The following is a 56,789-nucleotide window of genomic DNA, read 5'->3' as shown; positions in this document are numbered from 1 at the left end:
ACCAGCCCTGGTGCGGCGGGCCCGGGGACGGCTGGCCCTGCGGGGCGTAGGGGTCGTGCGGCTGGGTCATGGTCTCCTCCTCGAGTTCTCACCCCGATGCTGTGCCGCCGGCGCCCCGGCACACCGTCCCCCGTCGGGTGGAGAACGCGACGCGGCCCCACCCCGAGGGACCGGGGTGGGGCCGCACGCTCGAGGCGCCGTGCCTCAGTGCTGGCCGAAGAAGGGCTTGTTCTCCGGGCGCCACATGAAGTAGATGATGGCCGCGGCCAGGGCGGCGGAGACCACCTGCAGCACGAAGCCGATGATGCCGCTGGTGGTGGCCAGGGTGACGGCCAGGCCGAGGAGGCCGAACAGCAGGCCCAGGATGTTCAGCGCACCCAGGACGGTGCCGGTGATGCGGGCCCAGTTGTGGCCCTTGCCCACGGCCCAGGCGTGCAGGAGCCACAGGCCCACACCGATGAGGCCACCGATGATGCCGGTGAGGAAGCTCTGCTGGAGGCTCTGCTCGATCTGGGCGTCGGAGAGGGAGAGGCCCGCCTGCTCCATGGCGTCCTTCATCTCCGCCACGCTGGGCCGCATGAGCAGGCCCACCAGCAGGCTCAGCAGGGAGAGGCCAGCCCCGGCGTACATGAGCTTCACGGCCTTGTCGACGGCGGCCGGCCGGGCCACGGGGCGCAGGTCGCGGTGGTCGTCCAGGCTGGGGGCGGCCTGGAAGCCGCCCGGCTGGTTCGGTCCGGGCTGGGTGTAGGTCACGGGCACCTCCGGGTGCGGGTCGCGTGGGGGTCGTGTGCGTTCTGTACCCCGGCAGTGTCCCCCGTCGGGACGACGCGTGCGGTCCACCGCAGGACGGACCCGGCGGTTCAACTCCAGCGGTAGGTGCTGGCCGAGTCGAACCAGCGGCTCGACGCCGGCACGTACAGCAGCGCGGTCGCGGCCAGCCCGAGCAGCAGCATCACCCCCGCCTGGACCTGCAGGGCGAGGGTGTTGGCCACGCCCGAACCCATGGCCCAGCCGAGCAGGCACAGCACGCCCACCAGGCAGGAGGTGGTGGCCACGTCGCGGGCCGGCCCGATGCCGCGCCACACCATCGCCGCGGTCCCCGCCCAGAGCGTGGCGGCGCCGAGGGCCAGGATCACCGTGGTGCCGTTGAGCACGCGCCGCGCGTCCTCGATGCTGCCTCGGTCCATGTCCACGCGGGACGCCTCGAGGGCACGCCCGAAGTCGCCCTCGAGGTCGGCGGCCTGCGCCAGCCCGGCATCGGACACCCACCACCCCTGGGTGGCGCCGAGGCCCCAGACGGCGGCGGAGAGCAGGCCCATGACCATGAGGAGCACGGAGGCGGTGACGGTGCCCGGGCGCTCGGTGGCCGGACGCATCAGGGTCATGGCGGGATCCTCCCCACCCGGGGGCCCGCCCCTCGCGGGCCACGGTCCCGAAACCTTAGCCGGTCGGGGGATACTTTCACCATGAGTGACGCGTCCCTCCTGCCCGATGCCGCCGCCGGGGCGGGCCTGCTGCTCGCCGCCGTCTACGGCACCAGCGGCCTGACCAAGCTCCGCGACGTCCAGAGCACCGAGAGCGCCTTCCACCAGCTGCGCCTGCCGCACTGGATGGTGCGGATGCAAGGCCCCCGCCTGCTCGGGCCGGGGGAGGTCGTCCTGGCCCTGGCCCTGCTGCTCCTCCCCTCCCCCTGGTACGGGGTGGCCGCCGTGGCCACGCTGCTGCTGGGGCTGCTCTACACGGTGCTCGTGGTGCGGGCCCTGGGCTTCGACGTCCCCGTCACGTGCGGGTGCTTCGGCAAGCTCGGCCAGGGCACCATCACGCGGGCCACGGTGGTGCGCAACCTCGTGCTCGTGGCCCTGGGGCTGGTGACCGTGGTGGACGCGTTCCGGGGCGGCAGCATCGTCGGCCGCCTGCTGGACGGGCCGTCGCTGTGGTGGTGGATCCCGGTGCTGGCCGCCGGCGTGGCCCTCACCTGGCTCATCGGCGGGGGTGCCGAGGGCACCGCCACTGCCGAGACCCGCCCGGCAGCGGCGGGCGCCCCCCACGATGCCGGCGCCGTGGTCACCACGGACGAGGTCGAGGAGCTCGACTACGTGCGCACCCCCATCCCCTTCGTCCAGGTGACGGGCGACGACGGCCCGCTGCGGCTGCGCGAGATCTCCCAGAGGAAGGCCTGGCTCGTGCTCTGGGTGAGCCTGGGGTGCGGCAGCTGCATGGAGGCTCTGGCTCGCGCCGAGGAGTTCGCCCGGGAGTTCGAGCACGTGGGGGTGCTCGTGGTCACCACCACGCCGAGCGCCCCGGACGACCCGCTGCGCCCGTCGGGTGTGACGGTCGGCTACGACGAGGGCCAGCAGATGCGCCTCATGTTCGCCCTGCAGGCCACGCCCTCGGCGTTGCTGCTGGGTGCCGACGGCCTGATGGCCGGTGGCCCGGTGGCCGGGGGTGTCGCAGTGACCACCTTCATCGAGGACGTGGCGACCGAACTGCGGGAGGCCGCCGGCGGGGCGCAGGACCCCGCCGACGGCTGAGCCTCCCGCGCGGGGCTCACTCGGCCGGGATGACCGTGCCGGCGTACTTGTCCTTGATGAACTTCTTGGTCTCGTCGCTGCGCAACAGCTCGGCCAGCTTCGTGAGCTGCTCGTTCTCCGCGTCCTCGCTGCGCACCACGAGCAGGTTGGCGTAGGGGTTGCCCTCCGCCTTCTCCAGGGCCAGCGAGTCGTCCACCGGGGAGAGGTCGGCCTCGATGGCGTAGTTGCCGTTGATGACGGCGGCGTCCACGTCACCGAGCGAGCGGGGCAGCTGCGCGGCCTCGAGCTCCACGACCTCCGGTCCGCCGTCCTTGACGTCGGCCACGGTGGGCGCGATGTCGCCGGTGTCCTCCAGCTCGAGCACGCCGTGCTCGGCGAGCAGCTTGAGCGCACGACCGGCGTTGGACGGGTCGTTGGGGATGGCCACCTTGCTGTCGCCGGAGAGCTCCTTGAGGTCCTTCACCGTCTCGGAGTAGACGCCCAGCGGCTCCAGGTGCACCGCGCCCAGGCTCACGAAGTCGTACCCGGCGGCCTTCTTCTGCTCGTCCAGGTAGGGCTGGTGCTGGAAGTAGTTGGCGTCCAGGTCACCGGCGTCCAGGGCCGCGTTGGGCTGCACGTAGTCGGTGAACTCCACGACCTCGATGTCCAGGCCGGCCTCCTGGGCCAGGTTCTCCTTGACGAAGGTGAGGATCTCGCCGTGCGGCACGGGGTTGACGCCGACCTTCAGCGTCTTGCTCTCCCCGCCGGAGGCGGAGCCGCCGGTGCTCTCGTCGCCGCCGCAGGCGGCCAGGGTGGCCGATGCGGTGAGGCCGGCGGCGAGGGCGAGGAGGGTGCGGCGGGTGGGACGGACGGTGCTCATGGGGATCTCCTGTGGGGTGGGATGGGGTGGGTGGGTGGACGGGGTGGGGCGGCGGGGTGGGGTCAGTCGACCTGCACGACGGTGCCGTGCCAGGTGGACTCGATGTACTCCCCCACCGCGTCGCCGTGCAGCACGTCGGCCAGGGCGGCCAGCTGCGGGTCGTCGGCACGGTCGGCGGTGGTCACGAGGTTGATGACGAAGCGCTCGTCGCGCGGGTCCTCCAGGGCGAGGGCGTCGTCGGTGTCCAGACCGTCCTGCACGGCGTAGTTGCCCGGCACGGCGCTCAGGGTGGCGTCGCCGACGGAGCGGGAGGTCTGGGCGGCCTCGACGGGCAGGAACTCCAGGTCCCTGGGGTTGGAGGTCACGTCCTCGGGCGTCGGCGGGAGGTCGCCGGTGTCCGCCAGCTCGATGAGTCCGGCCTCCTGCAGCAGCCACAGGCCGCGGGCCCCGTTGGTGGGGTCGTTGGGGATGGCCACGCGGGAACCCGGCGCCAGGTCCTCCAGGGAGTCGACCTCCTCGGAGTAGAGGCCGAGCGGCTGGTTGGAGATGGGCGCCACGACCTCGAAGTCGTACCCGGCGGCCTGCTCCTGGCTCTGCAGGAAGAGGCGGTGCTGGTAGTAGTTGGCGTCCACCGACCCCTCGTCGAGCGCCGCGTTGGGCTGCAGGTAGTCGGTGAACTCCACGACCTCCAGCTCGAAGCCGGCCTCGGCGTCCAGCTGCTCCTCGTCGACGTGGCGCAGGATGTCCGCGTGGGGCGTGGGGGTGGCCGCCACGCGCAGCACGGGACGTCCGTCCTCCTCGGCCCGGGTCTCCTCGGCGCCGCAGCCGGTGAGCGCGGGGGCGGCGAGAGCGAGGGCGGCCAGGCCCAGCGCGGTGCGTCGCCGGGCGGGGGTGGTGTGCGAGGTGGTGTGCACGGGGTCCTCCGGTCAGGTGGGTAGGGGGTGCCCTCACCACGACGCGCTGCGGCGTGGCGGGCTGTGAGGGGGTGCCGCGCGGCGCGCGGCGGCAGGGCCCGGTGACCCGGGCGGGCGCTCAGTGGCGGGTGATGCGGGCGGCGGTGTCGCCGAGGAACTGCACCAGCACCACCAGGGCCATGAGCACGGCCACGCAGGCCAGGGTCACGGTCATGTCGAACCGCTGGTAGCCGTAGCGGATGGCCAGGTCGCCCAGGCCCCCGCCGCCCACGGCGCCGGCCATGGCCGAGTAGCCGATGAGGGCCACGACGGTCACGGTGAGTCCGGCGATGAGGCCGGGCAGGGCCTCGGGCAGCAGCACCGACCGGATCACCTGGCCGCGAGTGGCCCCCATCGCGGTGGCGGCCTCCACCTTGCCGGGGTCGACCTCGCGCAGGGAGGTCTCCACGAGGCGCGCCAGGAAGGGGATGGCCCCGAGGGTCAGCGGCACGGCGGCGGCCGTGGGGCCGATGGTGGTGCCGGCCAGGCTCTTGGTGAGCGGGGCGATGAGCACCAGCAGGATGATGAACGGGATGGACCGGCCGGCGTTGACGACCGCGCCCACCACGGAGTTGAGCGCCCGGTGCGGGAAGAGCCCGCCGGGCGCGGTGGCCACGAGCAGCACGCCCAGCGGGATGCCGAGCAGCAGGGCGATGGCCGAGGACAGGCCCACCATGTAGAGGGTGTCCCAGGTGCCGTCGATGAGTTCCTCGATGAGGCGGTCGCGGGTCATGCCGGGATCTCCTGTCGGTGGGTGGAGGGCTGGGTGACGAGCAGGTCGAGGGTGCCGACGCGGGCGCCGTGCACGTTCTCCACGCGGGCGGCGGCCACCTGCACCTCGGCGCCGGTGGCGCGCAGCTCGGCGATGACGGCGTTCTCGTCCTGGGTGGCCAGGTCGACGGTCACGATGCGGGAGCAGGCCGGGAGGTCGGCGGCGTCCAGGGCGCGCACGGGGCGCGGCACGAGCTGGGAGGCCAGGGCGCTGCCGCGGGTGGCGGCCACCTCGGCCAGCGAGCCGGACTCCACCACGTGGCCGTCGGCCAGCAGGGTGACGCCGTCGGCCACGCGGGTGACCACGTCCATCTCGTGGGTGATGAGAACGGTGGTCAGCCCGAGGTCCGCGGTGAGCTCGCGCAGCAGGTCCAGGACGCTGCTGGTGGTCTCGGGGTCCAGGGCGCTGGTGGCCTCGTCGCAGAGCAGGACGCTGGGGTGGGTGACCAGGGCCCGCGCGATGGCCACGCGCTGCTTCTGGCCACCCGAGAGCTGGCGGGGGTGGGCCTTGGCCCGGCCGCCCAGGCCCACCCGCTCGAGCAGCTCGGCGGCACGGCGGGTGCGCTCGGCGCGGCCCACCCCGGCCAGTTCCAGCGGCAGCGCCACGTTCTGGGCGGCGGTGCGCGAGTCCAGCAGGTTGAAGTGCTGGAAGATCATGCCGATGTCGCGGCGTGCGGCGCGCACCTGTCCGCTGCTGAGGGCGGTGAGCTCCCGGCCGTCCACGGTGACGCGCCCGGAGGTGGGGCGCTCGAGCAGGTTGATGCATCGCACGAGGGTGGACTTGCCGGAGCCCGACGGCCCGACGATGCCGTGGACCTGGCCACGGCCGATGTGCAGGGAGACGTCCTCCAGGGCACGGACGGGCTCGCCCGCACCTCGCGGGAAATAGGTCTTGGACACATTGTCCAGGGTGATCATGAATGGTCCTTCCGGGCAGGACGAAATGGGCCCACGAATCACCGGGGAATGCAGTGGCAGACCCCTGGGTCCGTGGCGCGACGGCGTACAGGTGGTGGATGCGTGGGTTCTGAGGGCCCGACCGGTCCGGCTCGCTCACCTCACTCCGCGCGAAGCGGGTACGGGAGCGCCGGCCGCAGGGTCAGGACCTCGACGTCATACAGGTGCAGCTCATGGTTCCTCCATCGCATCTGGCGTTAGCACCCTCGCCCGCGACGGGGGGTTGCTGCGGTTTCAAAGAGCCAGATCTCTCCACCGCTCTGGATACAGTGCGCACAACCTACGACCCCGGTCTGAGATTTTCCAAATCGCCGGGCCGAACGTGGTGCGCCTCACGCCGGACGCCCCGTCCCTCGGTAGCGTGGGGCCCGGCACGGGGCGTCCGCCCCGCACACACCCGCCCGGCACGACCGGGCGCCGACACACGAGAGGGGTGACGCCGATGAAGACCTTCGGCAAGATCCTGTTCTTCCTGGGTGTCCTGTCCCTGGTCCTCGGCATCATCGGTGCCGTGCTAGCAGGCACGACCTTCAAGGAGGTCTCCGACTTCGTGGACCAGCAGCAGTCCATCGAGGGCTCCACCACCGTGAGCATGGACGAGGACGAGACCCGCATGCTCCTGGGCCCCGGCGCGGACAGCTCCGCGTGCACGGTCCAGGGCGCCACCCTGGGCGACCTTGCCCCGGGCACGAGCGCCGAGGTGAACAACGAGAACATCTTGGGCACCATCACCGCCGACACGGCCGGCGACGTCACCGTCACCTGCTCCGAGCCCGGCTACGCCCTGAGCGGCCCGGCCGACATGGGTGCATTCATGAAGCTCGGGCTGGGGTTGGCCGCCGCGATCTTCCTCATCCCGCTGGGCCTCCTGCTCATGCTGGTCGGCGGCCTGCTGTGGTTCTTCGGTCGCCGCAAGAACAAGCAGCAGCAGTACTCCAGCTACACCAACAGTGAGTACTCCGACCAGTACGCCCGGTCCACGCCGTACTCCCAGCGCAACGGCCAGGTTCCGCCCGCCCCAGCCTACGGCCAGGTGGGCACCAACGGCGCCCCGGGCTACCAGCCGGACGCCTACGGCCAGAACACCACCGGCCAGTCCGCTCCCCCGGCACCCGGATACGGCCTGAACCCGAGCTCCCAGCCCGAGTACGGCCAGTCCGCTCCCCCGGCGCCGGAGTACGGCCACCAGGCGCCCTCCACCGACGCCCCGGCGTCCGGTGGCGCCACGCCGGCCGGCCAGCAGGACTGGAACGGTTCCACCGGTTCCACGGGCCAGGACGACCAGTCCTGGAACCGCGGCGGCAGCACGCCGCCCCCGCCCCCCGGCGTCTGACCCGCGCCACGCCGCGAAGGCCCCCGGACCCCCTCGGTCCGGGGGCCTTCCTCGCGCCCGGGACATCCCTCCCGCACAGGCCGGCCCGCGCCGCCCCGGGCCCGGCTCGCACTCCCAACCCCACCCATTACGCTCTCGACATGACCGCCAAGACGCCTGTGCGTGAACGCCTGCTCGACGCGGCGACGCGCAAGCTGTTCGTCGACGGGGGCGCCACCACCCCCGTGACGGTGCTGCTCAAGGACGCCCACGCCTCGGCGGCCAGCCTCTACGTGCACTTCGGCAACAAGGACGGCCTGCTGGCCGCCGCCCTCGACCGCCGCCTGGAGATGTGGCCCCAGGCGTGGGACGAGCACTGGGACGCCACCTCGGACCCGGCGGCGCGGCTGCTCTCGCCGTTCACCGCCGCACAGGAGCTCCGGGACCGGCTGCCGGAGGAACGGTGGTGCGCCTTCCGCGCCACCACCGTGTGCTTCCCCGAGGCGGCCCCGGAGGTCGCTGCCGTGCTCACCCGGGAGCGCGAGTTGCTGCGCTCGCGCCTCCAGCAGGCCGCGGGTTCCCTCCTGCCGGCCGACCCGGGGGCGGCCGCCTCCCTCGCCCGCTCGATCGAGGTGATCTACGAGGGGTCGCTGGCCCTGATGCTCGACGGCACCGCCGACGACGCCCTCCGGGCAGGGCTGGAGGCCGCCCGCTCCCTGGTGCGGGCAGCCTCCGCGACCTGACCTGCGTCAGAGGACCGCGACCTGGACCTCCGTCCGGGCCGCCGCCCAGCGCTCGTAGTGGTCGAGCACGTCGTGGCACAGCGCGTCGGGCTCCGAGGTGAGGACGTCGTAGACCTCCCCGGTGGGCAGGGCCACCTCGAGCCGGGTGGTGGTGTCGTCGGCCTCGATGACGCCCGCGCCGTAGCTCGGCCGCGGCACCACCCGCACCTGCACCGGGTAGCGGAAGGGGTCCGCCGGCGCCGAGGGGGCCCCGGCGTCGGCCGGGGGCACGATGAGCACCGCCCGCCGCTTCACCCGGCCGCGCTCCAGCGGCTCGCTGGCCTCCACGTGGGCGTCCACGCCGCGGCGGCGCAGCTCGGTGGCCACCGACTCCAGGGCCGGGAGCACCACCTCCTCGAGCCGTTCGGTGGCCCGGGCCACGCTCACCGCCCCGAGGGTGGTGCCCAGGCGGGTGCGCCAGGAGCGTCCGTGCCCCTCGCCGCGGGCCAGCTGGCCGGTGAGCGAGGCACGGTGGGCGTCCACCCGCGCCCGCTCGGCCTCCAGCGCACGGTGCAGCCCCACCATCACCAGCACCATGACCGCCGCGAACGGCAGGCCCATGACGATGGTGGCGCTCTGCAGCGCCGGGATGCCGCCCACCACGAGCATCGCGATGGTGAGCACGCCGGTGGCCACGGCCCACCCGATGCGCAGGGCGGGGTGGGCGTCGGTCTCCGGGTCGGGCAGGTCGGAGCTGAGGTTGGCCATGACCAGCGCGCCGGAGTCGGCCGAGGTCACGTAGAACAGCAGGCCCACGAAGGTGGCCACGCCCACCAGCAGCATCGGCAGCGGGTGGTCCTGCAGCAGGGTGAAGAAGCCCTGCTCCGGGGAGTCCACGGCGAGCTCGCCGAACGCGGTGTCGCCACCCCGGATGCGCTGCACCGCGGAGTTCCCGAAGATCGACACCCACATGACGATGTAGGTGAACGGGATGGTGAGCGTGCCGAGCACGAACTGCCCGATGGTGCGGCCGCGCGAGATGCGGGCCAGGAACATGCCCACGAAGCTCGCCCAGGCCACCCACCACGCCCAGAAGAAGAGCGTCCAGGCGCTCATCCACTCCTCGGGGTGGTCGAAGGCCATCGTGTCCAGGGTGGTGCCCGGGAAGAGCGCCACGTAGTCGCCCACGTTCATGGCGACGGCGTTGAGCACGAAGGCGGTGTCGCCGGTGACCAGCACCCACAACGCCAGGGCCACGGCCAGCACCACGTTGAGCTGCGAGAGCAGCCGGATGCCGCGGTCCACGCCGGTGGTGGCCGAGACCGTCGCCACGGCCACGGCCAGCACCACCAGGCCCACCTGCTGGGCGATGCCCTGCCCGGTGCCGAACAGGATGTCGATGCCCACGTTGAGCATCACCACGCCGATGCCGAGCGAGGTGGCCACGCCGAAGATCGTGCCGAGCACGGTGGCGGTGTCCACCGCGTGCCCCACCGGCCCGCGGACGCGCTGCCCGATGAGGGGGTACAACGCCGAGCGGACGGCCAGCGGCAGCCCGCGGCGGTGCGCGAAGTACCCGAGCGCGATACCCATGAGCGTGTACATGCCCCACCCGGTGACGCCGTAGTGGAAGAGCGTCCACACGGTGGCCTCGCGGGCGGCGTCGAGGGTCTCCCCCTTGCCCTGCGGCGGCGCGAGGTACTGGCTGGCCGGTTCGGCGACGGCGAAGAACATGACGTCGGTGCCGATGCCGGCGGCGAACAGCATCGCGGCCCAGGCGAAGGTGGAGAACTCGGGGCGGTCGGTGTCGGCGCCCAGCCGGGTGCGCGAGTGGCGCACGCCGAGCACCACCACGAAGACCAGCACGGCGGTGGCCAGGGCGATGTAGAACCACCCGAACCAGGTGGCGATCCACGTGGTGAGGGCACCCAGCTGGGTGGCCGCCTGCTCGGGGGCCGCCAGGGCCCACCCGGCCACGAGCGCGGTGACCACGCCCGAGGCGACGAGCACGGGCCATACGACCCCGGCCCGGGCAGGGGCCTCGACCCCTGCCCGGTGGCCCTCCTGCCGCGGCCCGGCCGCGGTGGCCCCGCTCACCGGGTCTCCCCGGCCATGGCCTGCTCCGCGGTGGGCACCTCGTCCCGGGCGTCCCACGCGTCGTTGCGCGGGTCGCCCTGCGGGAAGAGCGGCATGCCGGCGTTGGCGCGGTAGACCGGCGGGTGCTCGGGGGCCAGCGGGGTGTTGCCGGCGATGAGGTCGGCGGCCTTCTCGGCCACCATCATCACCGGGGCGTAGATGTTGCCGTTGGTGATGGAGGGGAAGACCGAGGCGTCCACCACGCGCAGGCCCTCGGTGCCGTGCACCCGCATCGTGTCGGGGTCCACCACGCTCATGGCGTCGCGGCCCATCTTGGCCGTGCAGCTGGGGTGCAGGGCCGTCTCGGCGTCCTTGGCCACCCAGTCGAGGATCTCCTCGTCGGTCTCCACGGCCGGGCCGGGCGAGATCTCGCCACCGTCGAAGGGGGCGAAGGCCGGCTGCGCCAGGATGTGGCGGGCGGCACGAATGACCTCCACCCACTCGCGGCGGTCGTTCTCGGTGGAGAGGTAGTTGAACCGGATCGCGGGGTGCTCGAAGGGGTCGTTGCTGCGGATGCGCAGGTCGCCGCGCACGTCGGAGTTCATCGGGCCGATGTGCACCTGGTAGCCGTGGTCGCCGCCGGCAGCGGTGCCGTCGTAGCGCACCGCGATGGGCAGGAAGTGGAACATCAGGTTGGGGTAGTCCACGCGGTCGCTGGTCCGGATGAAGCCACCGGCCTCGAAGTGGTTGGTGGCGCCGGGGCCGCGGTTGCGGAAGAGCCACTCGGCACCGATGTAGGGCGCCTTCTTGAGGTCGAGCCAGGGCGCCATGGACACCGGCTGGGTGGCGGTGTGCTGCAGGTACACCTCGAGGTGGTCCTGCAGGTTCTCGCCCACGCCGGGCAGCTCCACGCGCGGGGTGACGCCGGCGGCCTGCAGGGTGGCGGGGTCACCCACGCCGGAGAGCTGCAGGGTCTGCGGGGAGTTGAACGCACCGCCGCAGAGGATGACCTCGCCGGCCTCCACCGAGTGCGGGGTGCGGCGCGGACCGCGGACGAAGTCCACACCGGTCACGCGGGTGCCCTCCCAGCGCAGCTGGGTGACGTGGCTCAGGGTGCGCACGTGCAGGTTCTTGCGCTTGCGGACGGGCCACAGGTAGGCACGGGAGGCCGAGAGGCGCGAGCCCTGGAAGACGTTGCGGTCGAACGGCGCGAAGCCCTCCTGGCGGTAGCCGTTCACGTCGTCGGTGGCCGGGTAGCCGGCCTGCTGGGTCGCCTCGAAGAAGGCCTGGAAGAGCGGGGAGCTGGCCGGGCCGCGCTCCAGCTTGAGCGGGCCGGCCCCACCGCGCCAGGCGTCGGCGCCGGCCAGGCAGGTCTCCATGCGCTTGAAGTACGGCAGGTTGTGCGCGTGGTCCCAGTGCTCCAGGCCCTCGTTCTGCGCCCACTTCTCGTAGTCGCCGGCGTTGCCGCGCTGGAAGATCATGCCGTTGATGGAGGACGAGCCGCCCAGCACCTTGCCGCGGGCGTGCTTGATGCGGCGGCCACCCATGTAGGGCTCGGGCTCGGACTCGTACGCCCAGTCGTAGAGCGGGTTGCCACTGGGGAAGACCAGGGCGGCAGGCATCTGGATCAGCGGGTCCCAGACGAAGTCGGCCCGTCCGGCCTCGAGCACCAGCACGGTGGTGGACGGGTCGGTGGACAGGCGGTTGGCCAGCACGGAGCCGGCCGAGCCGCCCCCGACGATGACGTAGTCGTAGCGCTTCCTCATGGTTCTCCTCACGGGTCGGTGTGGTCTGTGGTGTCGATGGGGGCCGGTGGGCCGGCCGGGGTGGCTCAGCCGCGGTCGGCGAACCAGTCGGCGCGGGCGGGGCGGGTGTTGTGCCACACGTGCTTGGTCTCCACGTACTCCCCCAGCCCCTCGACGCCGAGCTCGCGCCCGATGCCGGACTGCTTCATGCCGCCCCACTCGGCCTGCGGCACGTAGGGGTGGAAGTCGTTGACCCAGACGGTGCCGTGGCGCAGGCGGCGGGCCACACGGGCGGCGCGGCCGGCGTTCTCGGTCCACACGGCGCCGGCCAGGCCGTAGATGGTGTCGTTGGCCAGGGCCACGGCGGCGTCCTCGGCCTCCTGGGGGGTGTCGCCGCGGAAGGTCTCCACGGTGAGCACGGGGCCGAAGCTCTCGTCCTGCACGCAGTCCATGGAGGTGTGGCAGCCGTCCAGCACGGTGGGGCGGTAGAACCACCCGGAGGACAGCTCGCCGCCGGGTGCCTCGCCGCCGCAGCGGAGCTGCGCCCCCTCGGCCACGGCGGCCTGCACGTAGGCGTGCACCGTGTCGCGGTGCGCCTCGCTGATGAGGGGGCCGCTCTCTGCCTCCTCGTCGAAGGGCCCGCCGAGGCGGATCTGCTCGGCGCGGCGCACCACCTCGTCCACCACGCGGTCGTGCACGGACTCCTCCACCACGAGGCGGCTGCCGGCGGAGCAGACCTGCCCGGCGTCGAGGAAGATCGCGGTGACCACGTTGTCGATGGCGGCGTCCAGGTCCGCGTCGGCGAACAGCACGAAGGGGTTCTTGCCGCCCAGCTCCAGGGCGATGTTCTTCACCGTGGGCGCGGCGGCGGCCATGATGCGCCGCCCGGTCCGCAGGCCGCCGGTGAACGAGACGAGGTCCACGTCCGGGTGCTCCGTGATCACGGTGCCCACGGGGTCGCCGGGGCCGAGCACGAGGTTGCCCACGCCGGCGGGCAGGCCGAGGCGCTCCAGGGTGCGCAGCAGCCAGACGGCGGTGTGGGGCGTGTTCTCGCTGGGCTTGAGCACGAAGGTGTTGCCAGCCACCAGGGCGGGGGCCACCTTCCAGGAGGTCTGCAGCAGCGGGAAGTTCCACGGGGTGATGAGCGCGCAGACGCCCACCGGCTCGTGCACCACGCGCGACTCCACGTCGGGCATGCCGGTGTCCACCACGCGGCCGGCGTGCTGCTGGCCGAGCGCGGCGAAGTGGCGGAACACACCGATCACGTCGTCCATGTCGATGCGGGCCTCGACCATCCGCTTGCCCGTGTCGAGCGCCTCGAGGCGGGCCACCTCCTCCTTCTCGGCCTCCAGGGCGTCGGCCAGCCGGGAGACGAGGTCGGCCCGCTCGGGGGTGGGCAGGGTGGACCACTCGCCGGCGTCGAAGGCGCGGCGGGCGGCGGCCACGGCCTGCTCGGCATCGGTGGCGCCGGCCTCGGCCACGGTGCCCACGGCCTGGCCGTCGGCGGGGCAGGTGATGGTGCGGGTGGCGCCGTCGGCGGCGGGGGCCCAGCGGCCGTCGATGAAGAGTTCGGACACGTCGTGCCTCCTGGTGAGCGGGGAAGGTCTGCACCAAACGTAACGCACGTTCCTTCAGAACGCACGTTATGCAATTGCCCCTCCCAGGGCTACCCTCTGCGCCATGGCTGCCAAGACCCCCGTCCGCGAGCGCCTCCTCGAGGTCGCGACCCGCATGATGTTCGTCGACGGGTCGGTGAGCACCCCGGTGGACGCCCTCCTGCGCGAGGCCGGCGCCTCCCCCTCGAGCATGTACGCACACTTCGGGAGCAAGGACGGCCTACTGGCGGCAGCCCTGGAGCGCCGCCTGGAGGTGTGGACGGAGGTGTGGGACGCCCACTGGGAGGCGGCGCACACCCCCACCGAGCGGATGCTCTCGGTCTTCATGGCCATGCGCGAGTACCACCACGGCCGGCTCCGCGAGCGCTGGTGCTCCTTCCACGCCACGGCCTCGGCGCAGCCCGCCCCCGCCGCCCCCGTGGCCGCGGTGCTGGAGGAGGACCGCACCCGGCTGCGCGCCCGCCTCACCGCGGCCGCCGCCGAGCTGCTGCCCCACGACGACGCCGCAGCCGAGCGCCTGGCCGACCGGGTGGAGGTGGCCTACGAGGGCATGCTCGCCCTGATGCTGCGCGGCCCGGCCGACGACGCCATCGAGGCCGCCGAGGACACCGCCACCACCCTGGTCGAGGCCGCGACCACCGCCTGACCCTCCCGCCCGGCCGGTCCTCGTCCTCGCACCAGACCCATGTGACCCGGGACACGCTCCGTCGTAGGGTGCTGCCCTCCCCTCTCCCGTCGCGATGGAGTCCCCATGAGCCACGCCGCCCCTGACACCCCGCCCACCGCCGGCACCCCCGCCACCGACGCCTCCGGCCGCGTCGAGCAGCGCCGCGGGTTCTCCCTCATCGGCCCCGGCCTGGTGGTCGCGGCCACGGGAGTGGGCGCCGCCGACCTGGTGGCCACCGTCATCGCCGGCCAGAAGTACGGCTACGCCCTGCTGTGGGCGGTGGTCGTGGGCTGCGTGCTCAAGATCGCGCTCGTGGAGGGCGCCGGCCGCTACAGCCTGGCCACCGGGCACACCATCTACGAGGGGTGGCGCAGCCTGGGCCGGTGGACCAGCTGGTACTTCGCGCCGTACATCGTCATCTGGGGCTTCGTCTACGGCGCGGCGGCCATGGCCGGCACCGGCATCCCGCTGCACGCCCTCTTCCCGGGCCTGTCGGTGGCGTGGTGGGGCATCGTCTCGGGCCTGCTGGGCGCAGCCCTGGTGCTGCTGAGCCGCTACGACGTCTTCGAGAAGGTCTGCGCGGCCCTGGTGGGCGTCATGTTCGTGGTGATGGTGGCCGCGGCCGCGTTCACCCTGCCCAACCTGCCGGAGCTGCTGCGGGGGCTGGTGCCGCAGGTGCCCGCCGGTGGCCTGGTGAACCTGCTCTCGGTGGCCGGCGGCGTCGGCGGCACCATCACGCTGGCGGCCTACGGCTACTGGATCCGCGAGAAGGGCTGGACCACCCCGGCGCACATGCGGCTCATGCGCACGGACAACACGGTGGCCTACGTGGTCACCGGCATCTTCGTCATCTCCACGCTCATCGTGGGTGCCGAGCTGCTGTACTCCAGCACCCAGTCGGTGGGCTCGGGCGACAAGGGCCTGCTGCAGCTCTCGGACGTGCTCGCCGACCGCTACGGCCGCGCGGTGGGCACGCTCTTCCTGGTGGGCTTCTGGGCGGCGGCCATGAGCTCCCTCATCGGCGTGTGGAACGGCGTGTCGATGATGTTCGCGGACTTCGCCGGTGACGCCCTGGGCAAGCCCGAGGACCACCCGGACCGCCAAGCCGGCGGACGCTGGTACACGGCCTTCGTGCTGTGGCTGACCTTTCCGCCGATGGTCATGATGTTCCTCGGCAAGCCGGTCTGGCTGATCCTCGCCTACGGCGTGCTGGGCGCCTTCTTCATGCCCTTCCTGGCCATCACGCTGCTGTGGATCCTCAACACCGACCGCACGCCGGCGGCGTGGCGCAACCGGTGGCTGAGCAACGCGATGCTGGTGGTGTGCGCGGCGCTGTTCGCCTACCTGGCGGCCCAACAGCTGCTCGAGCTGCTCTGATCCTCCGACCGTGGGCGGTGCCCGCCGGGGCGGTGGCAGGGCCGGTTCCACCCACGGCACCGGCCGGCACGCCGGCGCCGGGTGCGACGCTCGCCCCGACGACTCGACGAGGGCCGGTGACGGCCGGTGACGAAGGAGGACGGCGATGAAGCGGGTGGGGCAGGTCTTCGTGGTGCTGGGGGTGCTCGGCGGCCTGGTGGCCGTGGCGCTGGGGGTCGTTTCGGTGGTCGGTGCGAGCCGCGCGGTCGGGACCATCGAGGCGGGCCAGGAGGTGGGCTCGGGCATCACCCGGGAGCTGCACGCCGGCGACGAGCACCTGCTCACCACCCGCCTCGGGCAGGGCAGCCCGGTCTCGTGCACCGTGGAGGGGCCCGACGGTCGGGAGGTGTCCACGCAGCCCACGGAGGACCAGGTGGCCATCGCCGAGGACCTGGTGGGCCTGGCCGGGGGCATCACCGTGACTGCCGACGGCCCCCACACGGTGCGCTGCACCGACCCGGACGTCCACTTCACCGACGCCGTCTCGCTGACCACCCTGGGGGTGTCCGGTATGGGCCTCCTGGCCGCAGTGCCGGTGGGCCTCGGCGCGGGGCTGGCCCTGGTGCTGGGGATCGTCCTGTGGGTGGTGGGGGCCGGGCGGGAGAACCGACCGCGCCACCCGGGCGGGTACGGCGGCGGGTACGGCCAGCCTGTCCAGCCCTCCCCCTACGGCCAGTCGGCCCCGCCTCCCCCGGCGCACCGCGCCCCCTGGGAGTGATGCGCGGGAACGCATGCAGATCGTGCAATGAGTTGGTCACGTCGCTCGGTGAGCGCGCTGGGACCCGCCTGCCTTCGACGGCACATACCCGCTCGTCCGCGCACACGACCGGCTTCACCCCGGGCATGTGAGCCGCATGCACGCCCAGTGGGCGGCCTACCGCGCCTGAGCGTGCACCGCGCCCTCTGGGCGGCGAGGCCCCGCACACCCTCGGGTGGGCGGGGCCTCCGCCGTGGGTGCGGGGCGCGGCGGGGAGCTGGTCCGCCCGGCGGTGCACCGGCGCGCGGGGCTGGAGGTGGGGCTTCCCCCATCGGGGTGAGGGGGTCTGTGCGACGCCGGTGACACCGTGGGAGGCACACGGAGCAGCGCACGGATCGACGCACGGGAGGGTCTGATGAGGGCTTGGGGAAGGGTTCTGACCACGTTGGGCGCCCTGGGGGTGCTGGGCGCGGTGGCGCTCATGGTGCTGGGGGCGGTGGGCATGTCGGGTGCCACGGCCGCGGCCGACGTGCACCGCCCGGTGGTGACCGGTGAGACCGTTCAGCTGCGGGCCGGCGACCGCCACCTGCTCGTGGCACCGCGGGAGGCGTCGCCGGACGCGCAGTGCCGCGTGGTGGGGCCCGACGACCGCTCGCTGCCGGTGGCTGCCGAGTCCTACGACCGCCGCGTGGTGGGTTCCGACGTGGCTCTGCGGGGAGCGTTCACCGTGGAGAGCTCGGGCGCGCACGAGGTGGACTGCGTCGGCGGCACGGTGTGGATGACCGATGCGGTGCCGCTCGGCGCGGTGCTGCTGGGCCTGGGTGGGACGGCCGTCGGCATCTTGGTGGGCATGGGCTCCGGGGTGGTGCTGGTGGTGGGTGCCGTGCTGTGGCTGGCGGGGCACGACCGGGCGGTGGCGGGCCTGACGCACACTCCGGGTGGGGTGCGGCCGGGGCGGCACCCTGCGCCGATGCCGCCCACGCAGACACCCTGGGGGCCGGTGGACACCTTCGCCGGACCCTCGCACCGGTCACGTCGATGAGGTCCGGCCGGCGGGGCGTGCTCCCCGCCGGCCGGTGGTCGGTCACTCCCCCGCCGCGTCGTCCTCCTGGGACGGCGTGGCGGGGTTCTTGGGGGCGAAGGTGGAGCGCAGTGCGGCGAGGGCGGCGTGGGCCACCACCACCCACGGCAGCCAGCTGCGCAGGGTGTCGGGGGTCTGCCCGGTGGCGTCGGCCAGCCAGGTGGAGGAGCCCACCCAGTCGGCCAGGTCGTCGTAGGCGAAGAACAGCAGGAACGCGGTGAACCACCGGCCGGTGAGGAGCTGGCCCACGCCCGGCATAAACCACGAGGCGGTACCGGCCAGGGCGGCCCAGACCGCGCCCCAGAACCAGTGCCCCGGGGAGCCCAGGCGCTCGGCCACGGTCTGGGGCTGCTCGCCCTCGGTGGTGGTGGGGTTGAGCGTGGGCGTGGTGGCGGCCGGGCTCTCGATGCCGTGGCGGGCCTGGGGCATGGACGGCACCGTGGTGGCGCTGCCGGCGCCGTCGACGACCACGCCGGTGGTGGCCTCGGAGCTGGCGGGCTGCGCCGTGGCGGTGGCGCGGTCACCGAGCATGCGGGCGGCCTGCTCCTGCCGGCGGCGGGCGGACTCGGCGTTGAGGTACTCCAGGTACGCCTGCGGGGTCATCTGGTTGGGGTCCACGGCCATGGGGTGGATTGTCGCCCACGGCCTTACGGGGCAAGGTCCGACCGTGGGGTGGGGTCAGGGGCGGTGAAGTTGTCGCGGGGAGCTGGCAAGCTGCCCCGCATGACCGACGCCCTGCCCGACGGCCGCTACGACCAGCTCGTCACCCGTGCGCTGCACGGTCACCTCGCATCTGTCGAGGCGGACGTGCACCACGAGCCCGTCTCCGGTGACGACGAGGTGGAGTTCGCGGTCACCCACCTCACGGCGGCGCTGCGGCGCGCTCTGGCACAGCGAAAGGCTGGCGCCGACCGCGCCGCGCTGGTCGAGGCGGTGGCCGAGGTCATCGAGGCGGAAGACGAAGCACCCGCTGGCGACCGGCTCGAACGACTCGTCTCTGTCATCACGCCCCCGGCGATCGGCCTGGCGCCGCGTTATCGAACCGGCCCGAACACCCCACTCGGCGAGTCCACGCTGTTGACCAACGCCCACGGTGAGCCGTCGATGGGTATGGAAATCTCCCGGGAGCTCGACAGCGCCGACGAGGTCGACTTGTTGTGCGCCTTCATCAAGTTTGCGGGTCTACGCACCATGGAGCGCGAGCTGCGCCCCATCGCGCAGGCCGGAGTGCCTTTCCGCATCATCACCACCACCTACATGGGAGCCACGGAGCGTCGCGCGCTGGACTGGCTCGTCCAGGAATTCGGCGCCCAGGTCAAGGTGCACTACGAGTCTCGCTCAACGCGTCTGCACGCCAAGGCGTGGATGTTCCGCCGCAGGACCGGTTTCCACACGGCGTATGTCGGCTCGTCCAACCTGTCCCGATCCGCGCTGCTCGACGGTCTGGAATGGAACGTGCGCATCACGCAGGCCGGTACTCCCCACCTCTTGGAGAAGTTTCGCGCCACCTTTGACTCGTACTGGAATGACCCCAGTTTTGAGGACTACGACCCCGCTGAGGACGGCGAGCGCCTCGACGAGGCACTGCTCATGGCGGGCGGCAAGACCTCGAGCGAATTGGTCATGGACCTCTCGGGACTCCGCCACCGGCCGTATCCGTACCAGCAGGAGATGCTGGACGCCCTCGAGGCCGAACGCGTGGTCCACGACCGCCATCGGAACCTTCTGGTGGCGGCCACCGGGACAGGCAAGACGGTGGTGGCGGCCTTTGACTATCGCAACCTGTCCGAGGCCTCGACCAGGCCTCCGCGTCTGCTCTTCATCGCCCACCGCTTGGAGATCCTCGACCAGGCCCGGCGCACCTTCCGCGAGATTCTCGGGGACGGCACCTTTGGTGAGATCTACGGGTTTGGTCGGCAGCCCACGCGATGGGACCACGTCTTTGCCACGGTGCAGAGTCTGAGCGGCAACGTAGAGGACCTGCCCGCGGATCACTTTGACGTGGTGATCGTCGACGAGTTCCACCACGCCGAGGCCGCCACGTACCGACGGGTGCTGGACCATTTCACCCCGCGGGAGATGCTCGGCCTGACCGCAACGCCTGAACGTGCCGACGGCGTCCGCGTGCAGGATGCCTACTTCGACGGACGGACCGCGTTCGAGTTGCGGCTGTGGGATGCCCTCGCCGGCGATCTCCTCGCGCCCTTCCACTATTTCGGCATCGCAGATTCGACCGACCTGACCCAGGTGCGATTTCAGCGAGGCTCCTACGACACCGACCAGCTGACGGCACTCTACACCGGCAACCAGGCCCGGGCGCGCATCATCCTCAAGGCGGTGCGAGACAAGGTCGCCGACCCGCGACAGATGCGCGCGATCGGATTCTGCGTGGGCGTCGACCACGCCCGTTTCATGGCCGCCGTGTTCACCGAGGCTGGCCTCCCCGCGCGAGCCCTCACTGGTGAGTCCTCTGCGGAGCAGCGCGCCGAGACTCGTGCAGCCCTCATCAGCGGTGACATCTGCGCGATCTTCACGGCAGACCTCTTCAACGAGGGCGTGGACATCCCGCAGGTCGACACGGTCCTCTTCCTCCGCCCCACCGACAGCGCCACCATCTTTCTGCAGCAGCTGGGCCGCGGACTACGCCGACACCCCAGCAAGGCGGTGCTGACGGCACTGGACTTTGTAGGCCACCAGCATGAGGGCTTCCGTCTGGAGCGTCGCTTTATGGCCATGACCGGAGCCACTCGAGGCGAGCTCCAGAAGCATGCGGAACACGGCTTTCCGCTACTTCCGGCAGGCAGTCAGATCGTGCTCGACGACGTCACCTACGACGAGGTCATCAGCTCGCTCAAGGCCTCGCTGACACTCAACAAGCCACGTCTCGTCGCCTCCCTGAGGGCCTACAGCGACATCTCCTTGGCGGATTTCGCTGATGCGCTCGGAACCGAGGCAGAACGTCTGGTGAAGAATGCCTCGTGGACCGACCTGCGTCGGCAGGCGGGGCTCAGCGTGGACGATCGGACCACGCCAGATGAGGCAGAACTGCTGCGACGGCGGCACATGTTCTTCCGCGTTGACGACCGCGCGCGCCTCGACGCCTACCGTGCCTGGCTCTCTGCGGATGCGCCTGCCTACGGTGCTGCGTCGCCGGAGCTGCAGCGGTTCGGCCGCATGCTCCACGGCATCGTCTGGCCCAAGGGCGGCCGCACCACGTGGGCCGACGGCTTGGCGCACCTGGCCTCCTGCCGCCCTGCCTGCGACGAGTTCCTAGCTATTCTCGACATCGCTGAAGACCGCATCCGGCACGTTTCGCAACCCCTCCCCGGGCCGTTGAGCGCAACCGGTCTGGCCTCGCACGCCACCTATGCGCGCGAAGAGATCCTCGCGGCGTTGGATCAGACCGCCGAGGCGAGCCAGACCATCAGCCATCGTGAAGGGGTCTACTGGTCGCCCACCTGGCAGACCGACGCCCTGCTCGTCACGCTCAAGAAGTCGGACGCCCTGTTCTCACCCAGCACGATGTACCACGACTACGCCATGGGCCCCGAGGTCTTCCACTGGCAATCCCAGTCGCGGACCACGCCCATCAGCCCCACTGGTCAGCGGTACATCCACCACCAGGAGCAGGGCAGCCACGTCGTGCTCTTTGCACGCACCACCAGTACGCGCGACGAGTTCGGGCACACGCCCGGATTCATGTGCCTGGGAACGGCCCGCTACCGGTCCTCGGAGGGGTCGGCGCCCATGTCCGTCATCTGGGAGCTCGACCGCCCCTTGCCCGCCGACATGTATCAGGCAGCGAGCGCCGCCGCCTGAGCCCAACCACCCCGGAACACCCCGAGCCACCCACGCGTTCCCCACGCGCCCCTCCCCCGACCCCGGAAGGCACCGCTGTGAGCACCGACCGCACGTCCACCCGCATCGTCCTGGCCAGCCGGCCCACGGGCGCCCCCACGGCCGAGAACTTCCGCACCGAGACCGCCGAGCTGCCGCCGCTGACCGACGGCCAGGTGCTGGTGCGCAACAGCGTGGTGAGCGTGGACCCGTACATGCGCGGTCGCATGGACGACCGGCCCAGCTATATCCCGCCCTTCCAGGTCGACGAGCCGCTCACCGGCCACGCCGTGGGTGAGGTCGTCGAGTCCCGCTCCGACGCCCTGCCCGTGGGCACGCACGTCACGCACTTCGCCGGCTGGCGGGACCTCGCCGTCCTCGACGCCGCTGACGCCCGCGTCGTGGACACCACCTCGGTGCCCGACGCCGCCTACCTGGGCGTGCTCGGCATGCCCGGCCTCACCGCCTGGGGCGGCCTCACCCGCACCGCCGAGTTCCGCGAGGGCGACGCGGTCTTCGTCTCCGGCGCGGCCGGCGCCGTGGGCTCCATGGTCGGCCAGCTCGCGCGGCTCATGGGCGCCTCGCGCGTCATCGGCTCCGCGGGCGGGCCGGAGAAGGCCGCCCACCTGCGCGAGCTCGGGTTCGACGCCGCCATCGACTACCGCGCCGGCGACCTGCCCGGCCAGTTGGCCCAGGCCGCTCCCGACGGCATCGACGTGTACTTCGACAACGTGGGCGGCGACCACCTGGAGGCCGCCATCGGCGCGCTCCGCCCGCACGGCCGCGTGGCGATGTGCGGCGCCATCGCCCAGTACAACGCCACCGAGCCGCCGGCCGCACCGCGCAACCTGGCGTGGGTCATCGGCAAGCGCCTCACGCTGCGCGGGCTGCTGGCCGCCGACTTCGAGGCCGAGAAGGACGCCTTCGTGGCCCAGGTGGCACCGTGGGTGGCCGACGGCTCGCTACGCTGGGAGGTCACCGAGCGCCACGGCATCGAGAACGCGCCCCAGGCGTTCATGGACCTGCTGGCCGGCGCCAACACGGGGAAGATGGTGGTACGCGTCTGAGTCGCCCCGTCAGCGGGGTGGGTGGGTGCCCGGGCTGCCCGCGTCGGCCTCAGGCGGCCGGCCAGGGCAGCCAGGCGTCCACGACGAACTCACCCTCCTGCGCCTGGGCGGAGAAGCGCCCGCCGGCCAGGTGCACGCGCTCCTGCATGCCGGTCAGGCCCATGCCGCCGCTCACCACGTCGGCCGGCTCCTCGCCGGGGGCGGGTAGCCGGTTGACCACGCGCAGCGCGAGCCCCGCGCCTGCCTGCCCGCTGAGCGCGATGTGGACCGGCTGTCCGGGGGCGTGCTTGCACGCGTTGGTGAGCGACTCCTGCACCACGCGGTAGGCGTGGCGGCTCGCGGCCTGCGGCAGGCCCCCGCTGTCCAGGGTGAGGCGCTCGGGCACCTCGAGGCGCACGGTGCAGCCCGCCCCGCAGGTCTCCCCCACCAGCTCCGGCAGGTGGCGCAGGTCCGGCATCGCCGAGGCGGCCTGGTCCTCCTCGGCGATGTCGGAGCGCAGCACGCCGAGGATCTCGCGCAGGTCGTTGAGGGCCGTGCGCGCCTGGGTGGCGATGGTGGTGGACGCCTCGCGCACCTCCTCCGGGGAGAGGTCCTGCCGGTAGGCCAGCCCGTTGGAGTGCATGGCCACCACGGACAGGCGGTGCCCCAGGGCGTCGTGCATCTCCCGCGCGACGCGGGTGCGCTCGGCCATCCGCGCGCTCACCAGGCGGGCGGCGTGCTCGCGCTCGGCGCTGGCGGCGCGCTCGGCGGCGTGGGCGGCCAGCTCGCGACGGGCGCCGATGTTCCAGCCGAGCAGCACGAAGATGAGGCCGATGACCAGGGAGTACACGGCATCGGCGGCGAACGTGGCCCCGAGCTCCTTGCCCACGACCTCGGGGTGGAGCCACCGCTGCAACGTGTAGGAGTACACGAGGGTGGCCAGGGGCATCATGAGCATGCCCAGCACGATGGGGCGCAGGCGCTGGTAGGTGGCCAGCGAGACCATCGCGAAGAGGTAGGGCATGGCCGCGAAGCTGGAGACCACCATCATCGCGCCCAGCAGCAGGGTGATGGCCACCGGATGGCGGTGGCGCACCACGAACAGCGCGAGTCCGATGTGGCCGACCAGCAGGTCGAGCGTGCGGGCCTGCTCCTGGCGCTCCACGAGCGCCGGGTCGGTGAGGCTGGGATCGGGCCAGAACATGAGCGCCACGTAGCCCAGCCCGAGGGCCCAGACGGCGACGACGAGGGCGATCTCCGCCCAGCGCGAGTCCAGCGCCTCGATGCGCCCCTGGCGCAGGGACGGACGGGTGCCCGACACGAGAGCAGGGGTGGAAGACGTCATTGCAACATGATATAGGCCGTTCGGGCCCTCCGGGGACGTGGGCGGGAGGCCCCTCAGGAGCCCGGCTCGTGACCGGAGGACTCCCTGACCCGGTGCGAGGCACGGCGATTCGCCAGCGCCAGCGGGCCGATGGCGAGCAACGCGGTGAGGCACAGCAGCGAGGCCGGGAGGCCGTTGCCCACGGCGTACCGGGTGGCCAGGGTCACGCTCGCCACGAGGCCGACGAGCACCACCCCCATCGAGGCGATGACCCACGGCCGGGCGCGCAGGCGCACCGCGCGGCGGCAGCCGTCGCAGTGGGAGGCCTGGCGGTTGTCCAGCTGAAGGATGCCGGTGAGCCCATGCACCGGGCGGCCGGTGGCCCGCAGGTCGAGCCCGAGCACGACGAGCAGGAGCACCAGCAGCGCGCTCAGGAAGAGGGAGGTCGAGGTCATCGCGGCACAGCGTACGGGGCGCGGGCGGGTGGCTGGGACCGATGCAGGTTGGTACGCCTGTTGCATTCTGTTCGGTTTGCGTGTACGGTGGAGGTGGGTGCAGGGGAAGCACCCATGGGACGAGGTCCACCGAGGGGGTGACACGTGCGACGCATCCAGGACGTGCTGGAGGGCGCCGGAGCGGTGGCGGCCGAGCTGGCAGGGGCGCGCGACCGGCTGTGGCAGGCCGGTGAGGGCGACCTGGACGCGGCCGCCCGCGTGCTGGGTGAGGTGGCCCGGGCCGCCGAGGCCCTCCTCGTGGGGGTGGTGGCCGAGGCGCAGGAGCGCGGCACCATCGCCGGCAGCCGGTGCGCCTCCGCGGCGGCGTGGGTGCGGGAGCGGGCCGGGGAACGCGAGCACGGCACGGCCGGGGCGGTGGCGATGCTGGCCGCGGCCACACAGGGCCCCGGCGGCGAGTCGCTCCGGCAGGCGCTGTGGGAGGACGGCATCGGGGTGCGTCTGGCCGCCAAGGCGGTGCGAGAGGCCGACCGGACTCTGCCGCTGCTGCCGGGGGCCGACCGCTCCGAGGTGGTGGGGCACTACCTGGACCGTGCGGCTGCCACCGACGGGTCACGCCGGGCGCTGGACCAGCTGACCCGCGAGATCCTGGCCCGGTACGGCGACGACGTGCTCGACGAGCTGGACGAACGCGCACGAGCCGTGAACTCGCTGACCGTGGCGCGCCGCGTCGGGGGCCGGGTGCGCTACACCCTCGAGCTCTGCGTGCCCGACGCCGCCCGGCTGGACGCCGCCGTCAACGGGTTGGCCGCGCCGCGTCCCGCCGCGACGGCGGTGTGCGACGGGGACGGCCCGCCGGCGCTGGTGGCCGACACGCGCTCCGCGGCGCAACGCCGGGCGGACGCGCTGCTGGAGCTGGTGGCGCGCCCAGGCCGCCGACGCCGACCCGAGCGCCGGTGGGTGCGGGCTGTCGGGGTCCACGACCCTCGTGGTGACGGCAGACGTGGAGGCGGTGCGGGCGACGCTGGAGGGGCGGCCCGCACCCCACGGGTGGGCGCGGGGCCCGGCGCCGGTCACGGACCGGGGGCGTGCGGGGTACGGCACGACCTCCGGTGGCGAGGTGCTCTCCGCCGACGAGGTGCGCCGGATGGCCTGCGACGCGGGCGTGCTGCCCCAGATGCTCGGTGGCCCCTCGACTCCCCTGGACACCGGACGGGTCGACCGGGCCGCGACCAACGCCATGCGCAGCGCCCTGCTCACCCGGGACGGCGGGTGCACGGCCCCGGGCTGTGACCGGCCCCCGGGCTGGTGCGAGGCGCACCACGTGACGCACTGGTCGGAGGGCGGGCCGACGAGTCTGGCGAACCTGGCGCTGCTCTGCCGACGGCACCACACCATCGTGCACCGGGACGGCCTGCGGGCCGCGGTGTATCCGGACCGCGTCGTCTGGTGGGACCCGGCGTGCGAGCCGCCCCCGGACCCCACGGGCCAGGTGGGTCCTCCGCCGGCGGTCACGACTGGGCGACCCGAGCCACCCCCGGGCACGCAGGTGGCCTGAGCACCCCTCCCCCACACGCGGGGACCCCGCCCGGACCGAGGTGGTCCGGACGGGGTCCCGGGGCGCCGGGTGGGCGATCAGCTGCAGCCGGAGGTGCTGCCGCAGCCCTCGCAGATGTGACACGAACCGGCAGGGCGCATCTTGATGCCGCAGGTCATGCACAGCGGGGCATCGGCGGCCTTGCCGAACTTGGCCTCCATGAGCTCCGCGGAGGAGTGCACCCCGGAGTCAACCGGCTGGGCGGCGTCGGTCGCGGTGGCCTGGGCCTGGGCCCCGGTCTCACCCTCGAGCGCGGTGTCGGCGGCCTCCACGCGGGAGGAGCCGTTCACGCCCTCGGGACGCTTGGCCGCGGCCGGCGCGATGGACTGGCTGTAGGACTCCAGCTGGCTCTCCATGTCGGAGTCGTCGCCCTCGTCCGATCCGCCGCCCTGCGGGGAGTACGACCCGGTCTCCAGGTGACGGGCGCGCTCGGCGGCCGTGTGGATGCCCATGAAGTCGCGGGTGTCGAAGTCCAGGTAGTCCAGCGCCAGACGGCGGAAGACGTAGTCCATGAGCGACTGCGCCATGCGGACGTCCGGGTCGTCGGTCATGCCGGCCGGCTCGAAGCGCAGGTTGCTGAACTTCTCCACGTAGGTCTCCAGCGGCACGCCGTACTGCAGGCCCACGGACACCGCGATGGAGAACGCGTCCATCACACCGGCCAGGGTCGAGCCCTGCTTGCCGAACTTCAGGAAGATCTCGCCCAGCGAGCCGTCCTCGTAGGTGCCGGCAGTCAGGTAGCCCTCGGCCCCACCCACGGCGAAACTCGTGGTCTGGGCCGTGCGGCGCTTGGGCAGGCGACGACGCACCGGGCGGTACTCGACGACCTTCTCCACCGGGGCGGCCACGGCCGGGGCGTCGGTGCCCTCGGCCTCGTCGGACGCCTCGGAGCCCTTGTTCTCGCCCTTGCCACTGGAGAGCGGCTGGCCCACCTTGCAGTTGTCGCGGTACACGGCCAGCGCCTTGAGGCCGAGCTTCCAACCCTCGAGGTAGACCTCCTCGATCTCCTCCACGGTGGCGCGCTCGGGCAGGTTCACCGTCTTGGAGATGGCACCGGAGAGGAACGGCTGCACGGCCGCCATCATGCGCACGTGGCCCATCGGGGCGATGGCGCGCTCCCCCATCGCGGTGTCGAAGATCTCGTAGTGCTCCTCGGCCAGGCCCGGGGCGTCCACCACGTGGCCGTGCTCGGCGATGTAGTCGACGATGCCCTCGGTGGTGGCCTGGTCGTAGCCCAGCAGGCGCAGCGCACGCGGGATGGTCTGGTTGACGATCTGCATGGAGCCGCCACCCACGAGCTTCTTGAACTTGACCAGCGAGAAGTCCGGCTCGATGCCGGTGGTGTCGCAGTCCATCATGAAGCCGATGGTGCCGGTGGGGGCCAGCACGGAGGCCTGCGCGTTGCGGTAGCCGTGCTCGTCGCCCAGGGCCACCACGGCGTCCCAGGCCTCGGTGGCGGCGTCCTGGATGTGGGCGTCCATCTCGTGCATCGGGGCCAGCTGGGCGTTGGCGTCACGGTGCTGGCGCATCACGCGGTTGTGGGCCTCGGCGTTGCGGGCGTACCCGGCGTACGGGCCCACCACGGCAGCCAGCTCGGCGGAGCGCTTGTAGGACGCACCGGTGAGCAGCGAGGTGATGGCCGCGGCCAGCTGGCGCCCACCCTCGGAGTCGTAGCCGTGACCGGTGGCCATGAGCAGGGCGCCGAGGTTGGCGTAGCCGATGCCGAGCTGGCGGAAGTTGCGGGTGGTCTCACCGATGGGGTCGGTCGGGAAGTCGGCGAAGCAGATGGAGATGTCCATCGCGGTGATGACCAGCTCGGTGACGGCCTGGAAGCGCTCCACGTCGAAGGTGTCGTCGTCGTTGAGGAACTTCAGCAGGTTCAGGCTGGCCAGGTTGCACGACGAGTTGTCCAGCGACATGTACTCCGAGCACGGGTTCGAGGCGTTGATGCGGCCCGACTCGGGGTTGGTGTGCCAGTGGTTGATGGTGTCGTCGTACTGGATGCCCGGGTCGGCGCACTCCCACGCGGCCCTGGCCATGCGGCGGAACAGGTCGTGGGCGTCGACGGTCTCGATGACGTCGCCGGTGGTGCGCGAGCGCAGGCCGAACTCGCGGCCCTCCACGACGGCGTTCATGAACTCGTCGGAGACGCGCACCGAGTTGTTGGCGTTCTGGTACTGCACCGAGGTGATGTCGTCGCCACCCAGGTCCATGTCGAACCCGGCGTCGCGCAGCGCACGGATCTTGTCCTCCTCGCGCGCCTTGGTGTCGATGAACTCGGCGATGTCCGGGTGGTCCACGTCGAGCACGACCATCTTGGCCGCGCGGCGGGTGGCGCCACCGGACTTGATGGTGCCGGCCGAGGCGTCGGCGCCGCGCATGAAGGACACCGGGCCGGACGCGTTGCCACCGGAGCTCAGCAGCTCCTTGGAGGAGCGGATGCGCGAGAGGTTCAGGCCGGCACCGGAGCCGCCCTTGAAGATGAAGCCCTCCTCGCGGTACCAGTTCAGGATCGAGTCCATGGAGTCGTCCACGGCCAGGATGAAGCAGGCGCTCACCTGCTGGGGGCTCTTGGTGCCCACGTTGAACCACACCGGGGAGTTGAAGCTGAAGATCTGGTGCAGCAGCGCGTAGGTGAGCTCGTGCTCGAACACCAGCGCGTCGTCCTCGGTGGCGAAGTAGCCGTGCTTCTTGCCAGCGGCCACGTAGGTGAGCACCACGCGGTCGATGAGCTGCTTGAGGCCGGTCTCGCGGGCCGGGGTGCCCACCGCGCCGCGGAAGTACTTGGTGGTGACGATGGTGGAGGCGTTGGCCGACCAGAACGACGGGAACTCCACGTCCTCCTGGCGGAAGATCACCTCACCGGTCTTCCAGTTGGTCTGCTCGACGGTGCGCTTCTCCCAGGTCACTTCGTCGTAGGGGTGCACGCCCGGGGTGGTGTGGATGCGGTTGATGGTGAGTCCGCCGCCCGGCTGCTGGGTGGACGCGGGAGCCTGTGTGGTGTCGGTCATGACCTCTCCTTGGTGGGCGGTGGCGGGCTCTCGTCCGCCGGTCGTGCAGTGCGGTTCGGGGTGGTGTGTCTCTGGTCGGTCTGCGGTCGGTCGTGCAGGTGGTGCGGGGCGGGTGGTGCGTACGTCCGTGCCGGGGCACGGACGGTCGGCGTCGGGCGTGGCACGTCCGGGCCGCGGTGGCTGGGCGGCCCGACCCCCTCGCCGGGCTGCCCAGTGGTGTCAGCCGGCGCCGACGACCTCCGGTGCGCGGTCCCCGGCGGGCACGCGCTCCTGGCGGAGCTCGGTGATGGCCTGCTCGAAGTCCTCCAGGCTGTCGAACCCCCGGTAGACCGAGGCGAAGCGCAGGTAGGCCACGAGGTCGAGCTCCCGGAGCACCGGCAGCACGGCCATGCCCACGTCGTGGGCGTCGATCTCGGCCTGGCCGGTGCAGCGGATGCTCTCCTCCACGCGCTGGGCGAGCAGGCCGAGCTGGTCGTCGGTGACCGGGCGGCCCTGGCACGCCTTGCGCACCCCGGACATCACCTTGTCCCGCCGGAACGGCTCGCTGGCGCCGGAGCGCTTGACCACGCTGAGGGTGGCCGACTCCACCGTGCCGAAGCGCCGCTCGCAGGCGGTGCACTGGCGGCGCCGGCGGATGGCCGTACCGTCCTCCTGGACGCGCGAGTCCACCACCTTGGTGTCCTCGTGGCGGCAGAACGGACAGTGCACGGCGGAACTCCTCCCGGTGGCGCGTGATACGGCGAAAAGTGGATCATCTTGTGTGCTGATCTCCTCAGCACCACTAGATGTAGAGCCTACGGCCTCCCCGGCGCCGGTCGCAAACCTCCCGGCCAAGCGGCCCGGAACCCGGCTCCGGGCCGCGCTTTCCACTCCCTCAGCCGGCGTGTCGCGGGAGGTCGACCCCCTCGCCGCGGAGCTCCAGCTCGACCCCCTCGGCCGTCGCCCGCACCCCCGTCCAGCGCAGCCCCTCGTAGGTGGGCAGGTTGGCGTAGGTGGCCACCCGCGGCAACAGCCCGTCCACCACGTCCTGGGGCACGTCCACCTCGTCCAGGGAGGCCTGCGCGTCCGCCAGCCCCAGCTGCCCCGTCGCGGGGTCCACCACCGGGCGACCGGTCACCCTCACCGGCAACCGCTCCCCCATCACCGGCACGTCGGTGGTGATGGACAGGCGCCCGTCCTCGTCACCCGAGAGGTCCGCCCCGGTCACGCGCGAGAGGTCCTCCCAGCTCGTGCGCACGCGCCCGGCCAGGTGCTCCACGTGCACCGCGTCCCCGCCCCCGGAGAGGTCGCGCACGTCCCGCGCGCGCACGTCGGCGTCCACGAGCACGGTGCGACCGCGAACCTCCACCACCGCGCCGGAGAGTGTCCCGTCGATCTCCGGGTACTCGTCGCGGGCCACGTGCCAGGCGGTCGGCCAGCCGTCCAGGTCGGCCCGCACCCGGCCGTGCACGGTGGCCCCGACCTCCTGCTCGATGCGGCCGACCACGTACCGCCGCAGCGCCAGGTCGCCCACCAGAAGGGTGAGCAGCAGCACCAGCAGCGCCACCAGGGCTGCGACGGCCCTGCGGTCGCGGCGCCGCGCACCCCGATCGCCGGGGCGCTCGGGACGGTCACCCGCCTCGTGCACGCCCTTCCCCTCCGCCGCGGCGGGACGGGCACCCACCGTCTCCACGGGATCGGTCACCGCCGCCTCCACAACGCCAGGCCGAGGCCGCACGAGGTGAGGAAGAACACCCCTGCCGCCACCGACACCGTGGGCAGGACCCACGCGGGCGGACCGGTCTCCACCCACGGGGAGCCGCCCTCACGGCCCGTGCCCGCGGCGAGGTCGCCGGGCGTCGTGCCGTCCCCGGGGTCGGCCGGGTCGGCGGGATCAGCCGGGTCAGTGCCGCCGGCACCGTGCGGCGCGCCGTCCACGCCCCCGTGCGCACGCTCGTCCGCCCCTTCTCGCGCCCCCTGATGCGTCCCCTCGCCGCCGTCGCGCGGTCGCCCCGAGGCGTCACCCGACGCGTCACGCGGAGCGTCGTCCGGGGCGATCAGGTCCACCAGCACCTCGATGCCGGGGCGCAGCACCTCCCCGGCATACCCGCCGTGGATGGGCCGCGCGGTCGCGAACTCGTCCTCCAGGCCCGTGGCCGAGGTCAGCACCCGGCTCATGGCCGGCGCGGCGTCACAGACCACGTCACCGGTGCTGCAGATGCTGAGCACGCGGGAGTACTCCCCCGGCGCGATGACGTCGCCACCGGCCTCGAGTGTGGCCGCGATGGAGCTGTTGGACACCTCGCCGCGGTGCAGCGCGAACACCTCCGAGACGAGGTTGTGCACGGCCTGGCGCCGCGTGGTGGTCTCCTGCGGGCGCGCCCGGGAGCGCAGGTAGGTCAGCGTGGCCGCCAGCCCGATGGCGGGGGTGTCCAGCTGTCCACCGACTTCCCGGACGTTCTGCCCCGGGTGGTGCGCGGGGTTCCCCAGCAGCAGCGCCGCGGCCAGCGTCGAGCTGTCGGCACCACCGGCCAGGGCGCGCGTGATCACCTGCGCACCCTGCGAGAAGCCGACCACCACCACCTGCTGCCCCGGGCACTCCCGGGCACTGGCACCCAGCACGCGCGTGAGCTCGGCGCTGCCGGCGTCCACCGAGGCGAAGTACCGGCTCGCGCGCGGCGTGGCCTCCAGGACGGCGCCCTCGAGGTCGGCGGTGCGCAGCGTGTGCGGGTCCACCGCCGGGTACTCCAGCCACACCTGGTTCACCGACCGGTCCAGGCGCTCGGCGAGACCCTCCCGGGCACGGTTCACCGTGTTGCCCCAGGGCACCTGCTCGGCGGACCCACGGACCCCCACGAAGAGCAGCTCCCGACAGGGCAGGTCCCCCAGGTCGCGCGAGGCGGTCGGGTGGTCGCCCCACGTGCCGGTGCGGCCCGGGCGCCGGCCGGTCGGGTCCTCGATGCGAGCGGCAGGCCCCGTGTCGACATCCGACCCGTTCCCGTCGCGCGCAGCAGCGTGCGCCATGGCGTGCGGGCGGGGCGCGCCTGACGCGGCGACGGAAGGCGCCGTCCCGGCTCCCGCGGAAGACAGGGGTGCGGCTCCCAGCACCAGGGCCCCCACCACCGTCGCCGCGGCCCCACCGCGACGCCACCCACCGGACCGACGCACGCTCACACCGGCCATGGTGCCAGCCCTCCGCGACGCCGCCAGGGGGTGTGCCACCTCTGCGCCACCCCGCTCCTGCACCACCCACGCACGACGAGTCCGAGCCCCGGCTGCGGCGCTGCGACCACCGGGCGGGCCCCGCGTGTGGTGGAGTGGGGCCATGGACCTCGCCATGCCCGCCCCCAACGAGACCGACCGCCTCCACGCCCTCACGCGCGACCGTGGCGACCAGAAGACCATCACCGCCCTGTGGAGGGCCGGTTTCGCCCTGCCGCGCTGGTGGTTCCTGCCCGCGGGGCCGGAGGGGTCCGTGGCTCCCGTCGCCGCGCAGATCGAGGGCGCCATGATGCTGCTCGGGTTCACCAGCAGCGAGCGGGCCCGCCACTTCGCGGTGGAGCAGGGCATGCTCGACGCGGAGGAGCCCGGCGACCTGCTGGCCCTGCAGCCCGTGGAGGTCGTGCGCGGCGCCAGCGACTTCCTCACCGCCGGCGTCAACGGGCTCGTCATGGACGTGCACATCTCCGGCTGGTTCGCGCCCTTCGAGGGCCTCGGCCCCATGTGGCGTCGCGCCACCGGTACCCCCCTCGACTGACCGGGCCACGGCACGCCCGGACAGGTCCCCCACGAGCGGAAGCCCTCCCCACCGCCACGAGGCGGTGGGGAGGGCTCTCTCCCTCACGGGGCGTCCCTGCCACGGATGTCTCACGTCCGCGGCGCACCCCATCACGCGTGGCCACACGTCCCTGAGGACCACGCAGTCCTCGACCCCCTCCTGGCCGGTCCCTCCTCCCCGGCCGGGCCGACTCCCTCGTCAACGACGCGGGATGACCAGCTCCTGACCGGCCTGCACCTGGCTGGTGCCCAGTCCGTTCGCCTCCTGCAGCATGAGCACCGCGCGGTCCACGGGCACCTCGGGCAGGTGCTCCACGGCCACGTGGCTCAGCGTCTGGTCCTGGGCCACCACCACGCGCTCGGCCACCCCCGCGTCCCGGCCGGCGCCGGTCGCCTGCCAGGCGACGAGCAGCACCATCACCACCGCCACGGCAATCACGAGCGCCTGTCGCGCCGCGCGCCCCCGGGCCGTCAGTCGCATGCGAGGTGCCGGGCGCACCGCCCCCCGGGCCGACGCGACCGGGCGCCCGCCACGGCGAACGGGTCGCACCTCCAGCGGCATCGCAGTCATCGCAGTCATGTCATCTCCTCCAGGTCCGGACGGATGTCCGTCGCATGTCTGTACTATGTGTAGCACAGGTGACCGACACTCACCAAGACACGCCCGAACGGATGTCCTTCTGGCGGGACGGTGACGTCGTATCCTGTGTGCACCGGTTGTCGGCCGTGCGTACGAGCGGGACCTCCCGCCGCACGCCCTGCCGACACCACGCAGTGAAGCGGTGACCACCGACAACCTCGGAGATCCGGCGTCATGACGCGCAGTTCTCCGCCGCGACGACCCGCGAAGGGGGACCCCGACATGACCGAGAAGAACGAGCCCGGCCTGCGCCGGAACGAGCCGCTGACCGACCGGCAGACCCGTGTGCTGGAGTGCATCCGCCGCTCCATCGACGAGCGCGGGTACCCGCCGAGCATGCGCGAGATCGCCGAGGAGGTGGAGCTCGCCTCGGCCAGTTCCGTGCAGCACCAGCTCAACGCACTGCAGCGCAAGGGCTACATCCGCCGCGACCCGAACCGCCCCCGCGCGCTGGAGATCCTCGACGCCCAGTGGCCGGGCGACCGCGGGTACCGCAAGCTCCCGGAGGACACCTGGGACCCCTCCGAGGCGGCCGACTCCCGCCCGCCGGCCTCCTACGTGCCGGTCGTGGGGCAGATCGCCGCCGGCGGGCCGATCCTCGCCGAGGAGCGCGTGGAGGACGTCTTCCCGCTCCCCCGCCAGATCGTGGGCGACGGCGAGCTCTTCCTGCTGCGCGTCAAGGGTGACTCGATGGTGGACGCCGCCATCTGCGACGGCGACTGGGTGGTGGTGCGCCGCCAGCAGGCCGCCATCAACGGCGACATCGTGGCCGCGCTGCTCGACGACGAGGCCACCGTGAAGACCTACAAGAAGGTCAAGAACCAGGTGTGGCTGCAGCCGCACAACCCGGCCTTCGACCCCATCGACGGCAACGACGCCACCATCCTGGGCAAGGTCACCGCGGTGCTGCGCAGGGTCTGAGCCCCCGCAGGGCACTCCCGGTCAGCGCGCACCCGGTCGCCACGCTCCCGCACGGGGGTCACGCCTCGGGGACGCCCACCCCGAGGCGGTCGGCCACCGCGGCAAGCGTCGTGTGCACCATCGCGTCCACCGTGAGCGTGGCCTCCCGGTCCGCGCGGTGCCAGCCGCGGGTCAGGACCACCACCGGTCCCCCGGCGCGGTGCACGTGCCGGGCGAAGCGGTACCCGCTCATCACCTTGAGGCTCGAGCCCAGCACGAGCAACCCGTCGGCGGCGTCCACCATCGCGTACGCCGCGTCCACCCGGGGGCGGGGCACGTTCTCCCCGAAGTACACGACGTCCGGCTTGAGCTCGTCGGACCCGCACGCCAGGCAGCGGGGCGCACGGAAGGCCGCCACGGCCTCCTCGTCCAGGGCCACGTCGCCGTCCGGACGCACCTGCCCGGCGTCCAGCGCCACCCGACGGTGGTCGGGGTTCGCCTCGGCCAGGCGCGCCTGCAGGTGCTCGCGCTCCTCGGTGGCCCCACAGGCCAGGCACACGATGCGCGAGAGCGTCCCGTGCAGCTCGAGCACGTCCGGCGACCCGGCCCGCTGGTGCAACCCGTCCACGTTCTGCGTGATCACCCCGGTGATGCCCGCGACCGCCCCGGTGTCCACCCCCTCGCACTGCAGGGCGGCCAGCGCACGGTGGCCGGTGTTGGGACGAGCGCCGGTGAACCGCTCCCAGCCCACGAAGGCCCGCGCCCAGTAGCGGAGCCGCGAGGCCGGGCCGGCACGGAAGTCCCCGATGGTCATGGGCTGCACGCGGCGCACCCCGTCCGGTCCGCGGTAGTCCGGGATGCCCGATGCGGTGGACATCCCCGCGCCGGTCACCACGGCCAGGCGGCGGGTCGCCAGCAGCTCGGCGAGGGCCTCCACCTCCTGGGGCGCGGCCACGACCTCCGGCGGCAGGGTCACCGGCGTGGCCACCTCGGGCAGGGTGCCGCCGGCACTCACGCGCGCCCCCGCCGCGGCCGGCGCCCCACGAGCGACACCCGCCCCGACCCACGCAGCGCCCGCAGCGCCACCTCGGGGTCGGCCACCTCCGGGTGCGGGTAGCGCGCCGGCGCGTCGCGCAGGATGAGGTGCGGGGCGTACCGCCTGATGGCCGAGTCGGCCACCCCGTAGCCGTGCCGCTCGATGATCTTCTGCTCGGCCTCGCTGAAGGCGTCCATGTCCGTGCGGATGGCGTTGATGCGTGCCGCCACCTCGATGGGGTAACTCTGCGGGACCCGCGAGTCCATGGCCCACGAGGCCCCCTCGACCACGCCCCAGTTGAAGGCCGAGTGCAGCCAGCGTAGACGCGTCACCTCCCCGCCACCGGCGGCGATGCTGATGACGTGCAGGATGCGCCCCAACGGCGTGCGGGCGCTGCGGGCCCGGAACACCGCGCCCCCGTCGCTCACGAGCACCCCGGCGTGGTCGCGCCACACCGGCTCCAGGGCGAGGTTGTCGTAGATGCCGCCGTCGAGCAGCTGCACGGTGCGCTCGATGCGGGGGCGGGCGGCCGCGTCGAGGTGCCCGGCGTGACCCCCGCTGAGCTCGAGCGTCGTGGCGTCCAGGTCGAACGGCGCGAAGTACGGCGGGTAGGCGCTCGAGGCCGCGACGACGTCGGCCAGGCGCAGCCCCGCCGGCGGGTCGCCGTAGCCGAGCCGGTAGTCCCCGACGCGGCCCCGCGGCGGGTGGGCGCGGGAGTCGGCGAAGGTCCAGTTGACCCCGTGGGCGAGCTCGGTGGCCTCCACCACCACGGCGGGGCCGGCGGTGCGGCGGGCCTCCCGCAGGTCGGCCGCCCACCAGTCGATGTGGTCCACCAGCTGGTCGGCGAGCACCCGGGAGCTGCGGTCGGCCGGGCGGCGCACCTTGGGCCCCCAGCCCGACACCAGCGCGCGGGTGCGCAGGTTGTGACGGGTCAGGCGACGCAGCGGCTCGGCCACGTACTGCTCGAACCCCTCCACCCGCGGGGCGGAGAACAGGCCACCGGGCACGGTGTCGCCGCGCGGCAGCGGCGGGGCGCTCGGGTCGGGCTCCACCAGGTCGGCCGAGTCGATGCTCTGGCTCAGGGCGTCCGGCGTCGGCCAGCCCAGGCGGGGGTCGGCCAGCAGCATCGCGGCGATGCTGCCGCCGCTCACCGCCGAGACGGTGCGCAGCTGCCCGAGCATGCCCAGCTCGTTGAGGCGGCGCAGGGCTCCCAGGTGGAACAGGGCGGCCCGGAACCCGCCACCGGAGAGGCACAGGGCCGTGCCACGGCGGGGTCCGCGCCAGCTGGGTCCGTGGTGCGCCTCGTCCCGGGCGGCGGCCATCTGGGCGCCGGCGGGGTCCGGGAGCAGGGAGTCGGGCACGCAGAGCATCACACCACACGTGCGTGCCCGGACCGGACGGCTCGTCGGCCACCCGCCCTGCCCCGGACCGGCCGGGCGTCAGCCGCGCTGCGCGAAGGGCGCCAGCACCTCCAGGGCGCGGTCCACGTCCTGCTCGGTGTTCCACACGTGGAAGCTCAGGCGCACCCCCCCGGCCCGCTGCGAGAGGGTCAGCCCGGCCCGCTCCGCGGCCTGCGCGGCCTCCGGCGGCATGGGCAGGCTGACGATGGCGGAGTCCGAGGGTGCCAGGCCCAGCCCGGCCCGGAGGCGGTTGGTGAGCGCCACGTCGTGGGCGTTGACCGCACCGGTGGGCACCTGGAGGAAGTCCTCCAGAGCGGCGACGGCACCGGGCCACAGCGGCCAGCCGGGCGAGACGTCGAAGCGGGAGGCACGCGAGGAGAGCTGCATGGCCGGGCCGTACATGGAGTCCCAGACCACCTCGCCGGCGTACCAGCCCGCGTTCACCGGCACGAGGGCGTCCATGGCCCGCTCGGAGACCGTCATGTACGCCACGCCGCGCGGGTGGCAGAGCCACTTGTAGGCCGAGCAGACCGTCACATCGGCCAGCGAGGCATCCACCGCCTGCCAGCCGGCGGACTGGGTGACGTCGCAGACCGTCAGGGCACCCACGGCCTCGGCTGCGCGGCGCACGGCATCGGGGGCGGTGAGGCTGCCGCACGCGCTCTGGCTGTGGCTGTAGACCACGGCCGCGGTCTCCTCGCGCAGGGAGGTGCACAGCTCCTGGCGCGGCACCGAGCGCACCGTGATGCGGCCGCCCTCGCGGGTGGGGTGGGGGCGCTCGGCCTGCACGAGGAAGGGGTAGACGAGGCTGGAGAAGTCGCCCTCTACCACCACCACCTCGGCGCCGTCGGGCAGCCCCGCGGCCACCATGCCGGTGAACACCGACGTCTGGGAGCCGGTCGCCACGCGGTCGGCCGGCACCCCTACGAGGCGGCCGTAGAGCGCACGGGCCCGTTCCACGTGCTCGTGGTACCCGACCGGCGAGACGTCCCCGGTGGTCCACCGCCGGGCGTCGCGGGCCATGGCCTCGGTGGTGCGCCGGGTGGGCAGGCCGCAGGTGGCGGCGTTGAGGTAGCCGCCGGTGGTGGCGAACTGGTCGCGCAGCCACGCGGCGTCCCGCGTGCCCGGGGCCGGTTCGTCCGCGGCCCCGGGCACGGGCGCGTCCTCGCCGCCGGCGAGGGCGCTGGCCGGCGTGGCGGGCTCGGCGGGCTCGGCGGGCTCGACGTGGCGGGTGGCCACGGCGGGCTCACAGGACAGGGGACGGGCCGGCGTCATCGTCATGGACGGCATTGTGGGAGCGGACGTCCGATTACACAATGGCGCGATCCTTTGCCGAGGCCCAACAGCAAGTTACAGTGAGCCCATGATCGACACGGCCGGGCTGCGCATCATGCGCGCCATCGCGGAGCAGGGCTCCTTCACCGCCGCCGCCCACTCGCTGGGCTACACCCAGCCCGCCATCTCGCAGATGGTGCGCCGTCTCGAGGGACGCATCGGCACCCCCCTGGTCGAGCGGCAGGGGCGCACGGTGCGCCTCACGCAGGCCGGGCAGGTGCTGGCCCGCCACGCCGTCACCGTGCTCACCCTGCTGGAGACCGCCGAGCAGGAGCTCAGCTCCATCGCCGGGCTGGAGTCCGGGCGGGTGCGCGTGGCCGCCTTCCCCTCCTCCACCGCCGCCCTCGTGCCCCAGGCCCTGCGCGACCTGCGCAGCGAGCACCCCAGCATCGAGATCCAGCTCACCGAGGCCGAGCCGCCGGAGTCGCTCGCGGCCCTGCGCGACGGCCGGTGCGACCTCGCCGTCGCCTTCTCCCACAGCGGAACCACCGTGGGCCGCGAGGTGGACGACCTGGCCGGCCTGGAGATCCGCGACATCCTCACCGACGAGATGCTCGTCGCCCTGCCGGAGGACCACCCGCAGGCCGGCGGCGACACCGTGGACCTGGCCGCGCTCGCCGACGATCCGTGGATCGCCGGCTGCGCACGCTGCCGCGGCCACCTCATGCACCTGGCCCAGGAGGCCGGCTTCGTGCCGCGCGTGGAGTTCCAGACCGAGGACTACGTGGCGGTGCTGGGCCTCGTCTCGGCCGGGCTGGGGGCCGCGCTGGTGCCGCGGATGGTGCTGCGCCACGTGCGCCACGCCGGGGTGGTGGCCCTGCCCCTGAGCACCGGTTCGCGGCGCACCATCCACGCGGTGAGCACACCGGACCTCATGCGTGTGCCCGCCGTGGCCGCGATGATGGAGGCCCTCTGCGGCGCCGCGGCCACCATGGCCGCCGAGGTGCCCGAGGCCCTCGCGCCCGAGACCGCCGACTGAGCGCCACGGCGCTCCTCCGCGAGCGCCCACCCACCCGGCGACGCGCCACCTCGTCAGCCTCCCGCGCGCCCCGCTCACGGCCGGCCCCACCACAGGGTGCCGGCCGTGTCGCGCCCCACGGCCACCGTGCCCTCCTCGGCGGTGCTCACCACCGTGCTGCCGGCGGCGCGCAGGGCCTCGACCGTGCGGTCGGCGGGGTGCCCGTAGTCGTTCTGCGCCCCCACGCTGAGCAGGGACAGCGGGGCGCCTCGGTCCAGCAGCCCGCGTCCCTGGTGGGCCGATCCGTGGTGCGGGACCTTGAGCACATCCACCCGGTCCGATGCCGTGAGCTGCTGCACAGCGGCGCCCCCGGACTCCTCGAGGTCGCCGGTGAGCAGGACCGTGACCGCCGAGCCCGGGCCGGGGTCGGGGCCGTCGACGGTCGCGTGGACGACCAGGCTGCCGTCGTTGCGGCGGTCGTCGGCGGCCAGGTCGACCCCCGGACGCGGCCACACCGCCCGCAAGCGAGCGGTGCCCACCTGCTGCGACGTGCCGGCACCGAACGGTTCGACCGCCACACCCCTGGCCCGCGCCACCTCTCGCCACTCAGCGGGGTGCCCGGGCTGCATCGGCCGGGCGAGGTCCTCCGGGGAGGCCCACACGCGGTCCACGGACACGGCGTCGAGCACCGCACCGAGGTTGCCCGAGTGGTCGGCGTGGCTGTGCGTGACGACCACCGCGTCCAGCGCGTGCACCCCGGAGCGCCGAAGGCAGGCGGCCACCGGCGCCCCGGCCGGGCCGGTGTCCACCAGCACGGCGCGCTGGGGTCCGGTGCGCAGGAGCAGCGCGTCGCCCTGCCCCACGTCGCACATGACCACCCGCCAGTCCGCGGCCGCACCGTCCCGGCCGGTCAGGAGGGGCTGGGTGACGCCCGGTAGTCCCCACAGGGCCACCGCGGTGCCGGCCGCCAAACAGAGCGCACCGGTCTCGAGGCGGCCCTGCCCGATCCGTTGCCCGGTCCGCTGCCCCGTCCCCTCCCGCGGGCCGGGTAGCACGCAGGACCCCGGCCGGGGCAGGACCAGGCGCCGCAGCCGTGGCCCCGCCCACCGCCACAGGCCCGGCCCCAGCAGCACCGCGGCCGCGAGGAGCAGCGCCATCCCGAGCGCGGCAGGCCCCGAGGACGGCCACGGCACCGCGCCGTAGGGCACCGCGGCACCCCACCGCGCCGTCAGGCCGATCACCTGGGCCGGCACCGCAGCCACCCAGGCCGCCCACCCGGCCACCAGCGGCGACACGGGGTGCACGAGCACCACGACCACCCCACCGAGCGTGGCCGGCGCCACGAGCGGGGCGGCGAGCAGGTTGGTGAGCAGGCCGACGACGCTCACCTGCCCCTGCAGCATCGCCACGACCGGCGAGGTGGTGACCGCAGCCGCCACGGGGATGACCAGCCCCTGCGCCACCGGCTCGGGCAGGCGGGGCCACCGCCTGCGCAGCGCCGCGGCCCACGGCCTCACGAAGAGCACGAGCCCGAGGGTGGCCAGCACCGAGAGCGCGAAACCGTACGACCGCGCGAGCCAGGGGTCCCACAGGAGCAGCACCACCATGCTGGCCGCGAGCGCCGGGAAGGACGCCGCCCGACGGGAGGCGGTCATGGCGACCAGCCCGACCGCACCCATCACCCCTGCGCGCAGCACCGACGGCTCCGGGCGGGCCAGCACCACGAACGCCACGAGGCCCGCCGCGGCGGCCCACGGGCGGGCGCGCCGGGGCAGGCCCACGCCGGCGGCCACCCACAGCACGGCCCCCACCACGATGGCGACGTTGGACCCGCTGACCGCGCTGAGGTGGGTCATACCGGTCTCGGTCATGGCCTGGGTCAGGTCCTCGGGCGTGAGCGAGGTGTCGCCGAGCACCAGTCCGGGCACGAGTCCCCGGGCGTCGGCCCACACCGGGTCCACCGCCTGCCGCAATCCCTCCCGCAGCCCCTCGGCCACCCGCCACCCTCCCCCGGGCGCCGCCACGTCCTGCGGGGCACGGGCAGGGGTGAGCACCGCGACCACGTCGTCCCCCGGCTCCGAGGGCGCGAGGCGGCCGCTCACCGTGAGCCGCGTGCGCCAGGTGAGCCCGTCCCAGCCCCGACCCGGCTTCGCCAGGACGAGCAGCGGGGCGTCGGCCGTCGACTCCTGCCCCCGGTGCACGATGCGGTGGGCCCGGGCCCGCACGAGCACCAGCTCGCTGCGGCCGAAACGCCCCTCGCTCACCACCCGGCGGGCGTCGGCCTCCAGGGTCACCTCGGCGGTCACCACCGACTCGTCGGCCACCGCCCGGGAGACCAGGCCCTGCTCGTGCTGCGTCTGGGCCAGTGTGGAGGCCGCAACCACGAGCGCGGTCACCACCGCCGTGGCCGTGGCGACGGCGGTGGGCACCGGCCTCCTCGGCCCACCCCGGTGCAGGCGGACGAGGCCGAGCACCGCCACCAGGGCACAGCACCCCACGACCGCCCACCGCAGCGGGGCGCCCCAGGCCAGAGCGGCGGCCCCGGTGGCCCAGGCCACCAGGGCGGGGACGAGCAGGCGCAGGTCGGCGCGCGTGCTCATCTGACGCTCACGTGGGGACGCAGCGTCTCCAGGGTCTTCTCCCCGATGCCGCTGACCTCCATGAGCTCGTCCACCGAGGTGAACCGGCCGTGCTCGGTACGCCAGGCCAGGATGTGCTCGGCCGTCACCGGGCCCACGCCGGGCAGCTCCTCGAGGGCCGCCTGGTCGGCGGTGTTGAGGTCCAGCGCGCCGCCGGCTCCCGGCTCCTCCGCACCGCCGGGGGCCGCCCCGCCGGCGCCGCCCGGGGTGGTTCCGGCCCCGGCCGCACCCCCCGGACCCGTCGCACCACCTGGAACGGCCGCCGGGGTGGGTGGGTCCTGACCGGGGCGCAGCACCACCAGCTGTTCCCCGTCGGTCACCGGACGGGCCAGGTTGAGGACCGACACGTCGGCGCGGCGGGTCGGTCCCCCGGCCTCGCGCACTGCGTCGGCCACGCGGGCCCCCGACGGCAGCCGCACCACCCCCGGGGACCGCACCTCCCCCACGACGTGCACCACGACCTGCCCGGCGCCCTCTCCGGCCCCGGATACCCCCGCGGCACCGGGAGCCGGGTCCCCGGTGGCACCGGACGCCGCGGCTGAGGCCCCACCGGACGCCTCGCCACCCCCGGCACCACCCCCGCCCCCGGGAGCCCCACCCTCCTCGCGGCCCGCGCCAGTTGCCTCGGCCCCTCCCTCAGCACCCGCCGGTGCCGCGACCGGGTGGGGTGCCGCCTGCCGGCCCGTCCACCAGGTCCACGCCCCCAGGCCGAGCACCACCACGAGCACGAGCACCGCCATCACCCGCAGCGCGGTGTGCCCCGGTGCCATGCGTGCGCCCGCCACCGAGGACGGGACGTCCACCTGATCGGCCGCCGCCGTCAACGCAACCCGCGCCGCGTCACCGAACCGCGCGGAGGGCTCCACGCCGCGGCCTTCCCAGACCACGTGGTCGCCCCGCCCACCGGCACCCGGCCCGCCACCGGTGTCCTCGCCGCTCGCGTGCTGGCCGTACCCGTCCGGCCGTTCGTCCATGGACACCACCCCCGCGACCGCACGCTAGGGAGACCTGCCGGCCCGAGCGGGATGACCGCGGGCCGCGCTGTGGACGAGCAGGCCGCTCCTCGCCGCCGTCCACAGGGGCCGCCGCAGGACGCCCCCCACGGCGCCACCTCAGGGCGCTGGCGTCCACCGCCCCGGGTCGCCCTCCACCCGCGGGGCCACGACGATCGCCACCGTGCCGACTCCCGTGTGCGCGCCCACCACGGCCCCCAGCCGCGACACGGTCACCGAGGCCGACTCGTCCAGCACCGACTCCAGCGCGGCCGCCATCTCCTGGGCCACCTCCGGGCGCCCGAGGTGCTGCACGGCCACGTCCACCGCCACGCCCTGCCCTTCGCCGAACTCGTCCTCCCCCAGGCTGTCCACCACCGCGTCGGCCTGCGAGACCGCAGCCTCCTGACCCCAGGCCAGGAGCGCCGCCCGGGCCGCCCGCAGCGTGCGCACCTTCTGCCAGCCGTCCACCGAGCCGTCGCGCGCCACCTGCAGCAGCGGCTTGACCGCGAGCGCCGTCCCGATGAACGCCTGCGCCGCTCCGATGCGCCCGCCCCGCCGCAAGCGGTCCAGGGACTCCACCACGAAGCGCGCCTGCGTGTGGTCCGCCGACCGCTCCACCACGGCCACGACCTCGTCCACCGACGCCCCGGCCGTGGCCGCCCGCGCCCCGGCCAGCACGGGCGCCGAGAGGCCTGCCGCCACGCTGCGGGAGTCCAGCACCGTCACCGGCAGCCCCGAGGACGCCGCCGTGGACCGCGCCACCTCCACCGTGGAGGACATGCGCCCCGAGAGGTGCACGCTCACCACGTGCTCGGCACCGCCGTCGAGCGCGCGCCGCCACACCTCCTCGAAGTCCGCCGGGCCCGGGGAGGCCGTGCTCACCGCCACCTTGGACTCCAGCCCCTCCACGAGCTGCGCCGGGTCGAGGTCCACGCCCTCCCGGTGGCTGCGGCCGTCGACGACCACGTGCAGGGGCACCTGCGGCACCACCAGCCCGGTGTCGGGGCAGCTGGCCATCGGGAGGTCCGCGGTGGAGTCGGTCACCACGGCGACGCGCGGCGTCATCAGACGACGATGTTCACGAGGTTGGGGGCCCGGACGATCACCTTGCGCACCGGCGCGCCGTCGATGAACGCCTGGACCTTCTCGCTGGCCAGGGCGGTGGCCTCCAGCTCGTCGTCGGCGATGTCGGGCGCCACCTCGAGGCGGTCGCGCACCTTGCCCTTGACCTGCACCACGCAGGTGACGGTCTCGGCCACCAGCTGGCCCTCGTCGGCCTGCGGGAAGTCCACCGTGGCCAGCGACTCCGCGTGCCCCAGGCGGCTCCACAGCTCCTCGGCCAGGTGCGGGGCCAGCGGCGCCACCATCTGCACCAGCGGCTCGGCCACGGCGCGCGGCACCGCACTCAGCTTGGTGACCGCGTTGGTCAGCTCGATGAGCTTGGAGACCGCCGTGTTGAAGCGCAGGTTCTCGTAGTCGTCCGCCACCCCCGCGATGGTGCGGTGCAGCGCCCGGGCGGTGTCTGCGTCGGGGGCGTCCTCGGTGACGCGCAGCTCGCCGGTGGCCTCGTCGACCACGGCACGCCACAGCCGCTGCAGGAAGCGCTGCGAGCCGACCACCGCGCGGGTGTCCCACGGGCGGGAGGCGTCCAGCGGCCCCATCGACATCTCGTACACGCGGAAGACGTCGGCGCCGTAGGACTCGCACATCTCGTCGGGCGTCACCACGTTCTTCAGCGACTTGCCCATCTTCCCGTACTCGCGGGTGACCGGCTGGCCGTTCCACTCGTACACGATGCCGTCCTGCGCCCGCGGGTGGTCGGCGTCCTCGCGCTCGGTCACCTCGGCGGCCGGCACCGGCTGGCCGCGGTCGTCACGGTAGGCGAAGGCCTGCACCATGCCCTGGTTGAACAGGCGGCGGAAGGGCTCCTCGGAGGACACGTGGCCCAGGTCGAAGAGCACCTTGTGCCAGAAGCGGGCGTACAGCAGGTGCAGCACCGCGTGCTCCACACCGCCGACGTAGAGGTCCACGCCGCCCGGGTCGTCGGCCACGCCCTCGCCGAAGCCGCGCCCGGCGCCCAGCCAGTACTCCTCCAGCTCCGGGTCGATGAAGGCCTCGGAGTTGGTGGGGTCGGCGTAGCGCAGCTCGTACCAGCACGAGCCGGCCCAGTTGGGCATCGTGTTGGTCTCGCGGCGGTACTGCTTCGGGCCGTCGCCCAGGTCGAGGGTGACGTTGACCCAGTCGGTGTTGCGGCCCAGCGGGGACTCCGGCTGGGTGTCCCAGTCCTCCGGGTCGTAGGTCTTGGGGCTGTAGTCGGCCACCTCGGGCAGCTCCACCGGCAGCTGGTCGGCGGGCACGGCGTGGGCGCGGCCGTCGGCGTCCCAGACGATCGGGAACGGCTCGCCCCAGTAGCGCTGGCGGCTGAACAGCCAGTCCCGCAGCTTGTAGGTGATGGCCTCCTCGCCGGTGCCGGCGGACTGCAGGTGCTCCAGCATCCGGGCCTTGGCCTCGGCGACGCCCAGGCCGTCCAGGTCGACCTTCTCATTGCTGGAGTTGATGGCCGGGCCCTCACCGGTGAAGGCCTGGTCGTCGGGGTGGCCCTCGGTCGGCTGCACGGTGCGCACCACGTCGATGCCGTACTGCGTGGCGAAGTCGTGGTCCCGCTGGTCCTGCCCGGGGACGGCCATGATCGCGCCGGTGCCGTACCCCATCAGGACGTAGTCGGCCACGAACACCGGCACCTGCTGACCGGTCACCGGGTTGGTGGCCCAGATGCCGGTGAACACGCCGGTCTTGCTCTTGTCGTCGGCCTGCCGGTCCAGATCGGACTTGCGGGCGGTGGCCTCCCGGTAGGCGGCGACGGCCTCCCGCGGATTCTCGTGCCCACCGGTCCAGGCGTCCTCGGTGCCCTCCGGCCAGGCGGCCGGCACCGCATCGGCCACCGGGTGCTCCGGGGCCACCACCATGAACGTGACGCCGAACAGCGTGTCCGGCCGGGTGGTGAAGACCTCCAGCCGCGGCTGGCCGTCCGGGCCGGTCGGCAGGGTGGCGGACTGGGGCACGGCGACGTCGAAGAAGACGCGGGCGCCGGTACTGCGGCCGATCCAGTTGCGCTGCATGGTGGCCACCGAGTCCGGCCACTGCAGCCGGTCCAGGTCGTCCACCAGCCGGTCGGCATAGGCGGTGATCCGCATCATCCACTGCGGCAGGTTGCGCTGGAAGACCGGGAAGTTGCCGCGCTCGGAGCGGCCCTCGGCGGTGACCTCCTCGTTGGCCACGACCGTGCCCAGGCCCGGCACCCAGTTCACCGGGGCGTCGCTCAGGTACGCCAGACGGCGGGCGTCGACCGCGTCGGCGCGCTCCCCCGCATCGAGCTGGTCCCACGGACGACCGTCCGGGGTGGGGACCTCACCGCTGGCGTAGGCGGCCTCCAGCTCCTCGATGGGGCGGGCGCGGCCGGTGGTGCCCGGGCGGCGGCCGGGGGCCTGCGGGTCGTACCAGGAGTTGTAGATCTGCAGGAAGATCCACTGGGTCCACTTGTAGTACGCCGGGTCGATGGTGGCGTACGTGCGCTGGTCGTCGTGGCTCAGACCCAGCTGGCGCAGCTGCCGGCGGTAGGTCTCGATGTTGGCCTCGGTGGTGGTGCGCGGGTGCTGCCCGGTCTGCACGGCGTACTGCTCGGCGGGCAGGCCGAACGCGTCGAAGCCCATCGTGTAGAGCACGTTGCGGCCGGTGGTGCGCTGGTAGCGGGCGTAGACGTCGGTGGCGATGAAGCCCAGCGGGTGGCCCACGTGCAGGCCCGCGCCGCTGGGGTACGGGAACATGTCCTGGATCATCAGCTTGGGCTGGTCCGCCACGGCAGCCCGGGCAGCGGGGTCCTGCGGTGCCAGGTCGCCCACCGGGTTGGGGGCGCGGAAGGTGCCCTCGGCCTCCCACCGGTCCTGCCAGCGCTTCTCGATCTCCCCCGCGAGCCGCGCCGTGTAGCGGTAGGGGGTCTCGTCGCGGTGGTTCTCGCTCATCAGGTCTCCTGACGGTGGTGGGTGGCTGGATGGGTGGCCGGTCGTGGCGCGGCCCGGAGTGGCCGGAAGGCCCGCATGGCGGGGGCGTTCCGGCCCCTGACACGAAAAAGCCCCTCGCACAGGAGGGGTGGCCGCGATGCTCAGGGAGTCATCGCGGCTGTGGAAGGAGCAGGGTCGCGGCCAACATGCTGCGATGGTAGCGCAGGGCCGGGGCGTGCCCCGTGCGCGGGCGCCTGCGGGGTGGGTGGAGCAGACCTGCTCCCTGGCCTGGCCGTGTGCTCGTTCCTTCCCGGCATCCGGTCAACATCGAGCACACGGACGCCAGGTCGACCGCCATCCCCGCGCCGCGAGGGCCTGCGCCACGTCCCTCGCCACCGCGCACGGGTCACCCACCACGTCGTGCCACCCGAACCTGAGCGTGGCCCAGCCGGCCAGGGTGTTGGCGTTGTCGCGTCGCCGGTCCCGGAGAACGCCCTCCCCCACGTGGCCCAGCCGACCGTCGAGCTCCACCAGCACCCCGGGGCCGCGGTAGGCCACGTCCGCGAAGGCACCCCTCCCGGGGACCCCGGAGGCGACCGGCGCCTGCTGATGGGCCGGGGGCAGGCCGTGCCGGCGGTGCACGTCCGCCATGTACCGGTGCTCGAGGTGGGACGCGGTGCCTCGCGCGAGGTCCTCCAGCGCCTCCGTGAGCTCACGGCGGTGGCGCACCTGGCGGCGCCGCCGGAGCGTGTCCTGCAGCAGGTCGGGTCGCGTCACCCGGTGGCCCAGCGCCCGCGCCAACCAGGTGAACACCTCGCTGCGTGCCTCAGGTGGCATCCTGTCCACGACGTCCACCAAGGTGTCCTCGGGGCGGGTGCGGCGCAGGTCCGCCGGGCGCGACGGGGCCCGGACACCGGGGCGCTCCCGGCGCACGTCCACGCCGTGCGCCGCGTGGACGGCCCGGCCCGCTGGGGCGAGGAGCGAGACACCCGCCGGCTCCGGGCCCCAGCCATCGGCGTGCCCGGCGCTCGTCCCCGCCAGCCGGGCCGCGGGCCAGCGGAGGAGTGCGGCCCGCGCCCGGACCTCCCACGGAACCTCCGGCCAGGTGATGGCGTGGCCGGGACGGCGCCCACCACGGCAGAGGTCCAGCACCTCGGCGGAGGGCGTGCACCAGTACACCCCGGGCAGCAGGACCGCCCAGTCACGGGCAGCCCGGCCCACGGATGCACTGGAGCACCCGGCCTCGAGCAGCTGTGGGCGACTGACCACGCCCAGGTTCTCCAGACCGGGCACCTCCACACGCCCCCAGAGCCCGCCCACGAACCCAGTCCACATCGGATCGCTGCATCCACGGCTTGTGCCGCCCCGCCACCTGTGGACCCGCAGAGGTCCTGCGCCCCACCCAGGCCCCCTTTGGGGACGGTGCCACCGGCAAGCCGTCCCGTGTGCTTGGTCCTTCCCGCGGATCGAGAAGGACCAAGCACACGCACCTGACCCGACCGCCCGCCCACGCGCCCACCCGCCCCCGGACGCGCGAACGGGGCGGCCACCCGAAGGTGACCGCCCCGTCAGGCGTGGGTGCCGGCTCTCAGAGAGCGGCGGCGCGCTTGGCCATGGCCGACTTCTTGTTGGCGGCCTGGTTCTTGTGGATCACGCCCTTGCTCACGGCCTTGTCCAGCTTCTTGCTGGCCATACGCAGGGCGTCCTGCGCGGCGGCGGCGTCGCCGGACTCGGCGGCGGCACGGAACTTGCGGATCCAGGTGCGCAGCTCCGACTTGTACGCGCGGTTGCGCTCGGTGCGCTTGGCGTTCGTCAGAACGCGCTTCTTCTGCGACTTGATGTTCGCCACGTGGGTCTCTCCCGATGAGGTCGTTGATGTTTGTGTCTGCGCGGCCACCCGCGGTCCACGTCGGGCTCGACCCGATGGTGTGGCGTCACGAGGTGATCGCTCGAGGGCGAGAGCAGTCGCTCGGGACCGGACGTGGGGATGCCCGTGGTTGAGCGGTACTCGCAAATCTGTGCCGTGCGCACGACCCTCTGGCGCGTCGGCAGTGCGGGACAGGCTACCGCATGACGCGCCAGCGCGCCGCATCCCGCACCCGGCGACACACCGCGAGGACGCACCCCGCGCCCGGCCCGGCCGACGTCGCCGCCCGGACACCCCGCCCGGCCGCTCAGCCGTGCAGGCGGCAGACCTCGTCCACCAGTCGCTCCACCGCCGAGTGCGGGTCGCGCGCAGCGCCCTTCACCTCGTGGTCGCAGCGCGCCAGGGCCTGCACCACCAGCCCGAGGCGGTGCCCGTCCCAGCCCCGCATCATGCGCCGGGCCTTGTCCACCATGAACGGCGCCATGCCCAGCTCCTTGGCCACCTGCCCCGAGCTCCGGTTGCCGGCCGAGGCCACCAGCCCGATCTGCCGCGCCTGCCCGGCCATCACCGCCACGATCGGCACCGGGTCGAGCCCGCCCAGCATCGCGTGGCGCACCAGCCGCAGCGCCTCGGCCCGGTTCCCCGCGAAGGCCGCCTCGGCCACCTTGAAGCCCGTGGTCTCCACCTTGCCGCCGTGGTAGAGGTTCACCTCCTCGGTGGTGACCGTGCCCTCGGTGTCCTCGATGAGTTGCGAGCACGCCGCGGCCAGGGTGCGGGCGTCGGACCCCGCCGCGGCCACGAGCACCTGCACCGCGTCGGCGTCGATGCGGCGCCGCGCCGCCCGGAACTCCTTCTGCACGAACGTGGCCTTGTCGCCGTCCCGCTTGAGCGCCGGCGCCTCGAGGGTGTGCGCGTGGGCCTTGGCCATCGCGTCCAGCACCCGCTTGTGCTTGGTCCCCGACCGGTGCGAGACCACGAGCACGTTGCCCTCCCCGGGGTCGGTCACGCCAGCCATGACCTCCTGCGCCAGCTGCTCGGAGGCCAGCTCGAAGTGGCGCACCACCACCACGCTGCCACCGCCGAAGAGGCTGGGGCTGAGCGCCATCGCCACCTCGCCGGGGGTGTACGCGTCGCCCTGCACGCGCACCACCTCCACCTCGGGGTCGAGCGCCCGCGCGCTGGCCACCACCTGGTCCACGGCGCGGTCGACGAGCAGCTCCTCGGGGCCCTTGACGAGCACCAGCGGCGGAAGGTCAGGCATCACGGCTCCCCAGGGTCAGGTCCAGCTGCTCCAGCCGGGCGGCCACCACGTCCGGCGCCCGGTCCACGGCGCGCGCCACGTCCTCGATGCGGGCCTGCCCCGTCTCGTCGCACGCGTCCTCCAGGGCCTCGCGCAGGGCGGCGTCGTCGGCGTCGGTCCACGCCTCGCCCCCGGTGACGGCGGTGCGGGCCGAGCGCGAGACCGGCGGTGCACCGGCCCGGCCGGTGCCCACCATCGAGCGGGCGACCACCTGCGCCACCGGCAGCGGCTCGGGGGCGGTGGCGTCCAGCCGCTGCAGGGCTCCGAGCACCAGCGCGCGGTCCGTGGTGGGCCAGAAGGGCGGCAGGCTCCGCTGCAGGAAGCCGGCGTAGCGGGCGGTCATGATCCGCGGGTCGAGGAAGGCCACCACGCCCCGGTCGTCCGCGCGGCGCACCAGGCGGCCGGTGCCCTGCGCGAGCCGCAGTGCCGCGTGCGTGGCCGAGACGGCCATGAACCCGTTGCCGCCGTTGCGCGCGATGGCCTGCGAGCGGGCCGCGCTCAGCGGGTCGTCGGGCCGCGGGAAGGGGATGCGGTCGATGAGCACCAGCTGGCAGGCCGAGCCGGGCACGTCCACGCCCTGCCACAGCGAGAGGGTGCCGAACAGGCAGGTCCGCGCGTCACCGGCGAACTGCCGCACCAGCGTGGGCAGCTGGTCCTCGCCCTGGCAGAGCACGGGCACGTCGTCCCCGAGCCGGGTACGCATCTCCTCGGCGGCGGCGCGGGCGGCCCGCATCGAGGAGAAGAGCCCCAGGGTGCGCCCGCCGGCGGCCCGGACGAGGGCCTCCATCTCGTCGAGCTGCTCCGGGGCGGCGCCGTCGCGCCCGGGGGCGGGCAGGTGGGCGGCCACGTAGGCCATGGCCTGCCGGGGGTAGTCGAAGGGGCTGCCCACGTCGAGGCCGCGCCAGGCTGGGGCGCCCGAGCCCACCAGGCCGAGGCTGCCGGCCACCGCGTCGAAGGACCCGCCCAGCTCGAGGGTGGCGCTGGTCATGACCACGGTGCGCTCGGTGAAGACCTTCTCGCGCAGCAGCATCGCCACGCTCATGGGGGCCACGCGCAGCACGTTGCGGGGCTGGTTGGTGCGGTGGTCGGGAGCCACCCACACCACGTCGAGCTCGCGCTCCTCGAGCAGGCGCTGGGCCACGTCGCCCACCTCGTCCACGGCGGCCCGGGCGGTCTGCTGGGGCCCGTCGGCCTTCTCGCCCTTCTCCGGCTTGAGGTCGGTGGACACCCCCCGGGCGGCGTCGCGCAGCACCACGAGGGCGTCGGCGAGGGCGTCCGGCATGCCGCGCAGCGTGCCCTCCGGCAGCGGGGCGAGCGCCTGGGCGAGCGCCTCCTCGGCCTCCTCGAGACGGTCGACGTCCGCGTGCTTGGCGGCGCGCTTGGCCGCGATGGCCACGGAGCCGGGGGTCAGCTCGTCGGTGGCCACGCCGGTGACGCGGTCCACCAGCTCGTGCGCCTCGTCGACCACGAGCAGGTCGTGCTCGGGCAGCATCGCGCGCCCCTCGATGGCGTCGATGGCCAGGAAGGCGTGGTTGGTGACGATGACGTCCACGTCCTTGGCGGCCTCACGGGAGAGCTCCACGAAGCACTCGGCCGCCGCCGGGCAGCGCGAGGCGCCGAAGCACTCGCGGGCGCTCACCGAGACCTGCCGCCAGGCGCGGTTCGAGACGCCCGGCACGAGCTCGTCGCGGTCGCCGGACTCGGTCACCTCGGCCCAGTCCCGCAGGCGGACGACCTCCTCCCCCAGGGCGGAGCGCTCGGCGTCCACCTGCCCCATCGAGACCAGGGCGTCGGCGTCGTCGTCGGGGAAGCCGCCGAGCAGCTTGTGCTGGCACAGGTAGTTGTTGCGGCCCTTGACCAGCGCGTAGGTGATGGGCCGCCCCATCGCGGAGCGGAGGGCCTCGGCCACGCGGGGCAGGTCGCGGTCCACGATCTGGGCCTGCAGCGCCAGGGTGGCGGTGGCCACCACCACGGGCCGCCCGGTGGCCACGGCGTGCGCCACTGCGGGCACCAGGTAGGCCAGCGACTTGCCCGTGCCGGTACCGGCCTGCACCAGCAGGTGCTCTGTGCGCTGCACCGCCTCGGCCACGGCGCGGGCCATCTGCTCCTGCCCCTCGCGCGGGGAACCTCCCACGGCGGCAACGGCATCGGCCAGCAGGCCCGCCACGGCAGCAGGGTCGCTGGCGGGGGGCGAGGAGGGCGACGGCATGGGAGAACCCTAGAGCGTCACCCCCACCGACCGGCCGGCGCGTGGCCCCCGGCTGGGGACGGTCGGCGGCTCGCGCGAGCACCCTGTGTGCGGGCGCCCCGGTGGTAGCCTCGCCGCGCGAGATCCAGTGGGGAAAGCCGGTGCGAGTCCGGCACTGACCCGCAACCGTGAGGCCGCAGCGCCGCAGTCGGAACGCCCGGTGGACCTCGGCTCACACGCCCGCCGTGGTCTGCGGGGAGCCAGCCGCCGCCGCGAGCCCGCCCGGCCTCTGGACCCCGAGGCCAGGACCGAAAGACCGCCCGAGATGCGCCGCTCCCCCCTCCTGCTCGTCGCCGCCACCGGCATCGCGCTGACCGCTCCCGCCACTGGCGCCACCGCCACCGCCCTGACCGCCGATGCCGTGCCGGCTGCCCGCGTGGCCGCCTCCCGCACCGGCCACGACGGCGCCTGCTCGCCCGAGGAGGGCGTCACCGTGGTGGTGCGTACCCCCGAGGAGACCGTCACCCGCTGCGCCGTGGGCGACCCGGAGTCCGGCGAGGCCGCCCTCGAGGCCGCCGGCGTGAAGGTCACGCACGACAAGAACGGCATGATCTGCCAGCTGGCCGTGGCCGGTGAGCCCTTCCCCCGCGAGGAGAAGGGGTGGACCTGCGGCGACTTCGACGGCACCAACTTCTGGGCGTACTTCCAGGCCAAGCAGCCGGGCGGCACGTGGTCCTTCGCCACCAAGGCCGCCAACCAGACCGACCCGGAGCCGGGCCAGGTGGAGGGCTGGAGCTGGGGCGCCGGCGAGGCGGACCTGCCCGGCGCCACGGCCCCTGCCGCGGCGAAGGACGGCGCCCCATCGTCGCCCTCGCCCTCCGCCGGCGCCTCCGAGGGCCCGGCGGAGTCCCCCGCCCCGTCGGCCTCCGAGGACGCACCGTCCCCGAGCGCCTCGGCCTCCGAGTCCGCCTCCTCGGAGTCCTCGCAGGTGGCCCCGGAGGGCGGTTCGTCCGGTCTGCTGTGGACCCTCGGCCTGCTCGCCGCGGCCGCCCTCGCCGTCGGAGCCTGGATGCGCTTCGGCCGCCGGTGACGGCCACCTACCGGGCCCGCCCGTCGGGACCGCCGCACCCTGCGGCGGTCCCGACGGGCGCCGTCGTCCCTGCCCCACGTGTCGCCCGGGAGGGCACCCGGACCACCGGCCGGCGGCTGCACCCGTGGGCGTGGTGGGCGTGGGCGCTGCTCGTGGCCGCGGCGGTGTCGATGACGACCAACCCCTTGCTGGTGCTGCTGGTGGCCGCCGCCGTGGTGTCCGTGGCGCTGCTCAAGCGCACCGACGACCTGTGGGCCCGCAGCCTGCGCGTGTACCTCCTGCTGGCCGCGATGGTGGTCCTGGTGCGCGTGGTGCTCCAGGTGCTGCTGGGCTCCGACCGGCCCGGCACGGTGCTGTTCACGCTGCCCGAGCTGCCCCTGCCCGACTGGGCGGCCGGCATCCGCGTGGGCGGTCCGGTGCGGGCGGAGTTCCTCCTGGCCACGGTCTACGACGCGCTGCGCCTGGGCGCGATGCTGCTGTGCGTGGGCGCCGCCAACGCCCTGGCCAACCCGCGGCGGGCGCTGCGCTCGGTGCCCTCGGCACTCCACGAGGTGTCGGTGGCCGTGGTCATCGCCCTCACCGTGGCCCCGCAGCTCGTGGTCTCCGGGGTGCGGGCCCACCGCGCCCGGCGCCTGCGCGGCGGACGCACACGTGGCCTGCGGATGGTGCGCACGCTGCTGGTGCCGGTGCTCGAGGACGCGGTGGAGCAGTCGATGGCGCTGGCCGCCGGCATGGAGGCCCGCGGCTTCGGGCGCACCCGCCCCGGCACGCCGCGGCGCCTCGTGGGGACGCTGCTGCTGGGCTCCGTGGTGGCCCTGACCTACGGCACCTTCGTGGTGCTCGGCGGGGCGGGCGCCCTGCACGGCACCGGGCTGCCGGTGTGGACCGGCCCGGTCGTGCTGGCCGCCGGCGTGGCCGCCGCGGCCGCGGGGCTGTGGCTCTCCGGCCGCGGGGCCGCCACCACCCGCTACCGCCCCGACCCCTGGCGCACCCCCGAGACGCTGGTGGCGCTCGCCGGGCTGGCCGCGCTGCTGGCGGTGCTCTGGCTCGGCGGCGAGCTGCCCGCGCCCTCCCCGCTGCGCCCCGCGTGGCTCAACCCGCCGGTGGAACCCCTGGCCACGCCGCAGCTGCACCCGCTGATGCTCGTCGTGCCCGCCCTGGCAGCCGTGCCCGTGGTCGCGGCACCCGGGCCCACCCGCACCCACGCCGCCCGGCCCCACCCGACCCGACCCCACCGCATCGAGGAGCCCGCATGACCCCCGCTCTGGAGCTGCGCGGCGTCACCCTCACCCACGCCGACGCGCCCCGCCCCGTGCTGCGCGGGGTGGACCTCACCGTCCGCGAGGGCGACCTCGCCGTGGTGGCCGGGCGCACCGGCGCCGGCAAGTCCACACTGCTCGGCCTGCTCAACGGGCTGGTGCCCCACTTCTCCGGCGGCACCCTGGCCGGCGAGGTGCTCGTCCACGGCCGCTCCACCCGCACCCACGCCCCGCGCGACCTGGCCGACACCGTCGGCTGGGTGGGGCAGGACCCGCTGGCCGGCTTCGTCACCGACACGGTGGAGGACGAGGTGGCCTACGGCATGGAGCAGCTCGGCATCCACCCCGAGGCCATGCGCAAGCGCGTGGAGGAGACGCTCGACGTCATGGGCATCGCCGACCTGCGCCGCCGCGGGCTGGCCGAGCTCTCCGGCGGGCAGCAGCAGCGCGTGGCCATCGCCGCCGTGCTGGCCGCCCAGCCGCGCGTGCTCGTGCTGGACGAGCCGACCAGCGCGCTCGACCCGACCTCCGCCCAGGACGTGCTCTCGGCGGTCACCACGCTGGTGCACGAGGTGGGGCTCACCGTGGTGCTGGCCGAGCACCGGCTGGAGCGGGTGCTGCACGCCGCCGACCAGCTGGTCTGGCTGTCCGGCGACGGCAGCGTGCGCTCCGGGGACCCGCGCACGGTGCTCGCCGGGGCCGACCTCGCCACGCCCCTGGCGCGCTTGGCCCGCGCGGCCGGGTGGCCCGACGTGCCGCTCTCGGTCCGCGAGGCGCGACGCCGCGTGGCCGCCGCCGGTGGGCCGGGCGCCTTCCTCGATGCCGGGGCGCCCGAGCCGGAGCCCGACGCCCGCCCGCTGGGGCGACGCGCCGCATCGGGCCAGCGGGGTGCAAACGGCCCGCACGCCACATCGAGCCGCCCCGCCCTCGCCGTCCGCGGGGTGCGCGTGGAGCACGGCCGGCTGCTGGCCGTGGCCGACGTGGACCTGGACCTGGCCGCCGGCGAGGTGGTGGCGCTCATGGGGCGCAACGGCTCGGGCAAGTCGTCGCTGCTGTGGGCCCTGCAGGGCACGGGGCGACGCACGGCGGGCAGCGTGACCACGGCGGCCGGTGACGACCCGGCATCGCTGACGCCCGCCGCGGCCCGGCGGCAGGTGACGCTCGTGCCACAGGACGCCGGCGCACTGCTCTGGCTGGAGACCGTGGCCGACGAGCTCGCCCAGGCCGATGCCGAGTCCGGTGCCGCCCCCGGCACCGCCTGGGCCGTGCTCGAGCGGCTCGGGGTGAGGCTGCCGGCCGACGCCCACCCGCGCGACCTCTCCGAGGGACAGCGTCTGGCCCTGGTGCTGGCCATCCAGCTCACCGCCGCGCCCGGCGTGGTGCTGCTCGACGAACCCACCCGCGGGCTGGACCACGCCACCAAGGACCACCTGGCCACGATGCTGCGCCGGCTGGCCGACGACGCCGCGGCCGTGGTGGTGGCCACGCACGACGTCGAGTTCGCCGCGGCGGCCACCGACCGCATGGTGCTGGTGGCCGACGGAGACCTCGTGGCCGACGGCCCCACCGCCCGCGTGGCCACGAGCTCGCCCACCTTCGCCCCGCAGGTGTCCAAGGTGTTCGCGCCGCACCGCGTGCTCACGGCCGATGCCGTGCACCCGCCGGTGGGGGCGCCGTGACCTCGCACGACCTGACCCCGCGCGGGACGCCGCCCGCCGCCACGCTCCGCGGCCGCGCCCCCGCCCGCGCGGTGCGCCTCGACCTGCGCAGCTCCGTGCTCCTGGCCGCGGTGGCGGTGATGGGTCTGCTCGCCTTCACCTGGCCGCTGCTGGTGCGCCCGGAGTCCACCCTGGCCGGCACCACGCAGGCACCGCTGGTGTTCGCGCTGCTGCTGCCGGTGGTCATCGCGGTGGCGCTCAGCCAGCTCACCGGCCAGGGCATGGACGTCAAGGCCCTGGTCGTGCTCGGTGTGCTCTCGGCGCTGGGCGCGGTGCTGCGCCCCCTCGGGGCGGGTGTGGCCGGGCTGGAGGGCGTGCTGTTCCTCGTGGTGCTCGGTGGCCGCGTGTTCGGGCCGGGGTTCGGCTTCGTGCTGGGCACCACCACGCTGTTCTCCTCGGCGCTGCTCACCGCGGGGGTGGGGCCGTGGCTGCCCTTCCAGATGCTGGCGGCGGGCTTCGTGGGCCTGGGCGCCGGCCTGCTGCCGGGCCTCCGTGGCCGGGCGGAGGTGGCGCTCCTGGCCGGGTACGCGGTGGTGTCCTCGTTCGCCTACGGCGCGCTCATGGACCTGTCCTTCTGGCCCTTCACCCTGGGCAACGAGACGGCCCTGTCCTACTCCCCCGGCGCCTCGGTGGGCGAGAACCTGCACCGCTTCTGGCTGTACAACCTCGCCACCGCGATGGGATGGAACGCCGGCCGGGCGCTCGCCAACGCGCTCCTGGTGCTCGTGGCCGGCCCGGCCGTGCTGGCGGTCCTGCGCCGCGCCGCCCGCCGGGCTCGCTTCACCTGAGCCCGGCGGGTCGCCCCCTCAGCCCGCCTGCTGACGCACCACCGGGGTGAGCGCCCCGGCGAGGTCCTCGTTGATGCGGGCGCGCAGGTGCGTGCCCTCCTCCAGATGGCGCTCGGCCAGCACCTCGCCCTCGGCGTGCACGCGGGCCACCAGGTCACCCCGGTCGTAGGGCACCACCAGGTCCACCTCGATGGAGGGGTGCGGCAGCTCGGCCTCCACCAGCGCGCGCAGTTCCTCGATGCCCTGTCCGGT

Annotated in this window: 47 protein-coding genes and 1 riboswitch (2 of these 48 only partly in view); of the genes, 17 read left to right on the top strand and 30 right to left on the bottom strand. The window is 73.9% G+C overall.

The features are described 5' to 3' along the window. The 3 genes from ACFFHC_RS06780 to ACFFHC_RS06770 all read right to left on the bottom strand — a co-directional run. On the bottom strand, positions 1–70 hold the start of the coding sequence (locus ACFFHC_RS06780) for a hypothetical protein (protein ID WP_070703324.1). Its footprint begins 566 nt before the window's first position; 70 of the gene's 636 nt are visible here — the first part of the coding sequence; its start codon is at positions 68–70; the stop codon falls past the left edge of the window. 134 nt (positions 71–204) lie between these two features. Then, positions 205–753, bottom strand: coding sequence for a hypothetical protein (locus ACFFHC_RS06775; RefSeq protein WP_070703323.1), 549 nt, complete (start codon positions 751–753; stop codon positions 205–207). Between the two features lie 107 nt (positions 754–860). Further along, positions 861–1,385, bottom strand: coding sequence for a hypothetical protein (locus ACFFHC_RS06770; protein ID WP_070703322.1), 525 nt, complete (start codon positions 1,383–1,385; stop codon positions 861–863). An 81-nt stretch (positions 1,386–1,466) separates the two neighbouring features. On the opposite strand from ACFFHC_RS06770, the gene ACFFHC_RS06765 reads away from it, so the two are divergent. After that, positions 1,467–2,531 carry a TlpA family protein disulfide reductase gene (locus ACFFHC_RS06765; RefSeq protein ID WP_141494982.1) on the top strand — a complete coding sequence of 355 codons (1,065 nt, stop codon included), beginning with the start codon at positions 1,467–1,469 and terminating at the stop codon, positions 2,529–2,531. Between the two features lie 16 nt (positions 2,532–2,547). Here ACFFHC_RS06765 and ACFFHC_RS06760 read toward each other — a convergent pair whose 3' ends face one another. From ACFFHC_RS06760 to ACFFHC_RS06745, 4 genes are all read right to left on the bottom strand, one after another. After that, positions 2,548–3,390: a MetQ/NlpA family ABC transporter substrate-binding protein gene (locus ACFFHC_RS06760; protein ID WP_379804022.1), complete on the bottom strand. Its 843-nt coding sequence runs from the start codon at positions 3,388–3,390 to the stop codon at positions 2,548–2,550. A 62-nt stretch (positions 3,391–3,452) separates the two neighbouring features. Further along, positions 3,453–4,304, bottom strand: coding sequence for a MetQ/NlpA family ABC transporter substrate-binding protein (locus tag ACFFHC_RS06755; protein ID WP_379804019.1), 852 nt, complete (start codon positions 4,302–4,304; stop codon positions 3,453–3,455). A gap of 118 nt (positions 4,305–4,422) precedes the next feature. After that, positions 4,423–5,076 (bottom strand): methionine ABC transporter permease, encoded by a 654-nt coding sequence (locus tag ACFFHC_RS06750; protein WP_070705358.1) that lies wholly within the window; start codon positions 5,074–5,076, stop codon positions 4,423–4,425. Then, on the bottom strand, positions 5,073–6,032 hold the full coding sequence (locus tag ACFFHC_RS06745; protein WP_379804016.1) for a methionine ABC transporter ATP-binding protein: 960 nt from the start codon (positions 6,030–6,032) through the stop codon (positions 5,073–5,075). Before ACFFHC_RS06745 ends, ACFFHC_RS06750 begins: the two co-directional genes overlap by 4 nt. Before the next feature lie 218 nt (positions 6,033–6,250). Beyond that, positions 6,251–6,342, bottom strand: a riboswitch (SAM riboswitch). A 171-nt stretch (positions 6,343–6,513) separates the two neighbouring features. On the opposite strand from ACFFHC_RS06745, the gene ACFFHC_RS06740 reads away from it, so the two are divergent. Both ACFFHC_RS06740 and ACFFHC_RS06735 read left to right on the top strand, forming a co-directional pair. Then, entirely contained in the window at positions 6,514–7,404 is an 891-nt protein-coding gene (locus ACFFHC_RS06740; protein ID WP_379804013.1) for a hypothetical protein, read from the top strand. A 140-nt stretch (positions 7,405–7,544) separates the two neighbouring features. Further along, entirely contained in the window at positions 7,545–8,126 is a 582-nt protein-coding gene (locus ACFFHC_RS06735) for a TetR/AcrR family transcriptional regulator (RefSeq protein ID WP_070703188.1), read from the top strand. Positions 8,127–8,132: 6 nt separating this feature from the next. Here ACFFHC_RS06735 and betT read toward each other — a convergent pair whose 3' ends face one another. The 3 genes from betT to ACFFHC_RS06720 all read right to left on the bottom strand — a co-directional run bounded on the left by betT (position 8,133) and on the right by ACFFHC_RS06720 (position 13,503). Beyond that, a complete protein-coding gene (betT, locus tag ACFFHC_RS06730; RefSeq protein WP_202820465.1) occupies positions 8,133–10,202 on the bottom strand; it encodes a choline BCCT transporter BetT in 2,070 nt (689 codons plus the stop codon). Beyond that, positions 10,199–11,947 carry a choline dehydrogenase gene (gene betA / locus ACFFHC_RS06725; RefSeq protein ID WP_070703723.1) on the bottom strand — a complete coding sequence of 583 codons (1,749 nt, stop codon included), beginning with the start codon at positions 11,945–11,947 and terminating at the stop codon, positions 10,199–10,201. The genes betT and betA overlap by 4 nt, the downstream gene beginning before the upstream one ends. A gap of 65 nt (positions 11,948–12,012) precedes the next feature. Then, on the bottom strand, positions 12,013–13,503 hold the full coding sequence (locus ACFFHC_RS06720; RefSeq protein WP_101849685.1) for an aldehyde dehydrogenase family protein: 1,491 nt from the start codon (positions 13,501–13,503) through the stop codon (positions 12,013–12,015). 103 nt (positions 13,504–13,606) lie between these two features. Here ACFFHC_RS06720 and ACFFHC_RS06715 point away from each other — a divergent pair, with 103 nt between their 5' ends. From ACFFHC_RS06715 to ACFFHC_RS06700, 4 genes are all read left to right on the top strand, one after another. Then, the gene (locus ACFFHC_RS06715; protein ID WP_101849684.1) at positions 13,607–14,188 is read left to right on the top strand and encodes a TetR/AcrR family transcriptional regulator; all 582 of its coding nucleotides are present in this window, start codon (positions 13,607–13,609) and stop codon (positions 14,186–14,188) included. A 105-nt stretch (positions 14,189–14,293) separates the two neighbouring features. Continuing rightward, entirely contained in the window at positions 14,294–15,586 is a 1,293-nt protein-coding gene (locus ACFFHC_RS06710) for an Nramp family divalent metal transporter (RefSeq protein WP_101849683.1), read from the top strand. A gap of 145 nt (positions 15,587–15,731) precedes the next feature. Continuing rightward, the gene (locus ACFFHC_RS06705) at positions 15,732–16,343 is read left to right on the top strand and encodes a hypothetical protein (RefSeq protein ID WP_101849682.1); all 612 of its coding nucleotides are present in this window, start codon (positions 15,732–15,734) and stop codon (positions 16,341–16,343) included. Between the two features lie 394 nt (positions 16,344–16,737). Beyond that, complete coding sequence (locus tag ACFFHC_RS06700; protein WP_379804004.1) at positions 16,738–17,364, top strand: hypothetical protein; 627 nt, start codon at positions 16,738–16,740, stop codon at positions 17,362–17,364. A gap of 42 nt (positions 17,365–17,406) precedes the next feature. On the opposite strand, the gene ACFFHC_RS06695 is transcribed toward ACFFHC_RS06700, so the two are convergent. Continuing rightward, positions 17,407–18,027, bottom strand: coding sequence for a hypothetical protein (locus ACFFHC_RS06695; protein WP_379804001.1), 621 nt, complete (start codon positions 18,025–18,027; stop codon positions 17,407–17,409). A gap of 99 nt (positions 18,028–18,126) precedes the next feature. Here ACFFHC_RS06695 and ACFFHC_RS06690 point away from each other — a divergent pair, with 99 nt between their 5' ends. Together ACFFHC_RS06690 and ACFFHC_RS06685 are read left to right on the top strand one after the other, a co-directional pair. Beyond that, positions 18,127–21,222, top strand: a complete 3,096-nt coding sequence (locus tag ACFFHC_RS06690; protein WP_379803998.1) for a DEAD/DEAH box helicase — start codon at positions 18,127–18,129, stop codon at positions 21,220–21,222. 77 nt (positions 21,223–21,299) lie between these two features. Beyond that, on the top strand, positions 21,300–22,307 hold the full coding sequence (locus ACFFHC_RS06685) for an NADP-dependent oxidoreductase (protein WP_379803995.1): 1,008 nt from the start codon (positions 21,300–21,302) through the stop codon (positions 22,305–22,307). A gap of 49 nt (positions 22,308–22,356) precedes the next feature. On the opposite strand, the gene ACFFHC_RS06680 is transcribed toward ACFFHC_RS06685, so the two are convergent. Further along, positions 22,357–23,631, bottom strand: coding sequence for a sensor histidine kinase (locus ACFFHC_RS06680; protein ID WP_379803992.1), 1,275 nt, complete (start codon positions 23,629–23,631; stop codon positions 22,357–22,359). Between the two features lie 53 nt (positions 23,632–23,684). Continuing rightward, positions 23,685–24,065, bottom strand: coding sequence for a hypothetical protein (locus ACFFHC_RS06675; RefSeq protein ID WP_141494624.1), 381 nt, complete (start codon positions 24,063–24,065; stop codon positions 23,685–23,687). A 1,144-nt stretch (positions 24,066–25,209) separates the two neighbouring features. On the opposite strand from ACFFHC_RS06675, the gene ACFFHC_RS06670 reads away from it, so the two are divergent. Next, complete coding sequence (locus ACFFHC_RS06670) at positions 25,210–25,620, top strand: HNH endonuclease signature motif containing protein (RefSeq protein WP_379803989.1); 411 nt, start codon at positions 25,210–25,212, stop codon at positions 25,618–25,620. A gap of 77 nt (positions 25,621–25,697) precedes the next feature. Here ACFFHC_RS06670 and ACFFHC_RS06665 read toward each other — a convergent pair whose 3' ends face one another. From ACFFHC_RS06665 to ACFFHC_RS06650, 4 genes are all read right to left on the bottom strand, one after another. Continuing rightward, on the bottom strand, positions 25,698–28,670 hold the full coding sequence (locus ACFFHC_RS06665) for a vitamin B12-dependent ribonucleotide reductase (protein ID WP_379803985.1): 2,973 nt from the start codon (positions 28,668–28,670) through the stop codon (positions 25,698–25,700). Positions 28,671–28,889: 219 nt separating this feature from the next. Beyond that, entirely contained in the window at positions 28,890–29,378 is a 489-nt protein-coding gene (nrdR, locus tag ACFFHC_RS06660) for a transcriptional regulator NrdR (protein ID WP_070705965.1), read from the bottom strand. 166 nt (positions 29,379–29,544) lie between these two features. Continuing rightward, positions 29,545–30,354 (bottom strand): LmeA family phospholipid-binding protein, encoded by an 810-nt coding sequence (locus ACFFHC_RS06655; RefSeq protein ID WP_379803981.1) that lies wholly within the window; start codon positions 30,352–30,354, stop codon positions 29,545–29,547. Then, positions 30,351–31,673, bottom strand: coding sequence for a cutinase family protein (locus ACFFHC_RS06650; protein WP_379803978.1), 1,323 nt, complete (start codon positions 31,671–31,673; stop codon positions 30,351–30,353). Before ACFFHC_RS06650 ends, ACFFHC_RS06655 begins: the two co-directional genes overlap by 4 nt. Positions 31,674–31,974: 301 nt before the next feature. Here ACFFHC_RS06650 and ACFFHC_RS06645 point away from each other — a divergent pair, with 301 nt between their 5' ends. Beyond that, complete coding sequence (locus ACFFHC_RS06645) at positions 31,975–32,406, top strand: hypothetical protein (RefSeq protein WP_181443142.1); 432 nt, start codon at positions 31,975–31,977, stop codon at positions 32,404–32,406. Positions 32,407–32,625: 219 nt separating this feature from the next. On the opposite strand, the gene ACFFHC_RS06640 is transcribed toward ACFFHC_RS06645, so the two are convergent. Continuing rightward, positions 32,626–33,006, bottom strand: coding sequence for a LysM peptidoglycan-binding domain-containing protein (locus tag ACFFHC_RS06640; protein WP_144043051.1), 381 nt, complete (start codon positions 33,004–33,006; stop codon positions 32,626–32,628). Between the two features lie 282 nt (positions 33,007–33,288). Here ACFFHC_RS06640 and lexA point away from each other — a divergent pair, with 282 nt between their 5' ends. Then, the gene (gene lexA / locus ACFFHC_RS06635; RefSeq protein WP_070705975.1) at positions 33,289–33,987 is read left to right on the top strand and encodes a transcriptional repressor LexA; all 699 of its coding nucleotides are present in this window, start codon (positions 33,289–33,291) and stop codon (positions 33,985–33,987) included. 58 nt (positions 33,988–34,045) lie between these two features. On the opposite strand, the gene ACFFHC_RS06630 is transcribed toward lexA, so the two are convergent. The 3 genes from ACFFHC_RS06630 to ACFFHC_RS06620 all read right to left on the bottom strand — a co-directional run bounded on the left by ACFFHC_RS06630 (position 34,046) and on the right by ACFFHC_RS06620 (position 37,683). Beyond that, complete coding sequence (locus ACFFHC_RS06630) at positions 34,046–34,981, bottom strand: NAD-dependent protein deacetylase (RefSeq protein ID WP_141494629.1); 936 nt, start codon at positions 34,979–34,981, stop codon at positions 34,046–34,048. Continuing rightward, positions 34,978–36,363, bottom strand: a complete 1,386-nt coding sequence (locus ACFFHC_RS06625; RefSeq protein WP_141494630.1) for a patatin-like phospholipase family protein — start codon at positions 36,361–36,363, stop codon at positions 34,978–34,980. The genes ACFFHC_RS06630 and ACFFHC_RS06625 overlap by 4 nt, the downstream gene beginning before the upstream one ends. A 78-nt stretch (positions 36,364–36,441) precedes the next feature. Next, positions 36,442–37,683, bottom strand: coding sequence for an aminotransferase class V-fold PLP-dependent enzyme (locus tag ACFFHC_RS06620; protein ID WP_379803972.1), 1,242 nt, complete (start codon positions 37,681–37,683; stop codon positions 36,442–36,444). Positions 37,684–37,765: 82 nt separating this feature from the next. Here ACFFHC_RS06620 and ACFFHC_RS06615 point away from each other — a divergent pair, with 82 nt between their 5' ends. Then, a complete protein-coding gene (locus ACFFHC_RS06615) occupies positions 37,766–38,716 on the top strand; it encodes a LysR family transcriptional regulator (protein ID WP_101849672.1) in 951 nt (316 codons plus the stop codon). 74 nt (positions 38,717–38,790) lie between these two features. Here the strand turns inward: ACFFHC_RS06615 and ACFFHC_RS06610 are convergent, their stop codons facing one another. From ACFFHC_RS06610 to ACFFHC_RS06575, 8 genes are all read right to left on the bottom strand, one after another. Next, positions 38,791–41,295, bottom strand: a complete 2,505-nt coding sequence (locus ACFFHC_RS06610) for a ComEC/Rec2 family competence protein (protein ID WP_101849671.1) — start codon at positions 41,293–41,295, stop codon at positions 38,791–38,793. Further along, entirely contained in the window at positions 41,292–42,308 is a 1,017-nt protein-coding gene (locus ACFFHC_RS06605; protein WP_238138181.1) for a ComEA family DNA-binding protein, read from the bottom strand. Before ACFFHC_RS06605 ends, ACFFHC_RS06610 begins: the two co-directional genes overlap by 4 nt. Before the next feature lie 138 nt (positions 42,309–42,446). Next, entirely contained in the window at positions 42,447–43,394 is a 948-nt protein-coding gene (locus ACFFHC_RS06600) for a DegV family protein (RefSeq protein WP_141494957.1), read from the bottom strand. Continuing rightward, positions 43,394–46,348, bottom strand: coding sequence for a leucine--tRNA ligase (gene leuS, locus ACFFHC_RS06595; RefSeq protein WP_379803965.1), 2,955 nt, complete (start codon positions 46,346–46,348; stop codon positions 43,394–43,396). Before leuS ends, ACFFHC_RS06600 begins: the two co-directional genes overlap by 1 nt. Positions 46,349–46,648: 300 nt before the next feature. After that, complete coding sequence (locus ACFFHC_RS06590; protein WP_379803962.1) at positions 46,649–47,662, bottom strand: putative endonuclease domain-containing protein; 1,014 nt, start codon at positions 47,660–47,662, stop codon at positions 46,649–46,651. Positions 47,663–47,915: 253 nt separating this feature from the next. Beyond that, positions 47,916–48,176 carry a 30S ribosomal protein S20 gene (gene rpsT, locus ACFFHC_RS06585; protein WP_070703212.1) on the bottom strand — a complete coding sequence of 87 codons (261 nt, stop codon included), beginning with the start codon at positions 48,174–48,176 and terminating at the stop codon, positions 47,916–47,918. A 325-nt stretch (positions 48,177–48,501) separates the two neighbouring features. Continuing rightward, a complete protein-coding gene (gene holA, locus ACFFHC_RS06580) occupies positions 48,502–49,455 on the bottom strand; it encodes a DNA polymerase III subunit delta (RefSeq protein ID WP_070703213.1) in 954 nt (317 codons plus the stop codon). Beyond that, positions 49,448–51,703 carry an ATP-dependent DNA helicase gene (locus tag ACFFHC_RS06575; protein ID WP_101849667.1) on the bottom strand — a complete coding sequence of 752 codons (2,256 nt, stop codon included), beginning with the start codon at positions 51,701–51,703 and terminating at the stop codon, positions 49,448–49,450. The genes holA and ACFFHC_RS06575 overlap by 8 nt, the downstream gene beginning before the upstream one ends. A 304-nt stretch (positions 51,704–52,007) precedes the next feature. Here ACFFHC_RS06575 and ACFFHC_RS06570 point away from each other — a divergent pair, with 304 nt between their 5' ends. Genes ACFFHC_RS06570 through ACFFHC_RS06555 form a run of 4 tightly spaced genes read left to right on the top strand, consistent with a single transcriptional unit; the run spans position 52,008 to position 56,537 of the window. Continuing rightward, positions 52,008–52,772 (top strand): hypothetical protein, encoded by a 765-nt coding sequence (locus ACFFHC_RS06570; protein ID WP_101849666.1) that lies wholly within the window; start codon positions 52,008–52,010, stop codon positions 52,770–52,772. Continuing rightward, positions 52,703–54,028: a CbiQ family ECF transporter T component gene (locus tag ACFFHC_RS06565; protein ID WP_446685144.1), complete on the top strand. Its 1,326-nt coding sequence runs from the start codon at positions 52,703–52,705 to the stop codon at positions 54,026–54,028. Before ACFFHC_RS06570 ends, ACFFHC_RS06565 begins: the two co-directional genes overlap by 70 nt. Next, positions 54,025–55,710 (top strand): ABC transporter ATP-binding protein, encoded by a 1,686-nt coding sequence (locus tag ACFFHC_RS06560; protein ID WP_379803952.1) that lies wholly within the window; start codon positions 54,025–54,027, stop codon positions 55,708–55,710. Before ACFFHC_RS06565 ends, ACFFHC_RS06560 begins: the two co-directional genes overlap by 4 nt. Beyond that, a complete protein-coding gene (locus ACFFHC_RS06555; protein WP_379803949.1) occupies positions 55,707–56,537 on the top strand; it encodes an ECF transporter S component in 831 nt (276 codons plus the stop codon). The genes ACFFHC_RS06560 and ACFFHC_RS06555 overlap by 4 nt, the downstream gene beginning before the upstream one ends. Positions 56,538–56,555: 18 nt before the next feature. Here ACFFHC_RS06555 and hflX read toward each other — a convergent pair whose 3' ends face one another. Beyond that, positions 56,556–56,789: the end of a GTPase HflX gene (gene hflX, locus ACFFHC_RS06550; protein WP_379803946.1), read on the bottom strand. The gene runs 1,242 nt beyond the window's last position; only the last 234 of its 1,476 coding nucleotides appear in the window; the start codon falls outside the window, past its right edge; the stop codon is at positions 56,556–56,558.

Origin of the sequence: Kytococcus schroeteri (assembly GCF_042433515.1) — a bacterium.
GTDB classification, from domain to species: Bacteria; Actinomycetota; Actinomycetes; order Actinomycetales; family Dermatophilaceae; genus Kytococcus; species Kytococcus schroeteri.
This window is presented reverse-complemented; position numbering and strand designations above follow the sequence as displayed.

What these genes read in the sequence shown, in the direction of transcription:
- ACFFHC_RS06690 (WP_379803998.1), top strand. Translation starts at nt 18,127, where the DNA reads ATGACCGACGCCCTGCCCGACGGCCGCTACGACCAGCTCGTCACCCGT.
- ACFFHC_RS06590 (WP_379803962.1), bottom strand. Translation starts at nt 47,662, where the DNA reads ATGTGGACTGGGTTCGTGGGCGGGCTCTGGGGGCGTGTGGAGGTGCCC.
- ACFFHC_RS06680 (WP_379803992.1), bottom strand. Translation starts at nt 23,631, where the DNA reads ATGACGTCTTCCACCCCTGCTCTCGTGTCGGGCACCCGTCCGTCCCTG.
- ACFFHC_RS06710 (WP_101849683.1), top strand. Translation starts at nt 14,294, where the DNA reads ATGAGCCACGCCGCCCCTGACACCCCGCCCACCGCCGGCACCCCCGCC.
- leuS (WP_379803965.1), bottom strand. Translation starts at nt 46,348, where the DNA reads ATGAGCGAGAACCACCGCGACGAGACCCCCTACCGCTACACGGCGCGG.
- ACFFHC_RS06765 (WP_141494982.1), top strand. Translation starts at nt 1,467, where the DNA reads ATGAGTGACGCGTCCCTCCTGCCCGATGCCGCCGCCGGGGCGGGCCTG.
- ACFFHC_RS06620 (WP_379803972.1), bottom strand. Translation starts at nt 37,683, where the DNA reads ATGACGATGACGCCGGCCCGTCCCCTGTCCTGTGAGCCCGCCGTGGCC.
- ACFFHC_RS06735 (WP_070703188.1), top strand. Translation starts at nt 7,545, where the DNA reads ATGACCGCCAAGACGCCTGTGCGTGAACGCCTGCTCGACGCGGCGACG.
- ACFFHC_RS06640 (WP_144043051.1), bottom strand. Translation starts at nt 33,006, where the DNA reads ATGACTGCGATGACTGCGATGCCGCTGGAGGTGCGACCCGTTCGCCGT.
- ACFFHC_RS06700 (WP_379804004.1), top strand. Translation starts at nt 16,738, where the DNA reads ATGAGGGCTTGGGGAAGGGTTCTGACCACGTTGGGCGCCCTGGGGGTG.
- ACFFHC_RS06675 (WP_141494624.1), bottom strand. Translation starts at nt 24,065, where the DNA reads ATGACCTCGACCTCCCTCTTCCTGAGCGCGCTGCTGGTGCTCCTGCTC.
- ACFFHC_RS06610 (WP_101849671.1), bottom strand. Translation starts at nt 41,295, where the DNA reads ATGAGCACGCGCGCCGACCTGCGCCTGCTCGTCCCCGCCCTGGTGGCC.
- ACFFHC_RS06605 (WP_238138181.1), bottom strand. Translation starts at nt 42,308, where the DNA reads ATGGACGAACGGCCGGACGGGTACGGCCAGCACGCGAGCGGCGAGGAC.
- ACFFHC_RS06665 (WP_379803985.1), bottom strand. Translation starts at nt 28,670, where the DNA reads ATGACCGACACCACACAGGCTCCCGCGTCCACCCAGCAGCCGGGCGGC.
- ACFFHC_RS06560 (WP_379803952.1), top strand. Translation starts at nt 54,025, where the DNA reads ATGACCCCCGCTCTGGAGCTGCGCGGCGTCACCCTCACCCACGCCGAC.
- ACFFHC_RS06615 (WP_101849672.1), top strand. Translation starts at nt 37,766, where the DNA reads ATGATCGACACGGCCGGGCTGCGCATCATGCGCGCCATCGCGGAGCAG.
- ACFFHC_RS06750 (WP_070705358.1), bottom strand. Translation starts at nt 5,076, where the DNA reads ATGACCCGCGACCGCCTCATCGAGGAACTCATCGACGGCACCTGGGAC.
- holA (WP_070703213.1), bottom strand. Translation starts at nt 49,455, where the DNA reads ATGCCTGACCTTCCGCCGCTGGTGCTCGTCAAGGGCCCCGAGGAGCTG.
- lexA (WP_070705975.1), top strand. Translation starts at nt 33,289, where the DNA reads ATGACCGAGAAGAACGAGCCCGGCCTGCGCCGGAACGAGCCGCTGACC.
- ACFFHC_RS06715 (WP_101849684.1), top strand. Translation starts at nt 13,607, where the DNA reads ATGGCTGCCAAGACCCCCGTCCGCGAGCGCCTCCTCGAGGTCGCGACC.
- betA (WP_070703723.1), bottom strand. Translation starts at nt 11,947, where the DNA reads ATGAGGAAGCGCTACGACTACGTCATCGTCGGGGGCGGCTCGGCCGGC.
- ACFFHC_RS06745 (WP_379804016.1), bottom strand. Translation starts at nt 6,032, where the DNA reads ATGATCACCCTGGACAATGTGTCCAAGACCTATTTCCCGCGAGGTGCG.
- ACFFHC_RS06600 (WP_141494957.1), bottom strand. Translation starts at nt 43,394, where the DNA reads ATGACGCCGCGCGTCGCCGTGGTGACCGACTCCACCGCGGACCTCCCG.
- ACFFHC_RS06740 (WP_379804013.1), top strand. Translation starts at nt 6,514, where the DNA reads ATGAAGACCTTCGGCAAGATCCTGTTCTTCCTGGGTGTCCTGTCCCTG.
- ACFFHC_RS06575 (WP_101849667.1), bottom strand. Translation starts at nt 51,703, where the DNA reads ATGCCGTCGCCCTCCTCGCCCCCCGCCAGCGACCCTGCTGCCGTGGCG.
- ACFFHC_RS06670 (WP_379803989.1), top strand. Translation starts at nt 25,210, where the DNA reads ATGGCCTGCGACGCGGGCGTGCTGCCCCAGATGCTCGGTGGCCCCTCG.
- ACFFHC_RS06695 (WP_379804001.1), bottom strand. Translation starts at nt 18,027, where the DNA reads ATGGCCGTGGACCCCAACCAGATGACCCCGCAGGCGTACCTGGAGTAC.
- ACFFHC_RS06760 (WP_379804022.1), bottom strand. Translation starts at nt 3,390, where the DNA reads ATGAGCACCGTCCGTCCCACCCGCCGCACCCTCCTCGCCCTCGCCGCC.
- ACFFHC_RS06645 (WP_181443142.1), top strand. Translation starts at nt 31,975, where the DNA reads ATGGACCTCGCCATGCCCGCCCCCAACGAGACCGACCGCCTCCACGCC.
- ACFFHC_RS06770 (WP_070703322.1), bottom strand. Translation starts at nt 1,385, where the DNA reads ATGACCCTGATGCGTCCGGCCACCGAGCGCCCGGGCACCGTCACCGCC.
- ACFFHC_RS06570 (WP_101849666.1), top strand. Translation starts at nt 52,008, where the DNA reads ATGCGCCGCTCCCCCCTCCTGCTCGTCGCCGCCACCGGCATCGCGCTG.
- ACFFHC_RS06650 (WP_379803978.1), bottom strand. Translation starts at nt 31,673, where the DNA reads ATGGCGCACGCTGCTGCGCGCGACGGGAACGGGTCGGATGTCGACACG.
- ACFFHC_RS06705 (WP_101849682.1), top strand. Translation starts at nt 15,732, where the DNA reads ATGAAGCGGGTGGGGCAGGTCTTCGTGGTGCTGGGGGTGCTCGGCGGC.